General features: G+C 52.8%; 59 protein-coding genes and 1 riboswitch (1 of these 60 only partly in view). Of the genes, 55 read left to right on the top strand and 4 right to left on the bottom strand.

The window, feature by feature from the left end; all coding sequences use genetic code 11:
- The first annotated feature begins 800 nt into the window (after nt 1-800).
- The 18 genes from CGZ75_RS08645 (at nt 801) to scpB (ending at nt 17,204) form a co-directional block, all read left to right on the top strand.
- A complete protein-coding gene (locus CGZ75_RS08645; RefSeq protein ID WP_089523796.1) occupies nt 801-1,778 on the top strand; it encodes a tyrosine recombinase in 978 nt (325 codons plus the stop codon).
- Between the two features lie 17 nt (nt 1,779-1,795).
- Nucleotides 1,796-2,623, top strand: a complete 828-nt coding sequence (locus CGZ75_RS08640; RefSeq protein ID WP_089523795.1) for a purine-nucleoside phosphorylase — start codon at nt 1,796-1,798, stop codon at nt 2,621-2,623.
- A 112-nt stretch (nt 2,624-2,735) separates the two neighbouring features.
- On the top strand, nt 2,736-2,909 hold the full coding sequence (locus tag CGZ75_RS08635; RefSeq protein WP_089523794.1) for a Spo0E family sporulation regulatory protein-aspartic acid phosphatase: 174 nt from the start codon (nt 2,736-2,738) through the stop codon (nt 2,907-2,909).
- Between the two features lie 291 nt (nt 2,910-3,200).
- A complete protein-coding gene (locus tag CGZ75_RS08630; RefSeq protein ID WP_425436457.1) occupies nt 3,201-4,469 on the top strand; it encodes a D-alanyl-D-alanine carboxypeptidase family protein in 1,269 nt (422 codons plus the stop codon).
- A 115-nt stretch (nt 4,470-4,584) separates the two neighbouring features.
- Nucleotides 4,585-4,938 carry an anti-sigma F factor antagonist gene (gene spoIIAA / locus CGZ75_RS08625; protein WP_089523793.1) on the top strand — a complete coding sequence of 118 codons (354 nt, stop codon included), beginning with the start codon at nt 4,585-4,587 and terminating at the stop codon, nt 4,936-4,938.
- Entirely contained in the window at nt 4,935-5,396 is a 462-nt protein-coding gene (gene spoIIAB / locus CGZ75_RS08620; RefSeq protein WP_089523792.1) for an anti-sigma F factor, read from the top strand. The genes spoIIAA and spoIIAB overlap by 4 nt, the downstream gene beginning before the upstream one ends.
- An 18-nt stretch (nt 5,397-5,414) precedes the next feature.
- On the top strand, nt 5,415-6,170 hold the full coding sequence (gene sigF, locus CGZ75_RS08615; protein ID WP_089523791.1) for an RNA polymerase sporulation sigma factor SigF: 756 nt from the start codon (nt 5,415-5,417) through the stop codon (nt 6,168-6,170).
- A 114-nt stretch (nt 6,171-6,284) separates the two neighbouring features.
- Nucleotides 6,285-6,941 (top strand): stage V sporulation protein AA, encoded by a 657-nt coding sequence (locus tag CGZ75_RS08610; protein WP_089524620.1) that lies wholly within the window; start codon nt 6,285-6,287, stop codon nt 6,939-6,941.
- A complete protein-coding gene (locus CGZ75_RS08605; RefSeq protein ID WP_089523790.1) occupies nt 6,934-7,362 on the top strand; it encodes a stage V sporulation protein AB in 429 nt (142 codons plus the stop codon). The genes CGZ75_RS08610 and CGZ75_RS08605 overlap by 8 nt, the downstream gene beginning before the upstream one ends.
- Before the next feature lie 58 nt (nt 7,363-7,420).
- Nucleotides 7,421-9,577, top strand: coding sequence for a spore germination protein (locus CGZ75_RS08600; protein ID WP_342745657.1), 2,157 nt, complete (start codon nt 7,421-7,423; stop codon nt 9,575-9,577).
- Between the two features lie 148 nt (nt 9,578-9,725).
- Nucleotides 9,726-11,057: a diaminopimelate decarboxylase gene (gene lysA, locus CGZ75_RS08595; RefSeq protein WP_089523789.1), complete on the top strand. Its 1,332-nt coding sequence runs from the start codon at nt 9,726-9,728 to the stop codon at nt 11,055-11,057.
- A gap of 117 nt (nt 11,058-11,174) precedes the next feature.
- Complete coding sequence (locus CGZ75_RS08590; protein WP_089523788.1) at nt 11,175-11,606, top strand: peptidylprolyl isomerase; 432 nt, start codon at nt 11,175-11,177, stop codon at nt 11,604-11,606.
- Nucleotides 11,607-11,745: 139 nt separating this feature from the next.
- Nucleotides 11,746-11,934, top strand: a riboswitch (FMN riboswitch).
- Between the two features lie 284 nt (nt 11,935-12,218).
- Nucleotides 12,219-13,352: a bifunctional diaminohydroxyphosphoribosylaminopyrimidine deaminase/5-amino-6-(5-phosphoribosylamino)uracil reductase RibD gene (gene ribD / locus CGZ75_RS08585; protein WP_089523787.1), complete on the top strand. Its 1,134-nt coding sequence runs from the start codon at nt 12,219-12,221 to the stop codon at nt 13,350-13,352.
- Nucleotides 13,333-14,031, top strand: coding sequence for a riboflavin synthase (ribE, locus tag CGZ75_RS08580; RefSeq protein ID WP_089523786.1), 699 nt, complete (start codon nt 13,333-13,335; stop codon nt 14,029-14,031). Before ribD ends, ribE begins: the two co-directional genes overlap by 20 nt.
- Before the next feature lie 46 nt (nt 14,032-14,077).
- The gene (locus tag CGZ75_RS08575) at nt 14,078-15,310 is read left to right on the top strand and encodes a bifunctional 3,4-dihydroxy-2-butanone-4-phosphate synthase/GTP cyclohydrolase II (protein ID WP_089523785.1); all 1,233 of its coding nucleotides are present in this window, start codon (nt 14,078-14,080) and stop codon (nt 15,308-15,310) included.
- Nucleotides 15,311-15,347: 37 nt separating this feature from the next.
- Nucleotides 15,348-15,818 (top strand): 6,7-dimethyl-8-ribityllumazine synthase, encoded by a 471-nt coding sequence (gene ribH, locus CGZ75_RS08570; RefSeq protein WP_089523784.1) that lies wholly within the window; start codon nt 15,348-15,350, stop codon nt 15,816-15,818.
- A 35-nt stretch (nt 15,819-15,853) separates the two neighbouring features.
- Nucleotides 15,854-16,636, top strand: coding sequence for a segregation and condensation protein A (locus tag CGZ75_RS08565; protein WP_089523783.1), 783 nt, complete (start codon nt 15,854-15,856; stop codon nt 16,634-16,636).
- Entirely contained in the window at nt 16,608-17,204 is a 597-nt protein-coding gene (scpB, locus tag CGZ75_RS08560; RefSeq protein WP_425436479.1) for an SMC-Scp complex subunit ScpB, read from the top strand. Before CGZ75_RS08565 ends, scpB begins: the two co-directional genes overlap by 29 nt.
- 196 nt (nt 17,205-17,400) lie before the next feature.
- On the opposite strand, the gene CGZ75_RS08555 is transcribed toward scpB, so the two are convergent.
- Nucleotides 17,401-18,285 (bottom strand): LysR family transcriptional regulator, encoded by an 885-nt coding sequence (locus CGZ75_RS08555; protein WP_089523781.1) that lies wholly within the window; start codon nt 18,283-18,285, stop codon nt 17,401-17,403.
- A gap of 131 nt (nt 18,286-18,416) precedes the next feature.
- On the opposite strand from CGZ75_RS08555, the gene CGZ75_RS08550 reads away from it, so the two are divergent.
- The 12 genes from CGZ75_RS08550 (at nt 18,417) to CGZ75_RS08495 (ending at nt 30,156) form a co-directional block, all read left to right on the top strand.
- Entirely contained in the window at nt 18,417-19,658 is a 1,242-nt protein-coding gene (locus CGZ75_RS08550; protein WP_089523780.1) for an MFS transporter, read from the top strand.
- 94 nt (nt 19,659-19,752) lie between these two features.
- Nucleotides 19,753-20,442, top strand: coding sequence for a DUF2953 domain-containing protein (locus CGZ75_RS08545; protein WP_176444733.1), 690 nt, complete (start codon nt 19,753-19,755; stop codon nt 20,440-20,442).
- Entirely contained in the window at nt 20,415-20,873 is a 459-nt protein-coding gene (ytfJ, locus tag CGZ75_RS08540) for a GerW family sporulation protein (RefSeq protein WP_089523778.1), read from the top strand. The genes CGZ75_RS08545 and ytfJ overlap by 28 nt, the downstream gene beginning before the upstream one ends.
- A 258-nt stretch (nt 20,874-21,131) precedes the next feature.
- Nucleotides 21,132-22,280 (top strand): D-alanyl-D-alanine carboxypeptidase family protein, encoded by a 1,149-nt coding sequence (locus CGZ75_RS08535; RefSeq protein ID WP_089524618.1) that lies wholly within the window; start codon nt 21,132-21,134, stop codon nt 22,278-22,280.
- A gap of 6 nt (nt 22,281-22,286) precedes the next feature.
- A complete protein-coding gene (locus CGZ75_RS25585) occupies nt 22,287-22,964 on the top strand; it encodes a nucleoside recognition domain-containing protein (protein ID WP_089523777.1) in 678 nt (225 codons plus the stop codon).
- 18 nt (nt 22,965-22,982) lie between these two features.
- Complete coding sequence (locus CGZ75_RS25580; protein WP_089523776.1) at nt 22,983-23,516, top strand: spore maturation protein; 534 nt, start codon at nt 22,983-22,985, stop codon at nt 23,514-23,516.
- Between the two features lie 126 nt (nt 23,517-23,642).
- Entirely contained in the window at nt 23,643-24,383 is a 741-nt protein-coding gene (locus CGZ75_RS08520) for a pseudouridine synthase (RefSeq protein ID WP_089523775.1), read from the top strand.
- 78 nt (nt 24,384-24,461) lie between these two features.
- Nucleotides 24,462-24,995, top strand: a complete 534-nt coding sequence (locus tag CGZ75_RS08515; protein WP_089523774.1) for a redoxin domain-containing protein — start codon at nt 24,462-24,464, stop codon at nt 24,993-24,995.
- Between the two features lie 49 nt (nt 24,996-25,044).
- Nucleotides 25,045-26,706 (top strand): cytochrome c biogenesis protein ResB, encoded by a 1,662-nt coding sequence (gene resB / locus CGZ75_RS08510; RefSeq protein ID WP_089523773.1) that lies wholly within the window; start codon nt 25,045-25,047, stop codon nt 26,704-26,706.
- Nucleotides 26,703-27,965 (top strand): cytochrome c biogenesis protein CcsA, encoded by a 1,263-nt coding sequence (gene ccsA / locus CGZ75_RS08505; protein WP_089523772.1) that lies wholly within the window; start codon nt 26,703-26,705, stop codon nt 27,963-27,965. The genes resB and ccsA overlap by 4 nt, the downstream gene beginning before the upstream one ends.
- Before the next feature lie 22 nt (nt 27,966-27,987).
- Nucleotides 27,988-28,704 carry a response regulator transcription factor gene (locus CGZ75_RS08500; protein WP_089523771.1) on the top strand — a complete coding sequence of 239 codons (717 nt, stop codon included), beginning with the start codon at nt 27,988-27,990 and terminating at the stop codon, nt 28,702-28,704.
- A 3-nt stretch (nt 28,705-28,707) separates the two neighbouring features.
- Nucleotides 28,708-30,156 (top strand): sensor histidine kinase, encoded by a 1,449-nt coding sequence (locus CGZ75_RS08495; protein ID WP_089523770.1) that lies wholly within the window; start codon nt 28,708-28,710, stop codon nt 30,154-30,156.
- 133 nt (nt 30,157-30,289) lie between these two features.
- Here CGZ75_RS08495 and serA read toward each other — a convergent pair whose 3' ends face one another.
- The gene (gene serA / locus CGZ75_RS08490; protein WP_089523769.1) at nt 30,290-31,882 is read right to left on the bottom strand and encodes a phosphoglycerate dehydrogenase; all 1,593 of its coding nucleotides are present in this window, start codon (nt 31,880-31,882) and stop codon (nt 30,290-30,292) included.
- Nucleotides 31,883-32,232: 350 nt separating this feature from the next.
- Nucleotides 32,233-33,153 (bottom strand): hypothetical protein, encoded by a 921-nt coding sequence (locus CGZ75_RS08485; RefSeq protein WP_089523768.1) that lies wholly within the window; start codon nt 33,151-33,153, stop codon nt 32,233-32,235.
- 63 nt (nt 33,154-33,216) lie between these two features.
- On the opposite strand from CGZ75_RS08485, the gene CGZ75_RS08480 reads away from it, so the two are divergent.
- The 3 genes from CGZ75_RS08480 to CGZ75_RS08470 are packed head-to-tail and all read left to right on the top strand — an operon-like array spanning nt 33,217 to nt 34,999.
- On the top strand, nt 33,217-33,810 hold the full coding sequence (locus CGZ75_RS08480) for a CPBP family intramembrane glutamic endopeptidase (protein WP_089523767.1): 594 nt from the start codon (nt 33,217-33,219) through the stop codon (nt 33,808-33,810).
- Nucleotides 33,807-34,076 (top strand): hypothetical protein, encoded by a 270-nt coding sequence (locus CGZ75_RS08475; protein WP_089523766.1) that lies wholly within the window; start codon nt 33,807-33,809, stop codon nt 34,074-34,076. Before CGZ75_RS08480 ends, CGZ75_RS08475 begins: the two co-directional genes overlap by 4 nt.
- Nucleotides 34,073-34,999 (top strand): metallophosphoesterase, encoded by a 927-nt coding sequence (locus CGZ75_RS08470; RefSeq protein WP_089523765.1) that lies wholly within the window; start codon nt 34,073-34,075, stop codon nt 34,997-34,999. The genes CGZ75_RS08475 and CGZ75_RS08470 overlap by 4 nt, the downstream gene beginning before the upstream one ends.
- On the opposite strand, the gene CGZ75_RS08465 is transcribed toward CGZ75_RS08470, so the two are convergent.
- A complete protein-coding gene (locus CGZ75_RS08465) occupies nt 34,996-35,880 on the bottom strand; it encodes a polysaccharide deacetylase family protein (RefSeq protein WP_089523764.1) in 885 nt (294 codons plus the stop codon). The genes CGZ75_RS08470 and CGZ75_RS08465 overlap by 4 nt on opposite strands.
- Nucleotides 35,881-36,063: 183 nt before the next feature.
- Between CGZ75_RS08465 and CGZ75_RS08460 the strand changes: the two genes are divergently transcribed.
- From CGZ75_RS08460 to spoIVA, 22 genes are all read left to right on the top strand, one after another.
- Nucleotides 36,064-36,423 (top strand): hypothetical protein, encoded by a 360-nt coding sequence (locus CGZ75_RS08460; RefSeq protein ID WP_089523763.1) that lies wholly within the window; start codon nt 36,064-36,066, stop codon nt 36,421-36,423.
- 164 nt (nt 36,424-36,587) lie between these two features.
- Nucleotides 36,588-37,202 (top strand): genetic competence negative regulator, encoded by a 615-nt coding sequence (locus tag CGZ75_RS08455; protein ID WP_089523762.1) that lies wholly within the window; start codon nt 36,588-36,590, stop codon nt 37,200-37,202.
- Nucleotides 37,203-37,343: 141 nt separating this feature from the next.
- The gene (gene prsW / locus CGZ75_RS08450) at nt 37,344-38,039 is read left to right on the top strand and encodes a glutamic-type intramembrane protease PrsW (RefSeq protein WP_089523761.1); all 696 of its coding nucleotides are present in this window, start codon (nt 37,344-37,346) and stop codon (nt 38,037-38,039) included.
- Nucleotides 38,040-38,098: 59 nt separating this feature from the next.
- Nucleotides 38,099-38,257, top strand: coding sequence for a hypothetical protein (locus tag CGZ75_RS25140; RefSeq protein ID WP_176444732.1), 159 nt, complete (start codon nt 38,099-38,101; stop codon nt 38,255-38,257).
- Nucleotides 38,258-38,328: 71 nt separating this feature from the next.
- Nucleotides 38,329-39,663, top strand: a complete 1,335-nt coding sequence (gene ypeB, locus CGZ75_RS08445) for a germination protein YpeB (RefSeq protein ID WP_089523760.1) — start codon at nt 38,329-38,331, stop codon at nt 39,661-39,663.
- Nucleotides 39,664-39,755: 92 nt separating this feature from the next.
- Nucleotides 39,756-40,406, top strand: a complete 651-nt coding sequence (locus CGZ75_RS08440) for a flagellar brake protein (RefSeq protein WP_176444731.1) — start codon at nt 39,756-39,758, stop codon at nt 40,404-40,406.
- A gap of 100 nt (nt 40,407-40,506) precedes the next feature.
- Nucleotides 40,507-40,659: a hypothetical protein gene (locus CGZ75_RS25135; RefSeq protein WP_217900050.1), complete on the top strand. Its 153-nt coding sequence runs from the start codon at nt 40,507-40,509 to the stop codon at nt 40,657-40,659.
- A 133-nt stretch (nt 40,660-40,792) separates the two neighbouring features.
- Nucleotides 40,793-41,506, top strand: a complete 714-nt coding sequence (gene cmk, locus CGZ75_RS08430; protein WP_425436455.1) for a (d)CMP kinase — start codon at nt 40,793-40,795, stop codon at nt 41,504-41,506.
- Entirely contained in the window at nt 41,496-42,068 is a 573-nt protein-coding gene (locus CGZ75_RS08425) for a lysophospholipid acyltransferase family protein (RefSeq protein ID WP_089523756.1), read from the top strand. The genes cmk and CGZ75_RS08425 overlap by 11 nt, the downstream gene beginning before the upstream one ends.
- Nucleotides 42,069-42,160: 92 nt before the next feature.
- A complete protein-coding gene (rpsA, locus tag CGZ75_RS08420) occupies nt 42,161-43,417 on the top strand; it encodes a 30S ribosomal protein S1 (protein WP_089523755.1) in 1,257 nt (418 codons plus the stop codon).
- Nucleotides 43,418-43,548: 131 nt separating this feature from the next.
- A complete protein-coding gene (locus CGZ75_RS08415; protein WP_089523754.1) occupies nt 43,549-44,181 on the top strand; it encodes a hypothetical protein in 633 nt (210 codons plus the stop codon).
- A gap of 4 nt (nt 44,182-44,185) precedes the next feature.
- Nucleotides 44,186-45,112 (top strand): YIEGIA family protein, encoded by a 927-nt coding sequence (locus CGZ75_RS08410; protein WP_089523753.1) that lies wholly within the window; start codon nt 44,186-44,188, stop codon nt 45,110-45,112.
- A complete protein-coding gene (locus tag CGZ75_RS08405; RefSeq protein WP_089523752.1) occupies nt 45,105-45,290 on the top strand; it encodes a capping complex subunit for YIEGIA in 186 nt (61 codons plus the stop codon). Before CGZ75_RS08410 ends, CGZ75_RS08405 begins: the two co-directional genes overlap by 8 nt.
- A 97-nt stretch (nt 45,291-45,387) precedes the next feature.
- Nucleotides 45,388-46,710 carry a ribosome biogenesis GTPase Der gene (der, locus tag CGZ75_RS08400; RefSeq protein WP_089523751.1) on the top strand — a complete coding sequence of 441 codons (1,323 nt, stop codon included), beginning with the start codon at nt 45,388-45,390 and terminating at the stop codon, nt 46,708-46,710.
- A 12-nt stretch (nt 46,711-46,722) separates the two neighbouring features.
- Complete coding sequence (gene plsY, locus CGZ75_RS08395; protein ID WP_089523750.1) at nt 46,723-47,322, top strand: glycerol-3-phosphate 1-O-acyltransferase PlsY; 600 nt, start codon at nt 46,723-46,725, stop codon at nt 47,320-47,322.
- Nucleotides 47,323-47,333: 11 nt separating this feature from the next.
- Complete coding sequence (locus tag CGZ75_RS08390) at nt 47,334-48,362, top strand: NAD(P)H-dependent glycerol-3-phosphate dehydrogenase (RefSeq protein WP_089523749.1); 1,029 nt, start codon at nt 47,334-47,336, stop codon at nt 48,360-48,362.
- A gap of 129 nt (nt 48,363-48,491) precedes the next feature.
- The gene (locus tag CGZ75_RS08385) at nt 48,492-48,761 is read left to right on the top strand and encodes a stage VI sporulation protein F (RefSeq protein ID WP_089523748.1); all 270 of its coding nucleotides are present in this window, start codon (nt 48,492-48,494) and stop codon (nt 48,759-48,761) included.
- Between the two features lie 146 nt (nt 48,762-48,907).
- Entirely contained in the window at nt 48,908-49,090 is a 183-nt protein-coding gene (locus CGZ75_RS08380; protein WP_089523747.1) for a DUF2768 family protein, read from the top strand.
- 18 nt (nt 49,091-49,108) lie between these two features.
- Entirely contained in the window at nt 49,109-49,405 is a 297-nt protein-coding gene (locus CGZ75_RS08375; RefSeq protein ID WP_089523746.1) for a 2Fe-2S iron-sulfur cluster-binding protein, read from the top strand.
- 25 nt (nt 49,406-49,430) lie between these two features.
- Entirely contained in the window at nt 49,431-49,817 is a 387-nt protein-coding gene (locus CGZ75_RS08370) for a 2Fe-2S iron-sulfur cluster-binding protein (protein ID WP_089523745.1), read from the top strand.
- A complete protein-coding gene (locus CGZ75_RS08365; protein ID WP_141136700.1) occupies nt 49,814-50,596 on the top strand; it encodes a hypothetical protein in 783 nt (260 codons plus the stop codon). The genes CGZ75_RS08370 and CGZ75_RS08365 overlap by 4 nt, the downstream gene beginning before the upstream one ends.
- 266 nt (nt 50,597-50,862) lie before the next feature.
- Nucleotides 50,863-52,060, top strand: the 5' portion of a protein-coding gene (gene spoIVA, locus CGZ75_RS08360) for a stage IV sporulation protein A (protein ID WP_089523743.1). 281 nt of this gene lie beyond the right edge of the window; 1,198 of the gene's 1,479 nt are visible here — the first part of the coding sequence; it begins with the start codon at nt 50,863-50,865; its stop codon lies off the right edge, out of view.

Genomic DNA, 52,060 nt, shown 5'->3' with positions numbered 1-52,060 from the left:
CCGTCCGAGCCACGAATCCGCTATTCAAGTAACTTCGACTACTTGGTTAGTCCGTCCGAGCCACGAATCCGCTATTCAAGTAACTTCGACTACTTGGTTAGTCCGTCCGAGCCACGAATCCGCTATTCAAGTAACTTCGACTACTTGGTTAGTCCGTCCGAGCCACGAATCCGCTATTCAAGTAACTTCGACTACTTGGTTCGCTCGTCCAAGCCACGAATCCGCTTCTCAAGTAACTTCGACTACTTGGTTAGTCCGTCCGAGCCACGAATCCGCTTCTCAAGTAACTTCGACTACTTGGTTAGTCCGTCCGAGCCACGAATCCGCTATTCAAGTAACTTCGACTACTTGGTTAGTCCGTCCGAGCCACGAATCCGCTATTCAAGTAACTTCGACTACTTGGTTCGCTCGTCCAAGCCACAAATCCGCTATTCAAGTAACTTCGACTACTTGGTTCGTCATCCTGAGTCACATTTCCGCTTCTCAAGTAACTTCGACTACTTGGTTACTCCGTCCGATCCACATTCCTGCCTCTCAAGTTTAGCCGTCTGCATGAGGAAACCGTCTGAGCGAGAAAATCGTATTTGGGTAGAGTGACTGGGAGCCGGAGAGCGGATGGAGATTGGGTGGAAAAGGCTGGGAGGGATTGTTTTGAACATCGACCCGCCGCCTACTAAACATCCCACCACTTTTTCGCCGCCTGCTCTTCTTGCCTTGCCCATAGTTTTAAACCCGCTTCATCGGGCAGTTTGCCGAACGGCGCTAGAGCGACTATACTTTGGAGCGAGGGGGGAAGGAACATGGAGCTGACGCAATGCCTCTATGCCTGGCTGGACGAGCTTCAGAACGGGCGCCGGGTGTCGGCGGCGACTTATGATGCCTATAAGCGTGATCTTGAGCATGCGATTGCATGGCTCGAGAGTCAGGGACTGTCCAGCATTGGCAGCATAGGCCGCCACCATCTGGTTCGCTACCTGCAGGTTTGCCGCGAGGAGGGCAGCAGGAGCTCGACGGTTAGCCGCCGTCTGGCATCTATTCGCTCCTTTTACCGGTTCCTGACCCGGGTCGGATACACGGATCGCGACCCCTCCATGCATGTGGAGCTGCCCCGCCATGAGCTGGCTCGACCCGTACCGCTTACGCTGGACCAGGTCGAACAGTTGATGGCCGCGCCATCGACAGACTCTCCGGCAGGGCTGCGTGATAAAGCGATGTTGGAGCTGTTATACGGCTCCGGAATTCGCGTTTCGGAGCTTCTCTCCATGAAGGCCGGCGATCCCCAGCCGAGCCTTGGTTATGTGAAGGTATGCTCCCCGCGCAATAAGGAAAGAGTAGTGCCGCTTGGACAAATTGCTGCCGGCTGGATGTCCCTCTATCTACGCGAGGGTAGGCCGGGGCTGCTGGAACAGCGCGTCGGAATGGGCTCACTTGCCCGAAAGGGAGTAGCGGAGCCCGAGGGGCTGTTTCTCAATGTGTCCGGCGAGCCACTTTCCCGGCAGGGATTCTGGAAAATCATCAAAAAACATGCCCGCATCTCTGGCATAGAAGACGGAGGAGCGATTACGCCGCATACGCTGCGGACGTCCTTTGCCGCCCATATGCTGGAACGTGGCGCGGATCTGCGGGCCGTGCAGGAAATGATGGGCCATGAAGGCATCGTTTCTACTGAACGTTATGCAAGTATGGATCGCCCAAGAGTCAAGGATGTGTACGAGCAGGCGCATCCACGCGCTGGAGCTCGCGCCGCCATGATCCAGAAAGAAGACGAAAGACAATGACGAGAGGAAGAAAACACATGAGCACACAAGAAACAGCTAAACAAATTCAGGAGGCCGTCCAGTTCATTCGTTCCCAAAGCCCAATTACGCCGCAAGTCGGCCTAATCATGGGTTCTGGACTCGGCATTCTGGCTGATTATATTGAGGACGCTGTCACGATCTCTTACAGCGATATTCCGCATTTCCCAGTGTCCACTGTAGAAGGACATGCCGGTGAACTTCTAGTTGGGATGCTGTCCGGAGTCCCGGTCATCCTGATGAAAGGACGTTTCCATATGTACGAAGGATATGGAGCTGAATTGACAGCGTTCCCAGTCCGTGTCATGAAGGCGCTCGGAGCAGATCGCCTCGTCGTCACGAATGCGGCAGGCGGCATCAACACGACTTATTCTGCAGGCGATCTGATGTTGATCACGGACCATATCAATTTTACGGGCCGTAATCCGCTAATGGGACCAAATGACAACGCAGTTGGCGTTCGTTTCCCTGATATGTCCGAAGGTTACAGCCGCCGACTTGGCAATGTGGCCAGAGAGATTGCGAAGGAGCAAGGTTTTGACCTGCGCGAAGGCGTTTATCTTGCTGTTCTCGGCCCCTCCTATGAAACGCCGGCCGAGATCCGCATGATGCGTACGCTTGGTGCTGATGCTGTAGGCATGTCTACGGTCACGGAAGTGATTGCAGCTAACCACTGCGGCATGGAAGTTGTTGGAATTTCTTGCATTACGAACATGGCTTCTGGCATTTTGAATCAGCCGCTGTCGCATGAAGAAGTCATTGAAACGACAGAACGTGTCAAATCTCGCTTCCTGGGCCTTGTCCAAACGCTCGTTGCACGTCTGTAGCCCCAGAAAAAGACTCAAAATGATGCTTTAGGCTCGACGCTTTCTGACAGTATTTTTTTCCTCTCCGTTATATGATGGCCGTGATAAATCATGGAATTTGGAGAGGAATGTAATGACAGAGAATGTTCAGCTGCATCAGCAAATCGAGAGGCTTCGGGGTCAGATGGTAGAAACGGCCGCGATCCAAAACACGCTGTTGCATGGAGAAGTCCTGCAGCTCAGTCAATCCCTTGACTTGCTTATTGTGCGAGTACAGGAGGAGCGGTTGACCAGGCAGCGCAAATAACCATAGTCTTGAGTAATGGATCAGGACTTCCAACAGAGCGGGCAAGCCTGCCTGCAGCCCCGGCGTATTCAGCGTCGGACGGCTGCGGCGGCTAGGCCCGCTATTTATGCTTTTCTAATATAGCCTTTGGGACGAATTGTCTATTCGGAAGTCTCGCAAGGTTGGAATAACCTCCTTCTAGTTGGGCGATACTGGAAACAAGTAGAATGCCGCCCTGCCAGCAGTCAGCAGTTAGTAGGTAGTAGTCAGCATGCAGTCGCGGCAGCTGATCCATTTATTAGGAGGGAACTTTTGTTGAAAAAAATTTCGGCTATGCTTGTCGCTGCTCTGGCTCTCACCCAGCTAGCGGCAGCCGCTCCCGCCTATGCGGGTTCCACTCTTCCGCAGGATAAGCCTGCGTATGCTACCCTGAGCCCGGATGCTGCTTCGTTCATGCCGGATACGCTTGAAGCTGATGTTAATGCAGGTGCTCCGGCTGCCGCAGGGAGCGATCTGGCTCCTTCCGCCCGTTCTGCAGTCGTGATGGATGCGGACAGCGGAACGATTATTTATGAGAAAAATAGTCACGCCAAGCTACCTCCAGCCAGCATCACCAAAGTCATGACGATGTTGCTTATTATGGAGGCTCTCCAGGATGGAAAAATCAAGCTGACGGATAAAGTATCCACCAGCGAGTATGCCGCTTCGATGGGCGGTTCGCAGATTTTCCTGGAGCCAGGTGAGGAAATGTCCGTTGATGAGATGTTAAAAGGCATCGCCATGGCTTCGGGCAATGACGCTTCTGTCGCAATGGCCGAGAAGATCGGCGGAACCGAGGCGGAATTTGTCCGGATGATGAATGAAAAGGCGTCTCAGCTAGGCCTTAAGGACACGCAGTTTGCCAATCCGAACGGGTTGCCTGCAGCCAATCATTACACTTCCGCTCATGATATCGCGATCATGTCCCGAGAGCTCCTCAAATACAGCATGATTACGAAATATACCGGGCAGTACCAGGACTATTTGCGGAAGGGCAGCGAAAAGCCGTTCTGGCTCGTCAACACGAACAAGCTGGTACGCTTCTATACAGGAGCAGATGGGCTTAAGACCGGTTATACAAGCGAGGCGAAATACTGTTTAACCGCCACGGCCAAACGGGATGGCATGCGTGTCGTCGCGGTTGTCATGGGCGAGCCGAACACTAAAACGCGCAACGCCGAAGTGTCGAGTCTGCTGGATTACTCCTTTGCGCAGTATGCCAACTACCCGATTCTCAAAAAGGGCGAAAGCATGGGCACGCTCTCCATCGAGAAGGGTGTACAGAGCAAGCTGCCGCTGACGGCACAGCACAACTATAGCATTCTGATGAAAAAGGGCGCCGCAGCCAAGGATATTCGCTACGAGACTAAATGGAATGGTCCGATCAAGGCGCCGGTCAAAATTGGCGATCCCGTCGGCAAGCTGATCGTGTATCAGGGCGACAAGGTGATCAAGGAATTCCCGCTTGATATGCCGGTTTCGGTGGAGAAGGCTGGATGGTGGAAGCTGTTCAAGCGCAGCTCCGGAAGCCTTTTCTCGTAAAACACGATAATTGTCAGAGCCTGACGGTCTGCTTCTAGTTTTGTCGACTAGCAGGAATGAGGCGTCGCCAAAGAGAAATCCTCCTTCATTCAACGGGAGGAGTGTGCAACGCCATATGAGTCTTCACGTGGATCTGGAGCATCAGCGCCATATCTTGATCGTCCGCCTGCAAGGCGAGCTTGACCATCATACTGCCGATTCAGTGCGCATTCGTATGGAAGAGGCCATTTTGCGGGGCGGCAGCACCCATGTCATCCTCAGTCTGAAAGATCTGGTCTTCATGGACAGCTCCGGCCTGGGCGTCATTCTCGGCCGCTACAAGCTGCTCAAGAGCCGCGGCGGCAAAATGGTCATCTGCGATGCCAGTCCTGGTGTGTACAGGCTGTTCGAGCTGTCGGGACTGTTCAAGATCATGCCGATTCACGACACAGAGAGCGATGCGCTCTCGAGCCTGGAGGTGGCACTATGAACGAGCGTCAGCAGGCTGAAGCGAATGTCATGAAGCTGAGCTTCAGCGCCCGATCCGAAAATGAAGCGTTCGCCCGCGTCAGCGTGTGCGCGTTCATTTCACAGCTTGACCCGACAATGGATGAGCTGAACGATCTCAAAACCGTCATCTCCGAGGCGGTAACGAACTCCATCATCCACGGTTATGACAGTGATGGAAACAAGCAGATTTACATTCAGGCGTCAATCAGCGGAGATTCCGTGACGATCGTCATCTCTGATGAAGGCCATGGCATCGAGGACCTTGAGCTCGCCCGTCAGCCGCTTTACACCTCCAAGCCGGAGCTGGAGCGGTCGGGCATGGGCTTTACGATTATGGAAAATTTCATGGACAGCTTTGAGGTGACCAGCGAGCCCGGACGAGGTACGCAAATTGCCATGACCAAGCGAATTGAATCCAAAAAAGCGCTGTACAATTAGGCGCATAGGGGCTGAATCATGGATGCCGATCTGAAAAAGAATGCGGGTCCGTTCTTGGATGATGCTGAGGTAAAGCGTCTCATCGCGCTAAGCCAGTCCGGGGATACGCTCGCCAGGGATACGCTGGCCCGCTGTAATATTCGTTTGGTTTGGTCTGTCGTGCAGCGTTTCATGAATCGCGGTTATGAGCCGGATGATTTGTTCCAGATCGGCTGCATCGGGCTGCTGAAGTCCGTAGACAAGTTCGATTTGAGCTATGAGGTCAAGTTTTCTACCTATGCGGTTCCGATGATTATCGGCGAGATTCAGCGTTTTCTTCGCGATGACGGCACGCTTAAAGTGAGCCGCTCTCTTAAGGAGACAGCGAACAAGGTACGCAAGGCGAAGGACGAGCTGTCCAAGAGGCTCGGACGGCTGCCTACGGTCGGGGAAGTGGCGGAATTCCTCGGCATTACGGCAGAGGATGTCGTTTTTGCACAGGAAGCGAACAAACCACCAGCCTCTATCCATGAGACCGTGTTCGAGAATGATGGCGACCCCATCACGCTGATGGACCAGATCGCGGACGAGTCCAGCGATAAATGGTTCGATAAGCTGGCGCTTAATGAAGCGATCGGCGGACTCAGCGAACGGGAACGGCTCATTGTCTACTTGCGCTATTACCGGGATCAGACGCAGTCCGAGGTAGCGGGACGGCTTGGTATTTCCCAGGTGCAGGTGTCGCGGCTCGAAAAGAAAATTTTGCAATCCATCAAAGACCAGATCGCCCTTTAACGGGTGATCTGGTTTTTTTTGGTTGTGCAAAATGATGCCAGTGAAAGAGTAGCCGTTGCTTGACTGTTCCATACTAACCAGGAGACGGAAATGTTGCCGGAAGGAGGCGGTGCCATGCCGCATAAAAGTCGCCATTCCCAAGCGTGTACCGTTTACCTGAGGATGAAAAAGCGGATTTCCTGTCCTCCTGGCGGGACAGTCAGGCTGGGGGCAGTTGCCAGGCTGCTTGCTGATGAGCCGCTGGCACAGAAGCTCAAGCAAATTCCGCTCTATACCCATCGTCCAGAGGACGGCAATCGGGTCGTCATCGATGTGTTGCAAATTGTGAAGGCGCTGCGCGAAACCGCTCCGGACGCCGCAGTGGAAACCTATGGCGATCCACAGGTGCTCATTATGGTGGAAGCCTCCTCTACTCACAAGCCGAGAGTGGCCGTGCTGGTAGCAGCGTGGTTGCTGCTGTTTTTCGGCGCGGGGCTTGCGATCATGAACTTTCACACCGACGTGAGCATGAAAGAGGTTCATCAACGGCTGGCGTTTCTGCTGACCGGCAAGGAATCGCTGCATCCGCTCTGGTTCCAGATCCCCTATTCGGTCGGTGTTGGACTCGGCATGGTGTTGTTTTTTAACCATCTGTTCCGTAAAAGGCTGAACGAGGAGCCTAACCCGCTGGAGCTGGAAATGTACAACTATCAGGAAAATATCAATGCCTATGTCATTGCGGACGAGATGCGAAAAAAAGCAAACCGCGTGGAGGGCCGGGACGATGAGTGATCCCTTTGCCGGTCTCTTTATGGCGGTGCTGGGCTTGGCTGGAGGCATCGCGGTAGGCAGCGGTATGGTGGCGCTGCTGATCGTGTTTGATCTGATCCCCCGGCTGGCACAGTTGTCTAGAGCGTTCAACTTTTCCGCTGTTTTTGAATCAGCGGTCGTGGGCGGCTCGATGTTCTGGACTTGGGCTGATTTTTTTGAGTGGAAGGTGAGTTTGCCGGCTGCTCTCGTTCTGCCTTTGCCAGGTCTGTTTTGCGGTATTTTCATCGGCATGCTCGCCGCGGCGCTGACCGAGGTCATGAACGTGCTGCCCATTCTCGCCAAACGTCTCCGGCTGACCGCTTATTTGGGCGCACTGGTGCTGGCGATGGTCATGGGGAAAATAGCTGGTTCATTGTTCGATTGGCTGATCTATCAGTGGTAAGGCTTCTGGAGCCGGCCTCGGAGGCGCTCCAAGACAAAGCAAGGAGTGGTGATGCTGCATGACCAAATGGCAGCGTGTTAAGCGGATTGGTGATGAGTCGGAAGAGAAGCTGGAACATGATCATGATCATAATCATGATCATGTTCTTGCCGATCGCGCTGACGGCGATGATGATGAATGGTCAGGTCTGCTTGAGGAAATCGATCGGCAAGATCAAGCGGAAAGGGAGCAGCCGGTTGCAAAAGCCGAATTAAGCAACTCCCGGGATTCAGACGGCTCGAGAGAGCAGGAAGATTGGATGGAGGCACTGCTGCTGGAAGCTTCTGCCGACCCGGGGGAGAGAGCCTCTGGTAATGATGATAACGGCTTGGATGATCACGAGGCGAAGTACGCTGACCTGTTTCCGGAAGAGGAGCAAGGTCGGGAGAAAGATTCTGATCGTTCGCATGACGCTGCCGGGTCCGGCAGGAAGTACGACGCGGCTCAGGAAGGGCACGGTAGGAGCGGCGCCAAATTTGAGGACAAAGAGCGCTTCGGCCGAGATGATGAAGAAGAGGGCGCGAGCCGGGTTCGCGGCCAAGGAGATGAAGAAAAAGGCGGGAGCCGAGTCCGCGCTAAGGGCAAAGCTGAGCAAGAGGCCGGTTCAGTCCACGATCAAGGCAAAGGAGAGCAAGGCGCAGACAAGAGCTATGTCGCTATGGAGAAGGGCAGGAAAGGCGGCCACTCCGCTCCGGGAACAAACGGAGAGCAAGTGGAGCCGATTCCGGATAAAATCGAAGTTTTCGTCGAGCGGCTGAAGGACGAGGTCGGTTACAAGACTAGCTTTGATGTTATCGTTCGGCAGATGACGTTCGGCGGTAAAAAAACGGCCTTTTTCATGCTCAACGGCTTGTCGAACGGCCTTATCATGACCGAGATTCTACAGCGTCTCTCTTTCCTGGAATCCGACAACATTTCCACTCATGCAGTAGAGTCTTTCATGAAGCTGTACGTGCCTGCGGTGCAAGTGGAGCAGGAGGACGACTGGACTATGATGATGACGTCGGTCCTGAGCGGCTCTACGGGAATGTATATTGATGGGGAACCGACGATGTTAATCGTTGACGCCAAGTCGTTCCCAATTCGCAGTCCCGAGGAGCCGGCTTTGGAGCGGGTCGTACGGGGCTCGCGTGACGGGTTCGTAGAAACGCTGCTTATGAATGTGTCTCTGGTACGGCGGAGGCTCCGCGATCCGATGCTGCGTTACGAGATTTTGCGCGTTGGTGAGCGGACCCGCAGCGACGTGTGTATCGCTTACATTGACGACATTGTGGACAAGAAGTTGCTTGAAGCGATTCGGGACAAAATTTCAGCTGTCGAAATTGACGGTCTGCCGCTTGCCGACAAACAGCTGGAAGAGGCGACCGTCAAGCGCGGTTGGAATCCATATCCGCTCGTGCGCTACTCGGAGCGGCCGGATGTCGTAGCTGCGCATTTGCTGGATGGCAATGTGGCAGTGTTTGTGGATACTTCTCCCAGTGTTATGATTTTGCCAACGAGCTTTTTTGACCTGGTACAGCATGCCGAGGAGAATCGTCAGACGCCGTTCATCGGTACGTACTTACGTTGGGTGCGCTTCCTGGGCATTATGGGCTCGCTGCTACTCGTCCCGTTGTGGCTGCTGTTCGCGCTCAAACCGGAGATGCTCCCTGCCGCGCTATCCTTCATCGGGCCGGCCAAAACGAGCAGGCTGCCGATAGCGATCCAGTTCCTGCTGGCCGAGGTGGGCATTGATCTGATGCGGATGGCCGCTATCCATACACCGACGCCGCTTGCGCTAGCCATATCGCTCGTGTCAGCAATTCTGGTCGGCGACATCGCCGTGCAGACCGGGTTATTCATCAACGAGGTTATCCTATACATGGCTGTAGCAGCGGTCGGCATGTTCGCGACTCCGAGTTATGAGCTCAGCTTGGCTAACCGTGTTGTGAGGCTGCTGCTGATCTGCCTGGTCGCAGTTTTCCACGTTCCTGGACTTGTCGTCGGCTGGACAGCGGTGTTCCTCATTCTTGTCATGCAGCGCTCGTTCAATCGGCCCTACATGTGGCCTTTCATTCCGTTCGATGCACGCGGCATGCTCAAAATTTTGCTGCGGCTACCGGTCATGCAGAACAAGAAACGTCCGAATCTGTTGCGCCCGCAGCAGAGTGACAAGATGCCGGAGAGCGGCAGTTAAGGTGCTGGAATAGCCTGCGGATGCAAGAAATGCAAATGAAACGACATAAAATCCATTACTCCTTTCAGCGGGGTTCGTTTATACTTGTGTCACAATAGGACAAACGAACCCCGCTTCATCTGCATCTGGGGAGAAAGAGGTATGGACCATGTATCTTCACGGAACATCCAAAATAAACGAACAAGGCCGCCTGGAAATTGGCGGTTGTGATACGAAGGATCTGGCCGAGCAGTTCGGCACGCCGCTTTATATCGTGGATGAGGCGCTTGTGCGCCAGCGTGCTCGCGAATATGTAGAGGCATTCAAGGCTTCCGGGTTCCGCTTCCAGGTCGCTTACGCGAGCAAAGCGTTCAGCACGGTTGCGATGTGCGCAATTGCCGAGCAAGAAGGGCTGTCGCTTGACGTCGTCAGCGACGGCGAGCTTCATACGGCCCTGCAGGCTGGCTTCCCAGCTGAGCGCATCCATTTCCACGGCAACAACAAAACTCCGTTTGAAATCGAGATGGCGCTTGACGCCGGCATCGGCTGCTTCGTGGCCGATAACTTCTCGGAGCTGGAGCTGCTCAACGCAATTGCTGCCTCCAAGGGCCGCAAAGCGAATATTCTGCTGCGCATCACGCCAGGCGTAGAGGCGCACACTCATGACTACATTTCTACTGGCCAGCAAGACTCCAAGTTCGGCTTCGACCTTGCCGGCGGTGCGGCTTACAAGGCTGTAGAGCAATCCCTCAAGCTGGATAATCTCGTCCTGCTTGGTGTTCATTCCCATATCGGCTCCCAAATCTTCGAGGTTGAAGGTTTCCGTATGGCTGCGGCCAAGGTAGCGGAGTTTGCCGTCGAAGTTCGCGACAAGCTGGGACAGGTGTTCCGCGTCATCAACCTTGGCGGTGGCTTTGGCATTCGTTATACTAGCGAGGACAGCCCGCTTCCGGTGAATGTATACATTAGCGCTATTACCGAGGCGATCCGCTCTAACTTCACTGAAGCCAGCTACCCGCTGCCTGAGATCTGGGTCGAGCCAGGCCGCAGTATCATCGGCGATGCCGGTACTACGCTGTATACGGTCGGAACGAGCAAGGACATTCCTGGTGTGCGTAAGTATGTCGCTGTTGATGGCGGCATGACGGACAACCCTCGTCCTGCGCTGTACGAGTCCAAGTACGATGCGCTGCTGGCCAACCGGGCAACGGAGCCTGCTGTTGAGAAGGTATCCATTGCTGGCAAATGCTGCGAAAGCGGCGACATGCTCATCTGGGACCTGGAGCTGCCAGAAGCAAAAACCGGTGATTTGCTGGCCGTGTTCTGCACTGGCGCTTACAATTATGCGATGGCTTCTAACTACAATCGCATTCGCCGTCCGGCGGTCGTGCTGGTGAAGGATGGTGGCGCGGATATTGCCGTACAGCGTGAGTCGCTAGAAGATATTTCGCGTAACGATGTGTTGCCGCAGCGTCTGCGCAAGGCAGAGGTACAATCTTAATCCAGGTGGCAGCGGTAAGCCTCCCGGGTGGGAGGCTTGCTTTGCTTTGCGGGCTCTTCCTGTTGTATGATAAACTTCGTACATAGCTTTTTATTTTTGAAATAGGAGTGATACCAAATGGCAAAACAAGCAAAGATTACGCTCGAAAACGGCGGTGAAGTCATTCTGGATCTGTTCGACCAGGATGCTCCAAATACGGTAGCCAACTTTGAAAAGCTGGTAAACGATGGCTTCTACAACGGCCTGTCGTTCCACCGTATCATCCCAGGCTTTGTTGCTCAGGGCGGTTGCCCAAGCGGCACTGGCACTGGCGGCCCTGGCTACAACATCAACTGCGAAATCAATCCAAACAAGCATGAGCGCGGCTCCCTGGCGATGGCCCATGCTGGACGCAATACCGGTGGCAGCCAGTTCTACATTTGCTACCAACCGCAGCCACATCTTGACGGACAACATACGGTGTTCGGCAAAGTAACTAAGGGCATGGAATATGTCGATGCCTTTAAAGGCCGCGAAAAAATGGCTAAAGTAGAAATTTCCGAAGCTTAATTTTAAATGGTTAGGATTGGCAGCGCCGGTCCTACCTAGAAAGGCTCTCCTCACTGAGAGCCTTTTTTCATTCCGATCTGATTGCTTGCTTTTTCTCAAGGCGGCGAGTATGATGGGCAATAGCAAGATTAGCAAATTCGCGATCCTTCGGGGTAGGGTGAAATTCCCAACCGGCGGTGATCCGGCTTTTCTGACAGCGAGAGCTCCGGCTCAGCTACAGAGATCCGGTCAGTCCGTGACCCGTACGCAAGAGGTTATACCTCCTGCGGCCGGTGGACCTGGTGTAACTCCGGGACCGACAGTACAGTCTGGATGGGAGAAGGAATCGCTGTTGATAACCTTGCAAAGGACTGCCTTTTTGATTTGCTGCAGGTTTTTTTTACTGAACCCTGTGGTTTTCTCTAGGCAGAAGTCTGTTGTGATATGCCATGAGCTCCAAGCTTGTTTGATGTCCCCGGGACATTGTGCAGCGACGCGGAGCTTGATCCGATGCCTATGGCCGCGGTTTATTTGGTCTACTCACTTAAGAGCTCCTTTGCAGTGGCTTCACAGCGTTTTTGAATTCCACCCACCCCCGAAGGTCGCATCCGCGCATTCGGGGGTGTTTTTTGTGTGATTGAACTTATTGATGATCGTTATTACATGGAGCTCGCGCTGCAGATGGCAGCCAAAACCTCGGGCCAGACCTCCATTAATCCCGTAGTTGGCTGTGTAGTGGTCAAGGACGGACGTATCGTTGGCATAGGTGCGCATCTGAAGCGGGGAGAGGGTCATGCGGAGGTGCATGCACTTCAAATGGCTGGCGAGGAAGCAAGGGGCGCTACGGTTTATGTGACGCTGGAGCCTTGCAGCCATTTTGGACGCACCCCGCCCTGCAGCGATCGGATTATCGAGACAGGCGCGGCCAGAGTGGTCGTGGCGGCGCAGGACTCCAATCCACTCGTCGCTGGCAGCGGGGTTGCTAAGCTGCGGGCGGCCGGGATCGAAGTGGTCACGGGCGTGCTGGAGGAGCAATCGAACCGGCTCAATGAAGCTTTTGTCAAATTCATCTCGACCCGGTTGCCTTATGTCACTTTGAAAACAGCCTCAACGCTTGACGGGCGAATCGCTTCGAAAACGGGGGACAGCCGCTGGATAACCGGGCCGCAAGCGCGGGAAGCGGTGCATGCGCTGCGTCATCGGCATATGGGCATTATGGTTGGCATCGGCACGGTGCTGGCGGATGATCCTTCGCTTACGACGCGGCTGCCCGTACAGGGGCTGCACCCGCTGCGTATCGTCGTAGACTCCTCACTTCGCCTGCCGCTAGGCTCTAAGCTCGTTCAGAATCGCGAAGCCCCAACGCTTGTGCTGACAGCTGCAGCTGCCGATACCGGTCGCGAGGCGGCGCTGCGCGAGGCCGGTGTAGACGTGCTGCGCTGCGGCAGCGGCAGCCGAGTGGACTTGGCCCAGGCGATGCGCTTGTTAGGCGAGCGAGAGATAGGCTCCATTTTGCTGGAAGGCGGGGGGCAACTGAACGGATCGATGCTGGAAGCAGGTTTAGTGGACCGGATTCGACTGTTCATGGCTCCCAAAATCATCGGCGGAGCCGAGGCGCCATCCTCGTTCCAATTTGACGGCTTTAGCCGTATGGCGGAAGCGATTGAGCTGGAGGATATGGAGCTGGAGCACTATGGCCGGGATATTTGTATCAGCGGTAAGCCAGTACGGAAGGAGGGGAGCCCACATGTTCACAGGTCTCATTGAGGAAAAGGGAGCGCTGCGCAGCGTATCACGCAGGGGCGAGGCGATGGTGCTGAGCATCTCTGCCTCCAAAGTGCTGGAAGGCGTCGCGCTCGGTGACAGCATTGCTGTGAACGGCGTTTGCCTGACGGTGACCGCTTTTGATAGCCGCAGCTTTGGAGTCGATATTATGCCCGAAACGTACCGAAACACCAATTTGAGCGAGCTGCCGCCTGGCAGCCCGCTCAACCTGGAGCGGGCGATGCGGGCGGATGGCCGTTTCGGCGGGCATATTGTGCAGGGGCATGTTGATGGAATAGCGGTCATTACGGATCGCGGGGCCAATGCTAACGCCGTTGTGTTCACGATGCGCCTCAAAAATGCCGACAATCAGCGCTACATTATCCCAAAAGGCTCGATCACCGTTGACGGAATCAGCCTCACTGTAGTTGATGCGGATGGAGACAGCTTCTCTGTGTCGATCATTCCGCATACGCTGGCGGAAACCGTGCTTCAACACAAGCAGCCCGGGTCGACCGTTAACATCGAGTGTGATGTGCTCGGCAAATATGTGGACCATCTGCTGCGCTATGGCAGGGGAGCTTCGGGGCAAGCTGGCGCGGCGGGGCGGACCGCTCACGGAAGCGGGCAAACCTCAGGCGGGTTGTCGGCTGCATTTCTTGCCGACAACGGTTTCGCTTAAAGCCCAGCAGAATCAGCGTTTTGTAAGACAAAGGAGGACAACAACGATGACCCGCTTTGACCATCAGGAGGGCTTCACGCCTTTCAACAGCATTGAAGAGGCATTGCAGGATCTGATCGGGGGCAAACCAGTCATTGTCGTCGACGACGAGGACCGCGAGAATGAAGGGGATTTAATAGCGCTTGCCGATACGATCACTCCTGCTGTCATCAACTTTATGATAACCGAGGCCAGAGGGCTCGTATGTGTGCCGATTACAGCCCAGCGCGCTCGTGAGCTGGAGCTGCCGCCGATGGTGACGCGCAATACGGATTATCACGGCACGGCGTTCACGGTATCGGTTGACCATATAAGCACAACAACAGGCATTTCCGCTCATGAGCGTTCCGAAACGGTCAAGGCGCTCGTGGATGGCTCTGCCAAAGCCGACGATTTCCGTCGTCCTGGACATATTTTCCCGCTGATCGCCAAGGATGGCGGGGTGCTGCGGCGCGCCGGGCATACGGAGGCGGCGATTGATCTAGCTCGTTTATGCCATGCGCGGCCTGGCGCAGTCATTTGCGAGATTATTAAAGAGGATGGCTCGATGGCTCGGCTGCCGGATTTGGCTGACTTCAAGCAAAAGCATAATCTTAAGCTGATTACGATCCAGCATCTAATCGAATTCCGTAACCAACGTGAACAGCTCGTCGAGCGAGCAGTGGAAGTTAACTTGCCAACCGACTTTGGCGTTTTCCGCGCAGTCGCCTACACGAACGATGTGGATGGCAAGGAACATGTCGCTTTAGTCAAAGGCGAGATCAAGCCCGATGAGCCGACGCTTGTACGTGTCCATTCGGAATGTCTCACAGGCGATGTGTTTCATTCCCGGCGCTGCGACTGCGGGCCACAGCTGGCTGCGGCGCTGGAGCAGATCGAGCAGGCAGGAAGTGGTATTCTGCTTTATATGAGGCAGGAAGGGCGCGGCATCGGCCTCATCAACAAGCTCAAGGCGTACCAGCTGCAGGAGCAGGGGCTGGATACAGTGGAGGCGAATCTGAAGTTAGGCTTCGCTGCCGATCTCCGCGAGTATGGCATTGGGGCGCAGATTTTGCGTGATCTAGGCGTACGTGAGATGCGGCTTATGACCAACAATCCCCGCAAAATCCGGGGGCTTGAAGGCTACGGTTTGAGTGTTGTCGAACGGGTACCAATCCAGATGGAACGCAATGAGAGCAATACGAACTACCTGAATACGAAAAAATCCAAGTTAGGTCATCTATTAGAGTTTGAAATTTAAGCCGAATAAATTAGAATAGAGGGGTGTGTTTAATAGCATGACGAAATATTATGAAGGACATTTGGTATCGCAAGGACTGAAGTATGGGGTAGTCGTAGGCCGTTTCAATGAATTCATTACGGGCAAGTTGCTCAGCGGAGCTCTAGATGCGTTCAAGCGACATGGCGCTGGCGATGATGAGGTCGAGGTTGCTTGGGTTCCGGGAGCGTTCGAAATTCCGCTGATCGCCCAGAAGATGGCCGAAAGCGGCAAGTACGATGCCGTCATTACGCTTGGAGCGGTGATTCGGGGATCAACTCCGCATTTTGACTACGTGTGCAGTGAAGTTGCCAAAGGGGTTGCGGCGATCAATCTCAAAACGGGCGTGCCTACGATTTTCGGGGTGCTGACAACAGATTCGATCGAGCAAGCCGTTGAGCGTGCGGGTACAAAAGCGGGTAACAAAGGTTGGGAAGCCGCTACAGCTGCAATAGAGATGGCGAATTTGACACGCGTTATCCAGGGCTGATGATCTAGCCGGCTGCAAGGAAAGGGTGAAGCGGCATGACCGTTCTATACAAGCTGGAAGCATTCGAGGGGCCGCTGGATTTGCTGCTTCACTTGCTGGACAGAGAAGAAATCGACATCTATGATATTCCGATCAGCCGGATTACGGATCAGTACATGGATTATCTGCATGCGATGCAAGAGTTCGAGCTGGATATTACGAGCGAATTTCTCGTTATGGCGGCCACTCTGCTCGCGATCAAGAGCGGCCAGCTGCTCCCGCGGCCTCCTGTTGTGGAGGAGTATGAGGAGTACTGGGACGAAGATGAAATGCTGGACCCGCGTGACGAGCTGGTGCAAAAGCTGGTGGAATATCGTCGCTTCAAGCAGATTGCGGAGCATCTGCGAGATCGGGAGATGGCTCGAAGCCTCGTGTACAGCAAGGAACCCGAGGATATGACGACGTTCATGAAAGAGGATGATTCCCATCCGCTTGAAGGACTCGATCTCGGCGACATAATGGCTGCTTTCCGCCGTGCCTTGAGCAAGGCTGCGAAGCGTACATCGGTTGCCCGAATTCATCGGGACGAGATTTCGGTCAAGGACCGTATTCGCGATATTTCGGATATTTTGCGGGAGCATGAGACGGTTCGTTTCTCTCGGCTAGTAAGCACATCAATGGAGCGGCATGAGATCGTCGTAACCTTTCTGGCCATCCTGGAGCTGATGAAAATGAAGCAGGTCCGCGTATTCCAGAACAGTCTTTTCGATGACATCGTCATCCACTGGAGAGGGGAAGCATCGGATCGTGATGGTTCAGCAACTGAAATCGATTATTGAAGGCCTGTTATTCATGGCGGGCGACGAAGGACTTACGGTCAAGCAGCTCGCAGAGATCATAGAGATCGATTCGCGGCTAGCAGGAGATATGGTGCGTGAGCTCAAGGCGGATATGGAGCAAGGGGGACGGGGCATTCGCATCGCGGAAGTAGCCGGGGCATTCCGGTTCACTACGCATGCGGAGCATGCCTCTTATTTTGAGCGGATGGCTTATTCGCCTTCCCGTTCTTCGCTGTCCCAAGCGGCGCTTGAGACGCTTGCCATTATCGCTTACCGGCAGCCGATCACACGGGTAGAGATTGAGGAGATCCGCGGCGTGAAGAGCGAGAAGGCGATTCAGACGCTCGTTGCCAAGGATCTCATTGAGGAAAAAGGCAGAGCCGAACAGATCGGCCGTCCGATCCTGTACGGAACGACACGGTCGTTCCTGGATCATTTTGAGCTAGGATCGCTCGAGGCGTTGCCTGAGCCAGCGGCGGTGACGCCGGAGGCGGAGCTTGAAGAGCAGACACAAATGCTTTTTGGCAGGCTGGACAGCCGCGAGTCGAGAGGAAATAGCACAAAATGAAGTTGCATTAACAAGACGGGAGGAAACTGAGCCAAGCTCAGCTTCCTCCCGTTTTCGTTTATATGCCATTTCTTCTGTAAATTATAGGAAAAGCAAAGCTAACTGGCTTCGAGGCTTGTTTTCGCTAATCCTCGAAGCAGGAAACAGGCCTAAATACTAAGGGGCAGCCCCTAAATCACTTTTTCAGAGGGTGTCATTATGGTTGCAGCTCCCGCCTCGCCATATCAAGGAAGGCATGAATGGCAGGAGAGATCCATTTCTTTTTGTGCCAGACCATTTGGATGGCGACGTTAAGCTCGGCCAATTCCAGAGGCAGCGCAATGAGCCGGCCTTGCTCCAGTTCGGAAGCAACGGCGATTTCCGGCAAAAAGGCGATTCCCATGCCGAGCATAGCGCATTGTTTAATGGCTTCAGCACTGCTGAACTCCAGATTGGTGACGTTATCCGCGCCTTCCCGAATAATGAAGCGATCGAACATCGTCCGATAGGTGCAGCCTCTTTCGTGAACGAGAAAAAACTCGTCGCTTAAATCGCCGGATTGGATGGAACTTTGACCGGCCAGTCGGTGGGTGGGCGCTGCCAGCATGCGGAACCGTTCCTCTCGCAGCGGCTCGACATGCAGGCCGGTTGATGAAATGGGCTCGTCAAAAATAAAGATCACATCCGTTACCCCGTCATAAAGGGACTGTTTAAGTCCTTCATGGGATGTTGGCCGAAAAATGAGCCGAACATCAGGGTACATTTCGCGAAATCGCAGCAGAACGCCGGGAAGCAGGTAGGTGCACATAATTTCGTTTGCGCTGATCGTAATCGTCCCGGCGATTTTTTCGGTGTTCAGATCATTTTTTGCTTCCTCCACATCGTTTAATATCTTTTCCACATGAACAGAAAACCGCTTGCCTGCTTCCGTTAGAGCAATTTGTTTGTTCAAGCGGTCTACGAGTTTAACTCCAAGTTCCTCCTCCAGAGATTGAATCTGCATCGAAACATTCGAGGGAACGTAATTCAACGCTGCGGCGGCCCGGCTGAAGTTAAGCGTCAGCGCGACCATCCGAAACGTAACCAGCTGGCGTAATTCCATTTTGGCACCCTACTTATCAAAATTATTGAACGTAGTCTTCATTTATATTCACTTTTATTGATCATGCTATCGTATTATTCTATAAACAACAAGCCTCACGTGAGCTTAATGAATCAACTGGAGGAAAGATCATGAACATAAATCAGCCCTCATCTTCCGCTCCGCAAGAGCGCTGGGGCAATTGGTTCGCTTTATTTGCCTTGGCCATAACATTTTTTGGAGTAGGCGTTACGGAATTTATCAGCATCGGCATTTTACCTGGCGTTGCGCGCGACTTTGGCGTATCGATCTCAACTGCAGGACTCATCGTTTCCATGTATGCTCTAGGGGTGGCAGTAGGCGGACCTATTCTTACTTCGCTGACAGCTAAGTTAAACCGGAAAAAAGTTTTGCTGGCGATGATCGTGCTCTTTATTATCGGGCATTTCATTACGGCGATTGCTCCCGTGTTCAGTCTTGTGCTTGCCGGACGTGTGTTATCGGCTTTTTCCCATGGCGTATTTTTTGCTCTTGGCTCTACAGTCGCCGCCAATCTGGTGCCGCATAACCGCCGGGGCAGCGCGATCGCTTTTGTGTTTGGAGGATTTACGATCGCGACCGCAATCGGCGCTCCGCTTGGAACGTATCTGAGCGAGATTTACGGGTGGAGATTGTCCTTTTACGGAATTACAGTGATCGGCGTTATTGCGCTTATTATGAGTTCCATCGCCGTCCCGAACATCGAGCGGAGCACAGGCGAAGCACCGTCGTTAAAGGAGCAAATGAAGTTAATCAAAACCGGTAAATTTCTGCTCGTTCTTGCCATCACAATTATCGGGTATGGCGGTACGTTTGTTACCTTTACGTATCTTTCCCCGATATTGCGGGATCTGACCGGATTTGGCGGCACAGCGATCAGTTTCATTCTCTTTCTCTACGGAGTAGCGATTGCGGTCGGGAATCATTTTGGCGGTCGTCTAGGCAATAACAGACCCGTACATGCTCTGTTTTATATTTTTATCATTCAGGCCGTTATATTGCTGCTGTTCACCTTTACTGCGCCTTCCAAAACAATGGGACTGATTAATGTGATCGGTATGGGGCTGCTTGCTTTCATGAGCGTTCCGGTTCTACAGGCTTATGTGCTGACGCTGGCGGAGCGTTACGCTCCGAGCGCCATTGACTTTGCTTCCTCGCTCAACATCGCTTCCTTTAATGGTGGTATTGCGCTTGGCGCTTATGTTGGAGGAGTTGTTGCCGACGGAATCGGGCTTCAGCACACGCCGTGGGTGGCAGCCATCATGGTTGGCATGGGAGTGCTGGTTACGTTAGGCAGTATGAGGCTGGAGAATAAGTACAGCCGGGAACAAAATGGGATTGGAATCAAATCTTAAAAGTTGGAGATTTTTTGATTTGCTGGGACATACTACTTCTACTTGCACGCATGTTCATGCTGTTTGGACCATGCCGCTTAAGGAGGTGAGCTTCATGCCGGAGCATTGGCTAGGTTGGCTCGTCGTTGTGTTGCTGCCGATTATTGCAGCAGCGGCGTTGACAGCCGTTCCAATCCGGGCGCATGCCGAAGGACAACGCAAACACGGCGACGACAACATCGTGCTTAACATCCGTGCGCTGTTCGGGCTCGTCAAGTACAAATGGGAAGTACCGATGATGAAGCTAGGAGGCTCAGGATTAAAGGTCGAAGAGTTATCCGAGCTGGATAGCGGCTCCCTGCTGCATACGGGTGCTCGCAAGGATGAGGAGATTGGCTTCAACAAAATCAATCTATTTCTTCAGCATGGCTGGAATCTGCTCAAGCAAACCGATCATTTAACTGCCCTCGTCCGCAAAACGATGGGAAAAGTGAAAATTACCCGTTGGGAATGGAAAACTACCGTTGGAACGGGAGATGCGATGTGGACTGCCATGGCTACCGGTATGGTCTGGTCTTTCAAAACCTCAGCTCTTGGCGTGTTGTCCCAGCTCGTTCGGTTGCAGGGGGAGCCAGCCATGGAAGTGCAACCGGAATACCGAGTTGCTTGCTTGGAAACAAGGTTCAATTGCATAGCGGAAATTAGCTTGGGAAATGCTATCCTTGCCGGACTGCAACTGCTTGTCCGGATGATGAGAACGGAAGGAGGCGTCAGACTGTGGCAGAACATCCTATTCAGGGCCTAATGCAGACGGCTATGGAGAATATCAAGGAAATGGTCGACGTGAATACGATCGTCGGCGATCCGGTACAAACGCCGGACGGTAGCGTGATCATGCCGATTAGCAAGGTCGGCTTCGGATTCGTAGCCGGAGGCAGTGACATCCGTATGGATGGCTCCGCACATAGCAATTCAACCCATGCCGATGCTCATAACGCGCAAGTAGCGTCGCCTTTTGGCGGAGGTAGCGGTGGTGGCGTATCGATTACGCCAATCGCGTTTCTCGTCGTAGGCACGCACGGAGTGCGGGTTGTGCCGCTCGACAATGGGACCCATCTCGTTGAGCGAGTCATTGATTCGGTGCCCGGTGCTTTTGAGAAAATCCAGGGCATGTTCCGGAATTCCGGAACGGACCGTGTGGAAAGCACTCTTATCAACACCGATCCCATCATCTAAGACGCATTTCACTCCATCACTGAACTGTCCCTCTTTCGGGGCAGTTTTTTGTTTATCGATCTGGATTCCAGGAATGATTCCAGGAATGATTCTACGATTATGTTCACAGACCGTCAGGGCTTGTTCATATTTAGCGGACAAGGTACATACAATTTGACGAGTAGACGGGAGCCCATGCGGCTCTTCGTGCCATGAGGAGGAGCGAATACCGTGGCCCTAAATCAAGCTTGGAAGCGCACTGTTGCCATTGCGCTCGGAATGTCATTGCTTTGCGCTGTCATGCTGCCTGCCGCTGCGGCATCTGGAACTCCGGAGCCGCCGTCCACTAGCGCTAGAGCGTCTGCACTCATCGATGTTGAATCCGGACGATTGCTGTACAGCAACTCCGGCGACACGCCGATGCTCATTGCTAGTTTAACAAAGATCATGACCGCCATTACCGCTATTGAAGAGGGTGACCTGACGGATACGGTTACGGTCGGCCCGCGCGCAGTTGGCAAAGAAGGCTCCTCGATTTATTTGAAACTGGGCGAAAAAATGAAGCTGCAGAATATGCTCTACGGCCTAATGCTCCGCTCTGGCAATGATGCGGCTACGGCGATTGCTGAACATGTGGGCGGCTCCGAGGAAGGCTTCGTCCGAATGATGAACGACAAAGCCGCTTGGATCGGCCTGGAAAATTCTACATTCATGAATCCCCACGGCTTGGATCAGAAGGGACATATGTCCACTGCCAATGATATGGCCAAGCTGACTGCTTATGCTCTGCGCAATCCGGTGTTCGCGGAAATCGTCAAGACGAAGGTGCACAAGGCGCCAAACCCTAATGATCCTTGGGATTACAGCTGGGCCAACAAAAACAAAATGCTGGCTATGTACGATGGGGCAGATGGGGTTAAAACCGGTTATACCAAAACGGCGCTGCGCTGCCTAGTAAGCTCGGCTACCAGGGATGGACAGCAGCTTGCTGTCGTGACGCTAAATGATCGAGATGATTGGCATGATCACTCCGTATTGCTGGACTGGGGCTTTGGCAATTACAAGCTGAAGCCGCTAGCCCAAAAAGGCGAGCCGCTCAAAGGTTACACGCTTGCGGCAGGCAGACCGTTCAGTTATCCACTGGCGGATGGGGAAGAGGCGGGACTCAGCAACAATCTGGTGCTGCTCAGTCCTTCCAAAGATGCAACTGCATATGCGCTTGGTGAGCGCGGCAGGCTGGAGTGGAGCTTGAACGGGCAGCCGATCGGAACGGTGCCTGTGTATGATCAGGGAAGTGCAAGGCTTAAGCTGCCGGATCGGCCAGCCGCCTCTTTCCGCCCAGGCGGTATGTTTGACAATCGGCCTGCTTCAATCGGCTCAGCGCTGATGATGAGCCTGCGAGCGCTATTTGGAGCCAAGGAGGCTTGATGCTGCGTGGTCAACTGGATATGGCTGTTTTTTATCGTGATCAGCGTTGTCGTTGCTGCGGCTACCGGTCGTATGGATGCCGTGACGCAGGCGGCGTTTGATGGAGCCAAAAATGGAGTGACAATCTGCTTCGGCTTGATCAGCATTCTTGTCTTCTGGATGGGGCTGATGCGAATCGCTGAGGACGCTGGTTTGCTCGCCCGTCTCGCCCGTCTGCTGAGCCCACTCGTCCGCCTGTTGTTCCCTGATGTGCCTAAGGGCCATCCCGCAATGGGCTACATCATGAGCAATATGAGTGCGAATATTCTCGGGCTAGGCAATGCGGCGACGCCGATGGGCATTAAGGCGATGCAGGAGCTGCAAAAGCTGAACCCGAATCCGGATACAGCGACTCCCGCCATGTGTACACTGCTTGCGCTTAACACATCCAGCATTACGCTCGTGCCGACTACATTGATTGCAATCCGCATGAATTATGGGTCGGTGAATCCGGCGGAGATCGTCGGCACAACGCTTGCCGCGACAGCTGTTGCGACAATAGCGGCGATTGCACTGGATCGCTGGTATCGACACCGACAGCCTCCGCTCGCTCCGCCAACGGCAGAGCAGCCTTTAGGCAAACAGGAACATCGCTCGGCAGGATTGCTGCGATCTAGAGGAAGCGGAAAACGGCCTGCCACCTGAATTTGAGGGGGTGCATTCATGTATGCTTTCATTAATTTACTGTCCGCTTGGATGATCCCAGCTATTATTGCTTTTATTCCTTTATATGGGGCTTTTCGTAAAGTACCTGTATATGAAACGTTCACTGAGGGCGCAAAAGAAGGTTTCGGCACTGCGATTAGCATCATCCCGCATCTCGTCGGCATGATGGTCGCAATCAGCATGTTTCGTGCTTCGGGAGCGATGGATTTCATTACAGGAGCAATGGAGCCCTTACTGCGCTATATCGGCATTCCCGGTGAAGTGCTGCCACTGGCACTGCTTCGTCCGCTCACCGGAGCGGGATCGCTGGCCTTTACGTCCGATCTCATCGCTACCTATGGGCCTGACAGTATGATTGGCCGGATTGCATCTACGATTCAGGGAAGCACGGATACGACCTTGTACGTGCTCACCGTATACTTCGGCGCTATCGGCATTCGGCGCACGAGATATGCGCTCAAGGTCGGGTTGTTTTCCGATCTGGTCGGTTTTGTTGCCGCCGTATTCATCTGTTTGTATATATTCGGCTGAGATTTGCTCCGCTTCGATCCCTACTTGGGACGGAAGCGGTCTTTTTTTTGCACAAATCGACCGATGTGGGCGCCAGCTTGTACTTTTGGAGGACAATGGGTATGATGGTGGATGAGGTGAACTTAATTGGAACGATTACAAAAAATCATCGCTGCTGCTGGAGTAGCCTCCCGTCGCAAATGCGAGGAGCTTATCACAAGCGGAGCGGTGGAAGTGAACGGAAAAGTGGTCCGCGAGCTAGGTACGAAGGCGGATCCCACAACAGATGTCATCATCGTTAAGGGCAGGCGAATTGCTTCCGAGAAAAAAATCTACGTGATGATGAACAAGCCGAAGGGTGTCATCACAAGTGCGTCCGATCCAAAGGGCCGCAAAATTGTGAGCGACTTTTTAACTGGTATCAAGGAGCGTGTTTATCCCGTCGGAAGGCTGGATTACGATACGGAAGGACTTCTGCTGCTTACGAATGACGGCGAATTCGCCAATCTGCTGACGCATCCAAGCCATCATGTGCCTAAAACTTATTTGGCAACCGTGAAGGGTGTGCCCCATGGCACAGCGCTGGAGAAGTTGCAAAGGGGCGTTAAGCTGGAGGACGGCATGACAGCGCCGGCTGAGGTTGACTACCACGATATCGACATGGACAGCAATTCTGCTACTGTCTCCATTACGATTTACGAGGGACGCAATCGCCAAGTTCGTCGCATGTTTGACGCGGTCGGTCATCCCGTTACACGACTGAAGCGGATCAAGTTCGGCCATCTCGGCTTGGACAACATGCAGCGCGGCAAATTCAGACATCTGACGTTATCCGAAATCAAGGAATTGCGCGATGCCGCACATTCACACAATAGCCACAAAAACTGACCGGAGAGCTCCATACGCAAACCCCGCCGACAGGTATAATGAGAAGGAAGAAACGCTTACATGAGGTGGTGACTCGGGATGAAGGGCTCTGCCCGAAAGACGGTTCAAATCATCATTTTTCTCGGCGTCTTGCTTCTCGGCGGTTATGCCATCAGCAAGACGCTGTTTGTGTCGAAGGAAGACTTCGTAAGACCAGGAGATAAACCTCCTGCATTTACGCTGGCTACCACCGATGGACGAACAGTCTCGCTGGCGGACTATGAAGGCAGGCCTGTTGTGGTCAATTTCTGGGGAAGCTTTTGCCCGCCTTGCGTCAGGGAAATGCCGGAGTTCCAGCGTCAATACGACAAGTGGAAGAGCGAAGGGTTAGAGATACTGGCGATCAACCTCAGCGAGGATGATCTTACGGTCAAAAACTTCGTCGACGGCAAAAATTTGACGTATCCGATCCTTAGAGATGTCAATGAGGAGACGGAGAAGCGATACCGACTTCGATCCTATCCTACGACTTTTTTCATCAAGCCTGACGGTACGCTAGAGGAAGTCTATGAAGGCGGAATGACGGAAGCCGACATTGAAGAGCGTGTGCTGAAGCTGATCAAAGAAAGTTGAACCCGGCCCGAATCTAACGGATAAGCTGGACGAACAGGAGGCTACAACGGTGTTCCAAAACACCAAATGCAAATGCGGTCACCAAAATCCTACCGGCACAGTATTGTGTGAGGCATGCGGGAGAACGCTTGGTGAAGAATTCAGCGATGCCGCATCTGAACTGCTGGAAATGCGTTACGACGGAGCGGCTAGGCGGTCGCAAAAGAGCAACCCGTCAATCATAGACCGGGTATGGAACTTTTTCTCCTCCGTCAAGGTTGCTGTATACCTAATTATCATCACGCTAGTTGGAGCATCGCTAGGCACCATCTACCCGCAAGAGAGCAGCTTCATTACCACGCAGAACTTGGCGAACTATTACCGCGATACATACGGAACTTCCGGCGAAATCTATTATGCGCTAGGATTGTCCCACACATTCGAATCATGGTGGTTTGTGCTGCTGCTCGTCATGATCGGCACCTCGCTAGTCATCTGCAGTTTGGACCGCGTCTTGCCGCTCTATCGGGCACTTAACAGGCAACAGATTCTCAAGCATGAGTCATTCCTGCTGCGTCAGCGCGCCTCTTACAGCGGCACGGTTGAGGGTGACCTGACGGAATGGATAGATCGCTTCCAGGTACAAGCCAAGAAACGGCATTACAAGGTCATCCGCAAGGACAACGCCTTTTTGGCAGAGAAGAACCGCTTCAGCCGTTGGGGTCCGTATATTAACCATATCGGGCTGATTCTGTTCCTGCTGGCCGTGCTTGGACGCGCCGTACCGGCTTGGGAGATGGACGAGTATGTCACCATTCCCGAGGGAGATACAGTCCGGGTTGAGGGTACGAATTATTTCCTGAAAAATGAGAAATTCACCGTAGAATATTATGAGGATGACGAGCTGCCAAAAGAGCTTAGAGGTACGATACGGGCCAAGCTGTACCGGACAGACGCCGTAATGTATGAATGCTCGGCCAATTGCTCCTCATCCGAAACAGCTAAGCTTCAGGAGGTTGAACGGCACCCGATCGAAGTGAATAGTCCTCTTGAATACAAGGGCCTTAAGGTTTATCAATTCGATTTTGACAACACGCCTGTCCTGCGTGAAGTGAAGCCGATCATTGAAGACAAGGCGACGGGAAAAACGTACGGACCATTCACACTTGCGATGCGGAATCCGGAGACAAGTTATGAAGTCGGGCCGTACAAGCTCGAGCTCAGACAGAACTTCATGGAGTTCGGTATCGGAGAGGACGGTCAGCCAATCACGAAGTCGCGTGATCCCAAGGCTCCCGCTTTCATCTTCATGCTCAGCGGACCAGGTCTTGCCGAAGGCGGAGAGCCCTACATCTACTTCCCGATGCAAAAGGACAAAGTAGCCTTCAGTCAGGATGATCTGAATGCTGGATTGGCCGATCGCTTCGAGATTAGAGTGCAGGGAATGGAGAATGTAAATTTCGTGGAATACACGACATTCCTCAATATCCGCAAGGATCTCGCCATGCCTTTTGTCTGGGTCGGTCTTGGAATTTCAATGCTTGGTCTAGTTATGGGTGCTTATTGGCATCATCGCCGCATCTGGCTGCGCGTGGATGGCAACCGGATTACAATCGGCGCGCACACAAACAAAAATTGGTACGGTATGCGGGCGGATCTTGCGGCAGCACTCAAAGCTGCGGGCAACGAGGTTGACCCGAAGAGCTTGGATAACGGAGGTAATCGGACGTGAATTGGCTTGATTTGAGCAGCTCCGCTTTCATAGCGGCATTTTTCCTCTATTGCTTCGGATTTTTGTTTTATGTCATGGCGATTGCCGGCCGCAAGTGGAGCCATGGCGATCCCGTACGTCATGAGCGCAAATGGGGACGGATCGCCTTTACCGTCTCCGCGCTTGGTTTGGCCGCGCAACTGACCTTTTTCTTCACGCGTTGGATCGGGCAAGGTCATATTCCGGTCAGTAATATGTATGAATTCATGACGTTCCTCGGTATGGCAGTCATGATCGCTTTTGTCGTTATAATTCTGATTTATCGTAAGCCGATTTTAGGTATGGTCACTTTGCCACTGGTGATTATTATTATTTCCTACGCTTCGGTGTTTCCGCAGGAGGTCCAACCGCTTATTCCGGCTCTGAACTCCTACTGGCTCAAAATTCATGTTACAACCGCTGCTTTGGGCGAAGCCTTCCTCGCTGTAGGTTTTGCAGCCGGACTGCTGCATCTGCTGCGGACAGTCGATTTTAGCAGTAACACAGCTAGTGCAAAGAAGGAGCGCTTCTGGTTAGAAGCGACTCTGTTCATGCTGCTAGTAGCCTGTGGTTTCATTGTTAGCGTATTTGGCTTCCGTATGGCAGGTTACGAGGCGGAGTTCAAACAGGAGACCGTTGATGTGACTGGAGCAGGGCAGGCGGTTTCCGAAACCGAAACGGTGATTTACTCGCTGCCTCCAATTGTCCAGCCTTTCAACAGTACTGTGATTCAAGCGGATGCTTTCCTTGGCGTGGATAAACCGCTTGCCGAAGCTCCATCCTGGATGAAAGGCATCAATGCCGGCCGCAAGCTGAACACGGTCGTTTGGTCGCTGCTTACCGGTGCAGTATTGTATGGATTGCTTCGCTTGATCTTCCGCAAAAGACTCAGCGCGGTCATTCATCCGCTTACGACGGATATCGATCCAGATGATCTGGATGAGATTAGTTACCGAGCGATTGCGATCGGCTTCCCGATATTCACATTAGGCGCGCTAATATTCGCCATGATTTGGGCGCAAATCGCCTGGTCGCGTTTCTGGGGCTGGGATCCCAAGGAAGTTTGGGCGCTTATTACTTGGTTGTTCTACAGCGCGTATCTGCATTTGCGTCTGTCCCGCGGCTGGCACGGTAAGCGCTCGTCCTGGCTTACTGTAATAGGATTCGTTATTATTATGTTTACGCTGATAGGCGTCAATCTTGTCATTGCCGGTTTACATTCCTATGCCGGAACCAAATGACAAATCAAAGGAGTAATGCTGCATGAGTGAATATGTGCATCGGATTCTTGTCGTTGATGACGAGGAGCGCATTCGCCGCTTACTGAAAATGTATCTAGAAAAAGAAGGCTACCAAATAGAAGAAGCGGAAGACGGAGAGCAAGCTTTGAAGCTTGCCTCTGGCTTTGATTTCGACCTTATTTTGCTGGATGTTATGCTTCCAGGAATGGATGGCATCGAGGTATGTAGCCGGCTCCGTCAGATTAAGGGAACTCCTGTCATCATGCTGACGGCTAAAGGGGAAGAGATGAACCGCGTTCAGGGTTTTGAAGTTGGAGCAGACGACTACGTCGTTAAACCTTTCAGCCCACGCGAAATCATCTACCGTGTCAAAGCGATCCTGCGTCGCTCATCTGCAACAGCATTTTTGACACGCGAAACTAATGCCAGCAGCAATATCGTGTTCCCTCACTTAGTAATTGAACATGACGCTCACCGTGTCACTGCTGGAGGTCATGAGGTCAGCTTAACTCCAAAGGAGTATGAATTGCTGCATTATCTCGCAGTCAGTCCCGATAAAGTGTTTTCGCGTGAAGAGCTGCTGAAGGATGTATGGAACTATGAGTTCTTTGGCGACTTGAGAACGGTGGACACCCATGTAAAAAGGCTGAGAGAGAAGCTTAACAAAGTATCCTCCGAGGCCGCATCGATGATTACGACGGTATGGGGCGTAGGATACAAGTTAGAGGTGCCGAAGTAACCGATGAGATGGACGTGGAGAAGCGTCGTCGGCAAGCTGTGGATAACGATCATGCTGCTCGTCGCGGTCGTGTTGATCATCTTGGGCATGTTCCTGCTTCAGTACATCGATATTGCCTTTGAAGAGCCATTCCGTGTCAAGCTGCTATTTGTCTACATCGGTATCATCGGGTTTCTGCTATCCACCTTTTTCGCTTTTTTCCTGTCCAGCAAAATCACCCAGCCGCTGTTGCAAATGAAGGATGCGGCCAATCTGATCTCGCAGGGAGAATACCGGACGCGTGTACCGATCCGCTCCTCGGATGAGATTGGAGAGCTGGCCAGCGCCTTTAATCGGATGGCGGCAGATTTGCAGGAATTCATCACGGACCTGAATCACGAAAAGGAGCACCTGTCCAGCGTACTGCGCAGCATGGCAGATGCGGTCATCACCTTGGATGCCGCTGGCCAGGTCGTACTTGCCAATCCTCCAGGAGAACAGCTGCTGGAGCGTTGGCGCAAGGCGGATTGGGACCAAGAGGGGGATGGGGAGTCTCCCGGCCCTCTCGTGGCCCCAGGACCGCTGCGCGAGCTGTTCCGCACCGTAACGCTGGAAGGGCGGGATCTGAGCGAGAAGATTCAAGTGCAGTCTGGCGTCTGGTCGGTTGTGATGGCGCCGCTCAAATCGGACGATACGGTCCGCGGAGTGGTAGCCGTGATGCGGGATGTGACGGAAGAACATCGGGTGGAGAAGCTGCGGCGTGATTTTGTCGCCAATGTATCCCATGAGATTCGGACGCCGCTGTCCATGCTGCAAGGCTACAGTGAAGCGCTGCTGGATGATATTGCGGCTTCACCGGAGGAACGCCGTGAGCTCGTCCAGGTTATCCATGACGAGTCGCTGCGTATGGGGCGGCTAGTAAAGGACCTGCTGGATCTGGCGCGTATGGAAGCCGGTCATGTCGAGCTGAACTTGGATCAGGTCGACATGGATCAGCTGCTGAAACGCGTCGCACACAAGTTCAATGTGTACACATTGGATCGTGGTATACAGCTTGAGTATATCGGCTCTGCCGGGCAACTCATCTTGCAACAAGCAGATGAGGATAGATTGGAGCAAGTATTGACTAATCTGCTCGATAATGCCATTCGGCACAGCCCGGATGGATCTGGCATACGGCTTATTTTAAATCCAGTTATCATCGACGGGATCCAGTACGCGGAGCTTGAGGTTGCTGATGAAGGTCAGGGCATTCCGGAAGAGGATTTACCTTACATTTTTGAACGCTTCTACAAAGCGGACAAAGCACGTAAGCGGGGGCAGGGGCAATCAGGCGGAACGGGGCTTGGACTTGCCATTGTACGCAATATAGTAGATGCCCACAGCGGTTCCATCCGCGTTCAGAGTCAGATTGGCCGTGGAACAACATTTACTCTGCTGCTACCTGTCGAAGCGAATCCCATCTTGTCTTAACACCCTCTTAGGAGGGTGTTTTTTGTTGAAACAGCAGGGCAAATATTGTTGCATGTGGAACAAATCTGAAAAATTATATATATCAATTAAAAAAAGCCCGCCAGAAGGCGGGCTTGTGCAGCCGTTAATCCTATTAGTAGAGCGTAACTTCCTTCGCGGACTTGAGCTCATCGAGCTGGGTCATCTGAGCGAGTACAGGTTTAGGAACACCTTTATCAACGGTAAGTACCATGATAGCGGCACCGCCCTCGGCTTGGCGGCCTACTTGCATCGTAGCGATGTTCACATCATTGGAACCAAGCAGCGTACCAATACGGCCGATGATACCTGGACGGTCATTATGGGAGATAAGTACCAAATGTCCGGATGGGGCAACGTCAACCGTGTAGTTGTTGATCTGCACAACTCGTGGTCCATAACCCGTCAGGAGAGTGCCGGCTACATGAGTGCTCTCGCTGCGGCTGCTCAGCGTCACGCTGACAAGGTTTGTGAAGTCTTTCGCGGTATGCGATTTGTTCACGACGACATTAACGCCACGTTCCTTGGCAAGATGCAGGGAGTTGATAATGTTGACCTGGTCGCTGCCGAGATGGTGGGCCAGGATGCCTTTGACGATGTAGCGGGTGAGCGGCTGAGTATCTACCTCGGCCAGATCGCCCGAATAACCTACCGTAATTTCACCGACAGGGCCTTCCGTAATTTGAGCAATGAGCGAACCGAGCTTCTCGCCAAGCCCAAAGTATGGCTGCAGCTTCGTCATGACGGCTGCCGCAACAGGAGGCATGTTGACCGCGTTAAAGAATGGCTCATTGCGTAAAATATGCAGCACTTGCTCCGCTACGTCGATTGCTACATTCTCTTGGGCTTCAATTGTCGAAGCACCAAGATGTGGCGTTACGATAATTTTAGGGTGGGTGAGGAATGGATGATCCGCAACAGGAGGCTCCACCTCAAACACGTCGAAGGCAGCTCCAGCGACGATACCTTCATTGATGGCATCAACGAGCGCATATTCATCAACAATGCCGCCGCGCGCACAGTTAACGATCCGCATACCTCGCTTCATGACTTTGAACTGCTCCGCGCCAATCATATGACGGGTCTCTGGCGTGAGCGGCGTATGAACCGTCATGAAATCTGCACCGCGTACGATATCATCTACGCTAGCGAGCTTGATGCCGAGTTTTTCTGCTTTTTCTTCCGTTAGGAAGGGATCGTATCCGAGAATATCCATTCCGAATGCTTTGGCGCGCTTAGCAACCTCGCTGCCGATGCGTCCCATGCCGACAACGCCGAGCGTTTTGCCGCGCAGCTCAACGCCGACGAAAGACTTGCGGTCCCACTCGCCGCCGACCGTTTTGGCATAAGCCTGTGGAATGTGGCGGGCTACAGCCATCATCATGGCGAAGGTATGCTCGCAGGTCGTAATGGTGTTGCCGTCCGGAGCATTGATTACGATAACGCCTTTGCTCGTTGCGGCCGGAAGTTCGATGTTGTCAACGCCGACACCGGCGCGACCTACGACTTTGAGCGAAGTACCTGCTTCGAGTACTCTTGCCGTGACACGGGTCTGGCTGCGCACAAGCAGGGCATCGTACTCGCCGATGATGGCAACAAGCTCATCCTCGCTAAGACCAGGCTTTTTGTCGACTACGACATCTTCAGCATCCATAAGCTGCTGGATGCCAAGGTCGCTGATCGGATCGGAAACTAACACTTTGAACATGGGGAATGCCTCCTAGCGAATGGTGGTTGCATACAAGCAAGCGGCTTTGCCAATGCCATATAAAGGCGGCTCAGACGCTTGCCAGACAAACATCTATGAAAGTTGTATGCTTGCGAGCCATGAAGAAAAAACCCGCCCGGCAGTTATCTTGTCCAGCCGGGACGGGAGTTACTGGAGTGCTTGCCCGGGCTAAAGTGCCTTCGGGTGAGAATCTTCTCGGATTCTGTCGAATAAAGCCGTAACTTGCGCCTAAAGGCTGACCTTTACTATTCTAAAGCGGTGTAGTCCCAAATGCAATGACAAAACTTGATGGCTAAGTAAATTTTAGATATTATTCAACCAGAACGGATTTAGCCCTCGGGAGGGAGAAAAAATGGCAGCTGAGGGAGGACCTCTGAGCTGTAAAGGCGCGGCTTGATCGCCCAGAAATCCCCACTGCGAACAGCGCCAGTGCCGCTTAGCAGCTCCGCAGCGCTTTGAAGGCTACCGAGGTTGAGACGCTCCGCCTCGCCGGATTCAATGAGTTGATCCACCGCTCCGGACAAATCCTGAGGGAGGTATGCATTCATCTGTCCTCTTTTGCTGAGCAGATCTGCGACCAGTTTGTTCTTCACCGTAAGAGGGCTGCTGCTCCATTGTTTAAGGCTCATAACGCCTGACAGCTCAATACGACTAGGAATATCACTGTTCGTAGAAGAAGCCCAGGACAGCATCGCGCCATAATAATTGTTTTGGCCGATCAAGGATAGGTTGGAGCCCTTTTTGTAATCCTTATCTGCTCTCAGAGTGACTAGGAAAATATCCGGGCTGCTCCCGGCGGCGGCTGTTTTCTGGCGTTTCGCAGCTGCGTTAAAGTTATCAAGGCTCGCGAGATAGGAAGCTCTGGAATCGGCCAATAAACCGCTTTTGTGTTCATTGGCTACCGCTTCAATCTCCTTGCGTTTTTTGGTAGCTAGATCAGCGAGCTGCTCCAGCATACCGGTCGACAACGTGGCGGAACGGGATTCCAAACGGCTCTCCATCTCGAGCCATTCGCTCTGAAATTCACGATAAGGAGAAAATACGGTATGATAAAAGGATACCAGATCCTGCTGTGAATAAGCAGAAGTGGTCTTTGCCGACGAAGCTTGGAGCTTCTTGGCTTCAAAACGAGATTCCGTGCGCGAGGAGCCGATCTCAACGCCTGTAAAAAAGGCGCCCACCGCTACAGCAAGCATGAAAATAAAACCGAGAGTGAAAAGCATTTGATAGCGGTTCAGATGTTTGTCCATGAGAATTCTCCTTGCAATCGGTTGATTATCGGCTGTGATTACTTCCAAGACAGGCGGGATTCCATGAAGAAATTCGATATCCGCAACATCCGCGTTCGCAGCGTCTCCGTTGATGAGCTGTCGGACCGTATGTTGCTGCTCAACCTGTATGTCACACAAGCAGTTACCCTAGTTATCGGTTTGGCCTGGTGTTTTTTTCAGGGTAGGAATCCTTTCATGCTCCTTAAGCTGCCGCAAGGACTTACTTTCCTCTACTGGGGGCTAGGACTAGCCGTCACTGTACTGGCTGTTGATCTCATCCTCTCCCGCTGGGTTCCTGAGGAGGCGGCCGACGATGGAGGCGTGAACGAGCGTATATTTGGCAACCGTCCGATATGGCATATCGCGTTGTTATCGCTAATTGTGGCGATCTGTGAAGAGATGTTATTCCGAGGGGCGATCCAGTTCGCTATCGGCGCCTACTGGACGAGCATTCTGTTCGCGGCAATCCACATCCGCTATTTGAAACATTGGATTCCTACCGGCCTTGTCTTCTCCATTAGTTATGGCCTCGGTTGGATTTATGAGGAAAGCGGTACGCTGTGGGCTCCAATACTGGCCCATTTTGCGATTGATTTTATAATGGGACTTATTATTCGTTTAAGGAGGAAGGCATGAGTCGGATCGAAAAATTCGGTCGCAGACGCCGAGAGCCTTCCGGCTCCGGTGAACGAGAGAAAAGCGAGCAAAAAAGCGATTTGCCTTCGCGCAGTCAGAAGCATCCTTCTTTGCGACCGCGTATGTTCCGGTTGTTGATGCAGACGTTGGTTTTTCTGTTTATTCTTTTGTCAGGCTGTCTCTTTTTCTGGGGCAGAAGTTTATTCCTAGAAGCGGGGGAGCCGCCTGGCGCAGCTGTATGGAAAGGCATCGGTGATTCCCCATGATGACATCCGTTATTCTATTTATCTTGCTTGCGCTGTTGTTGCTCCTCGTCTTAAGTTGGTTTGGCATCCATCTGCTTCGTGTTATGAAGAAAGAGGCCATGGGTACGGACTTGACGAAAGAAACGGTTCCTCTGGCGAGGCTCCCGGTCGGTCTTGAAGGGCTGCGAATTTTGTTCATCAGTGACATTCACCGCCGTAGGATTGATCCTGGACTGACGGGGCAAGTGGAGGAGCAGGGCGGAGTTGAGCTGGTGTTAATCGGAGGCGATGTTCGCGAGAAGGGTGTTAGCTTGGAACTCGTGCGTGAAAATATGCGTTTACTTAGCCGCTTGGGACCCCCTTATGCCGTGTTCGGAAATCATGATTATGATGAGGATATCGAAGCACTTCGCTCTTGCCTTGAGGATGCGGAGGTTAAAATACTTCAAAATCGCTATCAAATGATCCGGCTTCCGGGTAGGGAGCCGTTCAAGCTGGCTGGCACGGACGATCCTCGCACACTGCGCGACAGGCTGGAGGAGACACTCACTACACCACTGGCGCCGGAGCCAGACCAATCTTTGCTGCAGCTTCGTGGAGGCAACTCCGAGCCGCCTTTCACGGTGCTTATGACGCATGATCCGATAATAGCGTACCGCAACCGCCAGAGCGGAATCGCAGCCGATCTTGTTCTGTCCGGACATACGCATGGAGGGCAAATTGTACTTCCTTTGTTAGGGCCAGCGATGAGGACAGCAAGTGTGCGAAAATTCCGCGTAGGCTGGTTCCAATTACCCGCTCCGGTGGCATGGCAAAAAACCGGACCCCAGAAGGTCCGGTTACTCGTAAGCCCGGGCTATGGCACCTCGAAGGCGCCGATCCGGCTTAATTGCCCGCCTGCAATCCATTTACTGGTGCTGACTAAGGGCGACAAAAATAGTTAGCTTTTGATTTCGATGGTCGCAGGATCTATGAAGCCGTAACCTTTCTCCGAAAGCTTCGTTAACAGCGAGTCAAGGCCATCGGCCGTCCATTGAAGCTCATGCATGAGAATATTGGCTCCGGGATGAAGCTGATCCATAACTTGTTTTATGACGAGCTGCGAATCCTTCTTGGTCGCTTTGAGATCCCAGTCCAGAGATCCATTCGACCAGGTCATGTACAGCATACCCTCATCTTTGGCAACCTGTTTGCCGACATCTCCACCTGCTCCGAATGGAGGGCGGAAGAATAACGGCCTTTCACCCGTTTCTTTTTCCACTATATCTTGCACATCGCCGAGTTGCTTCTGCACCTCGGCTTTGCTTTTTTTGCGGAGCTCGACATGATCCCAGGAATGGTTGCCGATCGTCTGGCCACGCTCTTGGATCAGTTTGAGCAGTTCCGGGTTTTCTTTGGCACGATAACCGTTCACGAAGAAAATCGCTTTAGCGCTATGTTTATCCAGCGTATCCAGCATCGAGGTCAGCATTTCTTTTTCCTTTGGACCATCGTCGAAGGAGAGCAGTACAACCTTTTTAGAGGCATCTCCGAGCGGAGCGAAACGATAAGATTTTTCATTCATGCGGTATAGCGGCTCTTTTGAAGCTTGTTCACCCGTTCCTGTTGGGGATGGTGATGGCGATGTTGATGTAGCGGCAGGCGATGCGGATGGAACGTTGGTAGGTGAGGGTGAGCTGGTTGGAGCCACGCTTACCTTCGGCGATGGGGCCAGGCTTGCAGCCGGCTGTGTCCCGCTTCCCGAGCCAGCTGTGCAACCTGCGATCAGCAGCAATGCCGCTGCAGCAGCAGTAGAGCGGGCTGCTTGGCGGAATTTATCATTCATCAACGGAAATACCTCCAGATGCTTGTAGTAGGGGAGCCACATATTAGATGGCGGGGCGGTTCAGGTAGATCATTTTACCATAATAACGGCTTGTTTGCCTGAAGGCGCATGAAGGAGAACCGAGCGGGCATACTACAGGCATCAAGCTGAGCCGGTTCGCCGGCATATGAAGGAGGAATGGCCTTGAAGCTCGGAAGCCTTGTAGTAGGAGGAGTTGCCGGGGCGGCGATGGCGCTTTATGTGGCTCGCAAAAGACCTGGAATGGCGGCCGCCGCCAGCGTGGCTGTAAACCAGCTATGGTCAGGAGCAGTGCGTAGGTCGCTCTCCGGTATGATAAAAAAAAACATATCTGGTGATCGGTCAGCTGTACATGAGCACGACAGCCGTTCCACTGCTGCACCACGGCAGGACACCGGGAATTCCGGCGCCTCGGATGCTCAAGCATGGGCCCAAATTGCCGCGTTAGTAAGCAGCGATCCAGCTGCTAAAAAAGAGACTGAAAAAATCATGAGCGAGGCAGGCGCGAGCCCTCCGCTTCATTAACGTAGCAGCCCTCCATTCCCTCCCGGAATGGGCGGCTGTTTTTTTGCTGTGCTCGTGCAATCCTTCTCTAGAGATGGTAATATAGTCATATGGCACGTATGCCGCACCTTATGGCTTGCGCATCATACGCTGTTATATCCGATGCTGCAGAGGAGGATCCTGTCATGAAGATCGAACGGCTGGGGCAAGACAAAATTCGCATATTTCTGACGTTCGACGACCTGCTGGAGCGCGGGATCCAGAAGGACGACATGTGGCGCGAGATACCGAAAGTGCACGAGTTGTTCAGCGAGATGATGGACCAGGCCTATTCGGAACTCGGCTTTGATGCAAATGGACCGCTTGCGGTCGAGGTGATCGCGATGCCTGCGCAAGGCATGGTCGTTATCGTTACCCGCGGCAAAATAAACATCAGCTCCGATGGCAGCCAGATGGACGAGGAAGATGCCGACGAGGACATGTACGAGATGGAGGTTACGCTGGAATCCAGCGATACCATCATGTACTCGTTCCGCGATTTCGAGGATGTCATATCTGCTGCTAAGCAACTCAAAGCTTCCCGATTGACTGAGGAAGGCAAGTTATACTCCTATCATGGACGATGGATTTTGGCCTTCGACGCCACTTCTTCCGAAGCACCCCTGCAAAATGCTCTTATTGCAGTTCTTGCCGAGTATGGAGAGGCAACTTCTGTTACCTCCGCAGTGCTTGAAGAATATGGCAAGGCAATCATGCCGTCCGATGCGGTTCGGGAGCTATGCAATCATTTCTCATCTTAACATTAAGATGCAACGAGCATTCGCGAACGTCGCTTACGGCGCGAGTGCTCCTTTTTTGTGCCTCGGAGACGTTTCCTTCGAGCGATAGAGAACTTATGATGACCATGAGGTCAAATAATGATAAAGGAGGCGTGACGACGCTTGCTGCTGTTTTCAATCTTAACCGCTGCCGTAGCACCAGGTATCGCGCTACTCACTTATCTATACCTCAAGGACCGTTACGATAGCGAACCCATTCATCTCGTCATGAAGCTGTTCCTGACTGGAATGTTGATCGTCGTGCCTGTAATGGTTATTCAGCGCGGCATCGAGCTCTGGCTAGGAAGCAATCCTTTTTTATTGTCCTTCGGGTTATCCGGCGGAATCGAGGAGATGGCCAAATGGTTCGTGCTTTACCATATTATTTTCAACCACACCGAATTTGACGAGCCTTATGATGGCATCGTTTATGCTGCAAGCATTTCGCTTGGTTTCGCGACGCTTGAGAACATTATGTATGCCGTGTACCTTCCTTCTACATTTACGACGCTGATGTTGCGCGCTCTATTGCCCGTGTCGGGCCATGCGCTGTTCGGCATCATGATGGGTTATTACATGGGCAAGGCCAAGTTCGCTCCTGCTCGCGATTCCCGCCGACTGCTCGCATATTCGCTAGTGCTCCCAGCGTTGTGGCATGGAATCTACAACTGGATTCTCACCTCGGACGTTAAACAGCTAGCCTGGGTTATCGTGCCATTCATGGCGGTGTTTTGGATTTGGGGTCTTGGCAAAATCGGAAGAGCCAATGCAAGATCTCCTTTCCGCATCGTTGGCAGGGAAGAAGAGGTTAAGCTGTAGAATAACGGTCCATACTTGACGTATCGACTTTTTAGGTTGGATACAAGAGGAGGACCGGCATGGAAGAAATGAGAGTAAAGATCAGCATCCGCTGCAGAATATGCGGAGAAAAGTTTGTCCTCAGAGGCAGGCGTGACGGGGTGCGGATAGATACGGGCTTCAAGCAATGCCTCTGTAATAACACCGACGATTTCGAAATTGAAGAAATGCCGGTCTGACCGGTGCATAAAGCTCCTTTCCTCTAACCAAACTAACACCAGGTTTGGCAGAAGAAAGGAGCTTGTGCATTATGTACCGACGACTGAGCAGCGTGCTCTTCCCCATCGTGACCCTTTTGCTTATTGGCGCTGTCTATTGGGGTTATCAAGAAAATCAGGAAAAAAACTCGATTCTCATCAAGGCAGAGACTCAATATCAAAAAGCTTTTCATGAATTGAGCGATGATATGAACAAGCTCAATCACCAGCTTGGAAGCACGCTCGCGGTCAACGCGGCTTCGCAAGGCTTTCAGCGCAAAAGCTTGGTCAACGTCTGGAGGCTGACAAGTCAGGCACAAAGCGAAATTAACCAGCTGCCGCTGACGATGATGCCGTTCAAGAAAACCGGCGACTTCCTGTCGCATATTTCGAATTTTGCCTATAAAGCCTCCATGAGGGATTTAACTAAGCAGCCCCTCACGGATGGTGAGATGAAGACGATGCAAACGCTATTCGATAAATCGTCGGAAATCAATCGGGATTTGGCAAAGGTTCAGGATAATGTTCTTCAGGACAAACTGCGCTGGATGGATGTCGAGACTGCACTGGCTGCGAGTAAACAGGCATCTGGTAATGCCATTGTTGATGGCTTCAGCGGAGTTGACGGCAAGGTTGGAAAGTATGAAGCGATTGATTGGGGCCCAACGGTAATGAGCCTCTATGAGAAGCGCACGGTCAAGATGCTTTCCGGCAAGCCGGCTACTACGGAGGAAATCAAGAAAAAAGCCGCTGCTTTCCTTGGTGACAGCTCTTCAAAAGGTATCGAAGTAACCGAGAATGGCAAAGGCACCGATTATGCGACCTTCTCCGCCTTTGTCAACAAAGGTGAAGGAAAAAACCTCACGATGGACTATACGTATCGGGGAGGAGAGCTGATCTGGTACATGAATTCGCGTGATATTGCCAATAAAAAGGTGGATATGGCGCAGGCTCGCTCCCATGCAGCGAAATTTTTGGGCAAGCATGGGTATGATGGCATGGAACCGGTCACGTATGATCAGTACGGCAATGAAGGTTATCTGACGTTTGTCCACAAGCAGGATAATGTGCTCGTTTATCCTGAAAACGTAACGGTCAAGGTAGCTCTCGACAACGGCGAGGTTGTAGGTTTGCAGGCGAAAGAATACGTATACGCTCATCGCGATCGTAAGCTGGCTAAGCCGACGATGACAGCGGAGCAGGTAAGCAAAGGGCTTAACCCGGCTATGAGGGAGTCTCCCGCGCGCCTTGCGCTCATTAAGAATGAAGATAATCAAGAAGTTCTCTGTTATGAGTTCAAAGGAAAAAGCAACGGAGCTAATTTCAAGATCTACATGAACGCAAATACCGGCTTAGAGGAAGCGGTAGAGGAACTGCCGGGGGCGTAAGGGCTTCCCGAAGGAAAAAAACGCCAGCATTCGTTATGGCTCCCCTTAATCCGACATGCTATAATCATGGCATTACGGGAGGGGGCCTTTTTTTGCTGCCTAGAATCAATGACACTTTATACATTCAGGTCGCGTCTTCCGATGATGAGGAAGCCCAAGTCGTCTATAAGTCCAGGGTAGCGGATGAAGACGAGAATTCATTATTTTTAGAGATTCCGATTCATGAGCCGAGCGGCAAGCTCAAGAAGCTGTATTTGGGCGACGAGCTATCCATACATCTGATTAGCAAAGAAGGGGTCAAGCATTATTTCAACTCGCATGTTATCGGTCACCGCGATGATATTGTGAGGCTTGTCCGAATCCGCAAGGTGGATCCCGGAAGCATGACGAGAATTCAGCGTCGCAGCTTCCTGCGTGTGCCGGCCGAGTTAGAATTAGCCATCTCGCTCAGGGGACAGCAGCGCTTCATCGGTATGACCGATGATGTGGGAGGAGGCGGAATCTCGTTTCTTTGCGAGGGAAGCCGACCCGTGGAAGCTGGCAAGGAGCTAGACTGCTGGCTGCTCGTGCCGTTCAAGAACGGGGTCGTTGAGCATGCCTTCTTCAAGGGCGAGGTCATTCGCGTCAAGGTTCTGGAGAGTGGCCGCAAGCAGGCGATGATCAAATTTACGACCATTTCCGAAGCGGACCGCCAGAAAATAATCCGCTGCTGCTTCGAGAAGCAGCTGGAGTACCGCAAATAAGGTTTATTTGCTTAGAGTCCTCGACGCATACATATCTTCACGATTCATGAGAAAAATACCCATGCATGAATTACAGCATGAGCATGGGGGTGTGGGATTCATGAAACCGGAGGATCGATTTTCGGCCATGCTGGCCGCGGTGGCGGCGGTACTGCTGCTCGCGGCCTTGTTATCCCAAGCCGGGCTGTATGCGGCTAGCTCAAGACCGAGCTTTCGTTCCGAACGAGCGGGAGAAGGGCAACCGCTTCGCTAATTAATATGCGATAGAAAGTTAACTCTTTTGCATCCATCAGTTGACTGTGATATAATTATTGGGCAGGCAAAGCCTGCTTTTTTACTGATTTTGGATGAACAACTCTGCTAGATGCCGCTTGGAGGAACAGCCCTTGAGTATCCATCACGACGGGATGGACGAACGCATCAATATTGCGATCGACGGACCCGCCGGTGCCGGCAAAAGCACCGTAGCACGGAGCGTTGCCGAAGCATTAGGCTATATCTATATCGACACTGGCGCCATGTACCGTGCAGTTACCTGGAGTGCGAGAGAAGCTGGCTTGAATGTTGAGGACGATCAAGCGGTCACCGATCTTGCACGAGAGCTTGAGATTACTCTTGCGCCAGGACCTGATGGACAGGTTGTGCTGCTGAACGGACAAGACATAACCGACAAAATCCGCTCCCGAGATGTCAATCTGCATGTGTCCCGTGTAGCGGCCAATGACGCGGTCCGTCTGCTTCTCGTAGAGATGCAGCGCAAGCTAGCAGCCGACAAAGGCGTCGTTATGGACGGACGGGATATCGGCTCCCATGTACTTCCGAATGCAGAGCTTAAGATTTATTTGACAGCAAGCGTGCAGGAGCGTGCGCTGCGCCGCTTCCGCGAATCTGGCGATGCCTCGGGCATTACGCTGGAGCAGATGGAGCGGGAGATTGAAGAACGCGACCGCAAGGATATGGAACGGGCTATCTCGCCGTTGATCCGAGCAGAGGGAGCGATTCTTCTGGACAGCACCGGCATTCCCGCCGGAGAAGTTGTCTCGCAGATCGTGACGCTTGGCAGCAAGAAACTCGCGGAGGCTAAACAAGATGTTATATGAATTTTGTAGAGGCGTTCTCCGCGGCGCTTACGCGGTGCTGTTCCGTTTAGAGGTGCGGGGACTAGATAATGTCCCGGCCGAGGGACCGGTCATCCTATGCGCCAATCATATCAGCAACTTCGATCCGCCGACGATCGGCATCAAGCTGAACCGCAAGGTTCATTACATGGCGAAAGCTGAGCTTTTTGCAGTGCCTGTGCTGGGCAAGCTGATCGAAGAACTGGGAGCTTTCCCGGTCAAGCGCGGCGGTGTCAGCAAGGAATCGATTCGTAATGCCATCACCCTGCTCAAGGAGGGTGGCGTAATGGGTATCTTCCCGGAGGGAACGCGCAATAGCGGCGCGGATGCCGCCAAGAAGGGCGCGGCTCTTATTGCTCTTCGCAGCGGCGCTATGATCATTCCGGTGTCGATCGACGGCTCTTATAAGCTTTTTCGCAAGACTCGCGTCATCTATGGCCCGCCTGTGGACTTGACTGAATTCATTAATTCTTCTTCCGGCGACACTTTGGAGCAAGTCACGAACAAGATTATGAGAAGTATCGCTGAGCTTCGCCAATCATAGCATTTTGAATTTGTTTTAATCCCTTATTCCTGATTCAACAGTGAAATTTGGGTTTAAATAAAGTTGGGGTATGAACTGAGGAGGTAATTTCGATGTCAGAAGAAACAAAAATCCAGGACTCTGTCCAAGAATCTCAGCAAGGTCTCAGCCAGGATGAGCTGGAAAACATCGTCTCCCTGAAAAAGGGCGACATCGTAACCGGCACCATCGTGAAAGTTGAAGACAACCAGGCAACGGTTAGCCTCGGTTATAAATATGACGGCACTATTCCTCTGCGTGAGCTGAGCTCTGTTCAGCTGACTAATGCAAATGATGCTGTCAAGCTCGGTGACGAGCTGACGCTCAAAGTCATCACTATCGATGACGAGAAGGAAAAACTGCTGCTTTCCAAAAAAGCCGTTGATGCTGAGCAGTCCTGGGATTCCCTGCAAGCTAAATTTGAAGCAGGCGAGGTTCTCGAAATTACGGTTGCAGACGTAGTGAAGGGCGGTTTGGTCGCGGACGTTGGCGTACGCGGTTTCATCCCGGCTTCCATGGTTGAGCGTCATTTCGTAGAAGACTTCAAGGACTACAAAGGTCGTACCCTGAAAGTCAAGATCAAAGAAATCGATCGCGAAAACAATAAAATCATCCTCTCTGCTAAAGACGTTCTGGAGCAAGAGTTTGAGCAAAACAAACAATCCATCATGGAAAACCTGCAAGTTGGTCAAGAGCTGGATGGTACAGTTCAACGTCTGACGCCATTCGGCGCATTCGTAGACATCGGCGGCGTGGACGGTCTCGTACACGTATCCGAAATGTCTTGGCAACATGTGGCTCATCCGAAGGATGTAGTTTCCGAAGGCCAATCCGTGCGCGTAAAAGTGCTTAAGCTGGATCCTTCTGTTGGCAAAATCAGCCTCAGCATCAAGGCTGCTCAGCCAGGTCCTTGGGAATCCGTAAGCGGCCAATTCAACACTGGCGACATCGTAACGGGTACAGTTCGCCGTCTGGTGAACTTCGGCGCGTTCGTTGAAATCGCTCCTGGCGTTGAAGGTCTTGTGCATGTATCCCAAATCGCACACCGCCATGTAGCGACTCCACAAGAGGCGCTTACAGAAGGCCAAGAAGTTAAAGCTAAAATTCTTGACTTCAACCCGTCCGAAAAACGTGTCAGCCTGAGCATCAAAGACACGGAAGAAGCTCCTGAGCAAACTTCTGCTCCACGCTCTGAGCGTCCACAACGCGAGCGTTCGGATCGCGGCGGCTTCAAGGAGAAAATCGATAACCCGAACGTCTCCCTGAGCAACCAAAGCATGAGCTTCAACCTTGGCGAGCGCTTCGGCGACAAGCTGAACAAATTCAAGTGATCTAAACACTGGAGCTCTACTTCGTCTTTTTAGACGGAGTAGGGCTTTTTTTGTTTTTAATTCCGTTTTTTACCTTAAGTGCTGATAATCTATTCTGTCCAAGCGCATAATACGCGGGGGAGGTGCAGCCAATGACTACCATTGAAGATGGGTTTCTGGCAGCCGAAGCAGCGATTATCCTGGTCATCATGTTATGGAGCGGATGGAACCATGAGGCAGCAGGCGGTTTGAAGGTTATGCCTGCGGCAGCTGCTTTTATTCTCTTCGCTTTTTTAGGCCAGTTTCAAACGCATGGACAACTGTTGAAGTGGAATGGATCGGCGATTGGACTTTTATTGCTGGCAGCATGGATTTGGCGAAAGCTAGTTCCGCCCTCTGATCGCGTGTACACGCTCGGATGCGCCTTTTTACTCGGTTTTCTACAAATATGGCTGGGCACGCTTTATGGGGGATCGCCTCAATTAGTGATTATTCGCGAGGGCTGGGATGCAGCGATTATTAGCGGTGCACTTGCTTCACTGCTTACGCTGCGCGTTACCTCGCAGGTTGTCGTCCTGGCGGGATCTGCTGCGCTAGTTTCCCTGTATCCAGTGTGGGCAGCACCTGCGTTGACATCGACTGTGATTGGCGGGGCTGCATGGTGGGATAAGCTGGCACTCGCGGCCTTTTCGTGCCGCCTCGCTTCACTAGCCGTTCAAGCATTGGCGGCCTCGCTCGGACGAGTGATGTCTCATCAAGGGAACCATCCAGAGGGAGAGGCTTAAGCCAATGCTTCAACAAGTGAACGAATACTTTGAGCAACATAAGATGGTAGCTTCGGTCCTCTTCGGCATTTTCTTTGGCGTTACGGCAAGATTCATGCTGCTTCGCTCGGACTATCGCCAATATCCAGCCTATCCGCACGGACAGATCATCCATATTTCACTCGGCGTGATTGCATCTGCGCTTGGTGCGGTCGCTGTACCAGCGCTTTATCAGAAAAACCTCACGGCTCTTACCTTCTTAACTGTAGCGGCGCAGCAGTTCCGAGATGTGAGGAATATGGAGCGTGAGTCGCTCACAAAAATGGATTCCATGGAGCTGGTTAGCCGCGGAACATCCTATATTGAAGGAATAGCAATGGTGTTCGAAGGCCGCAACTACTTGGTCATAATGGCTGCGTTGGCGGCGAGCCTCTTTACAGTAGCGTTCAATGTGTGGATAGGGCTGGTAGGGGGGCTGCTCTCCTTAGTTGCGGTGTGGAAGCTGCGATCCGGCAAATCCCTCAACCACATCGCCAATATACATGCCGCCAACGTTAGAGTGGATGGTCCTGATCTGTACGTAGATGACATCTACATCATGAACGTTGGTTTGGAAAGCGATCAGCAGTATATTCGCGAGAGAGGTCTTGGTTTGGTACTGGAGCCGAAAAATGCAAATGGTCGCGTTACGCTGTCTAATCTTGGCCAGAGGCAAGCGATATTGTATGATCTGTCCACGATTCTCGGGGTGCTTCGAGATACCGGCGAGCCGGCGCTGCTGCCGATGGCCAAGCTCCATCTCGATTCCGGCAGGCTGGGCGTGTTCATTTTGCCGCATGACAAGGATATGTCCAAAGCGCTGGAAATCGCCAGCCGGGTTCCTCTGCTGGAATCGGCTGTAAGGATGCCTTCCAAAGCTGGTGTCAATCAGGAGGCAAAAGATAATGGGTAAAATTGTCGCGGTCGTCTGCCAGTCACCATCCTCTGCAATTGGTGGAGGAGCACCTGTTTTTGTTGAGAATGGGCCGGAGAAGGCGGCACAAACAGCCTTTTTACTGGAGAAAATATTGAATGCCAATGCACATGATCTTAAAAATGGAACATTCATTCTAGTTGATCACAGCCGCTGAGTGGGAGAAGCAGGAGTTTTGGCAACCTGAAAAGTTAGCCAACTCCGTTGTTTTTTGCTATGATGAAAGGCGTGAGAATTTTTGAGGGGTGTATATTATGGCAAGACCCGTTATAGCAATCGTGGGCAGGCCGAATGTGGGAAAATCCACGATCTTCAACAGGGTCATAGGCGACCGCCTGGCGATCGTGGAAGATAAGCCTGGCGTCACGCGTGACCGGATCTATGGAACCGGTGAATGGAATGGAAAGTCCTTCAGTATCGTGGATACCGGAGGAATTGAAATTGATGGTGAAGATGAAATCATGAAATCCGTCCGTATGCAGGCTGAGCTTGCTGTGGAAGAAGCGGACGTCATTATTTTCATGGTGGACGCTAAAACCGGCTTAACGCTGGCGGATGAGGAAGTTGCCCAAATGTTGTTCCGCTCCCGTAAGCCGGTTGTGGTCGCTGTCAACAAGGTGGATAACCAAGGCCGTATGGAAGATATCTATGAGTTCTTCGGACTCGGCTTCGGCAGCCCGATCGGCATTTCCGGCTCGCATGGAACCGGTATTGGAGACCTGCTGGATGAAGCGGTAGCCAAGCTGCCTGAGCTTGAGGATGACGGATATGACGAGGATGTAATCCGCGTTGCACTGATCGGTCGTCCGAACGTTGGCAAGTCCTCCCTGGTGAATGCTTTGCTTGGCGAGGAGCGCGTTATTGTAAGCGAAGTTGCCGGTACGACAAGGGATGCCATCGATACTCCGTTCGAGAAGGACGGGCAGCGCTATGTGCTTATCGATACGGCAGGTATGCGTAAACGTGGCAAGGTGTATGAGTCGACCGAGAAGTACAGCGTTATGCGCTCGCTCAAGGCGATTGAACGTGCCGATGTTGTGCTCATCCTGATCAATGCCGAAGAAGGCATCATCGAGCAGGACAAACATATCGCTGGTTACGCGCATGAGGCGGGCCGAGCTTCCGTGTTTGTCATTAACAAATGGGATGTAGTCGATAAAGACGACAAGACGATGCAGAATTTCACGCAAAACGTCCGCGACCATTTCTTGTTCATGAGCTATGCTCCGATTGTATTCCTTTCGGCGCTGACGAAGTCGCGGCTGCATAAGCTGCTGCCGGTCATCAACCATGTTTCGGAGCAGCATGCACTTCGCATTCAGACTCATCTGCTCAATGATGTGATCTCGGATGCAGTTGCAATCAATCCTCCTCCGACTGACAAAGGCCGCAGACTGCGCATCAACTATGTGACACAGGTCGCGGTACGACCGCCGACCATTGTCATCTTTGTCAATGCTCCTGAGATCATGCACTTCTCCTATGAGCGCTATTTGGAGAACAAGATCCGTGCGGCATTCAATTTCGAGGGCACTCCGGTACGACTGTTTACCCGCCGGAAGTCGGATGAAGATTAGGAGAGAGACGCCTTGCTGACTTCCATCCTTGCGATTGCGGCCAGTTATTTGCTGGGCTCCGTATCATTCAGCATCCTTATTGCACGTTACATCAAGGGCATCGACATAAGGCAGCATGGCAGCGGTAATGCAGGCGCTACGAATACACTGAGAGTGCTCGGCAAGGGGCCGGGCATACTCGTGTTCGCGCTTGATATTCTGAAAGGCATAGCCGCAGTCTGGATCGGCAGGTTCGCCGCTCCGGATGTGGACTGGCTGCCTGCCGTATGCGGCTTAGCCGTTATTGCCGGGCATAATTGGCCGATTTACTTCCGCTTCAAAGGCGGCAAGGGAATTGCTACGGCTATCGGCGTCATGGTATCGCTTGCGTTTCTGCCAGCCCTATATGCCGGCCTCATAGCCATCCTGGTTATCGTCATTACCCGGTATGTTTCCTTGGGTTCGCTTGTATTTGCCCTCTTAACGCCATTATCCATTCTATTACTGATAGGACTCGGGCCTATTTTCTGGATTTCATTCGTGCTGTGTGTGTTTGCTTTTATCCGGCACCGTACGAATCTAGTTAAGCTGTTCAAAGGCACCGAGAACAAGCTCGGTTCTAAAAAGGAATGAGGTGAGCATGTATGACGATACCGGAAAGCTCGCCGCATAAGCGGCTGAAGGCCGCCGTTCTGGTAGCAGGTAGTTGGGGAACGGCGCTCGCGTCCGTGCTTGCGAGCAATGGCCATGAAGTTGTGATGTGGACTCGCGGGCAGGCTCAAGCCGATGAGATTCGCGAGCAGCATACAAACGGCAAGTATTTGCCGGGAGCGCAGTTGCCCTCTGGACTTACGGCAACGACGAACATGGATGAAGCTTTGCGTGATGCACAGCTCGTTCTGTTCGCTGCACCTAGCTCCGCTATGCGCCAGGTAGCGGCCGCAGCAGCGCCTATGGTTGCAAGGGATGCTGTTGTCATCCACGCAACCAAGGGCTTCGAGATCGATACGCTGGAGCGGATGTCACATGTTCTGGCGGAGGAGCTGGGCCGGCCGCAGCAGGAGATTGTTGTGCTGTCTGGTCCAAGCCATGCCGAGGAAGTTGTCAAAAAGCTGCCAACAACGGTTGTTGTCGCTTCCGAGGCGGAAGGCTTTGCAGAAAAAGCTCAGGATGCATTGATCAACTCAGACTTCCGCGTTTATACCAATCGTGATGTAACAGGCGTGGAGGTAGCTGGCGCGATCAAGAACATCATCGCGCTTGGTACCGGCCTGTCGGATGGCCTCGGCTTTGGTGACAACGCCAAAGCGGCGCTAATTACGCGAGGGCTGGCTGAGATTGGCCGCTTAGGCGCGGCAATGGGCGCTAACATGATGACGTTTGCAGGGCTCGCTGGTGTGGGCGATCTGGTCGTCACTTGCACAAGTCCGCATAGCCGTAACTGGCGTGCTGGCTCCATGCTGGCGAGCGGACTTTCTCTGGACGAGGTGCTCCATCGGATGGGTATGGTCGTAGAAGGCGTGCGCACGACCCGATCGGCCAAAGCACTCGCGGCTCGTTATGGCGTCGAGATGCCGATTACCGATCAGCTCTATGAGGTGCTGTTCCAAGGCAAAACTCCTCGTGAAGCAGTGGAGAGCCTCATGATGCGCGACCGTACTAACGAGCTGTAGCAGGCGCATGTCCAATGTGGCGTTTGTCCGACACCAACCGTTTCTCCTCTTCATAAAATGATGGTAGAGCGGGTATAGCGTCGGTTTTACCGGCGTTTATATCCCCATCATTTATGGGAGGTCGAAGATATGAGCACACCGAAGGACATTTTAGGAGCGGTCAACAAAAAGACCGGCAAAAACATTACGGAAAACCAGGTGAAGAAACTCGCCAGCGCCGTAACTCCGAACACGATTAAAAACGAGGATGAGCTCCGCAGGCTGGTTAAACAGGTTGCACTCATGGCTAAAGTGCCGTTAACCGAAAAAACAATGAATGACATTGTTTCGGCGGTCAAAAGCAGCGGCATGAACATGGGCAGCCTCGAATCGTTGATGAAAGTGATGATCAAAAAATAAGGACATCCGTTAGGAAGAATGGGGCCGACTTACTGCTGTTTTGGCGGGCCGGCCCTTTTTTTGCGGAAGATGCCTGGACAAGCTCTATTGTGGCTTGTTTGTCGGCGTTCCGGCGCCTGCGGAAGCGCAGATAGGAGTGACAGACAATGGATTCGATGACAGTCATGTGGATCTCGTTGATCGGTATCGGGATGATGGTCATTTCCGCTCTTCTGATTACTTTTGCCCGTGCCAAAACTAAAGGGTTCATCCGGGGAGTGCTGTCGCTGCTGGCCTTCGGCTTGCTCGTGACAGGGTTCATACTTGGTGTTTTCTCTATCATTGTTTAGTCGCGGAGGTACATATCAATGATTATTTTGCAAGGCCGTACCAGAAGCACAGAGACGCAGGCAGTGCAGGGCAAGACGTTGCTTGAGCTGGCCTTGAGTGCCAAAGCGGAATGGGGTTCCTCCTGCCAACGTGGCACTTGTGCTCGTTGTCGCTGCCTGATTGTGCAGGGCATGGACCAACTGGAACCGGTTACGGATGGGGAATGGGATCGACTTGAGCCGGAAGAGCTGGATGAGGGCTACCGGCTCTCCTGCCAGGCTGTAGTGCGCTCGAACGACGCAACTGTGGAAGTTCAGCACAAGCCCTATTTCTAGCTAACGCTAAAAGGAGAGTTGTACCTTGATTGAAGTCACGTTTTGGCCGGAGGGGCGGAAGGTCAAGGTTAGACGAGGCACGACATTGCTCATCGCCGCCCATCAGGCCGGTGTGCCGCTCACGGTTCGCTGCGGAGGCAAGGCGGCCTGTCTGATGTGTAAGCTGAACGTGCATCCGGATTTTGGAGAAAAGGGCTTGTCCGCACCGACGGAACAAGAGCGTCACAAGCTCGGTAGCAGCAGCGGCCAACGGCTTGGCTGCCAATGTCGCGTCCTCGGTGATTGCCATGTCATTATGCCGGAGGACCCGCTTAAGGCCGCGGTACGGAGGCAGCTGGAGCGGCAAGCCGAAGAGGATGACGACAGCTGGCTTCGCTCTTTTCGCAATGATGCTCCAGGAGGGGAAAGATGATGAGTGGGATCGTCAAAAGCGGAAGCCTGGCTTCCGGCCGGCATCGCGGCAATGCGCTGAGACGTATTATGGCTGCGGCGTCACTAGTTGTACTGTCTCTGACGCTGTCAGGATGCCTTTATCCCAAACAACAGCTGGGCCAGAATCAACTGCCAGCAAGGGACGCGGTAGCAGGAGTACAGACGGTTGTTGACCTGTACCAGAAGGACACTGGTCTGCTACCGATGAAAACCGCTTCGGAGGAAACGCCGAAGTACGAGAAGTTCATCGTTGACTTCAGCAAGCTGCAGCAAGGCAATTATATATCTGAGCTTCCAGCAGCTACCTTTGAAAAAGGCGGCAACTATTATTTTGTTATCCAAAATGAAGAGATCGATCCCAGCGTTAAGCTGATGCCGTTAACGATTTTCCAGGCGGTCAATGACATTCAAGCTGAAAGTGATCGTTATAAAAGAAAGAACAATGCGATTCCATCCGGCGAGCAAACCTTCCCCGGCTTCTACCGCCTGGATTACGAGAAACTCGGCATCAAAGAGCCAGAGCTTCGCAGCGTTTATTCTGGGGGAGCCCTGACGCTAATGCTGGACGAGAACGGTCGTGTTTATGCCGATTATGGCATCGATCTGATGCAAGCCGTCCAAAAGTACGGCATGGAACGTATTAAGGAAGGCGAAGATCTGCGCCGTCTGCTGGCCGAGCAAACCGACTTTGTGCCGGTTAAATCTCCTGTATACGAGTTAATCGGGAAGGAACCTGTCCCGCAGCTCAAAAAGAAGTAGTACAATCTTGAACCTTTGTCCAACTTAACGCCTCTCGCGTCGTTGGCAAAGGTTCTTTTCTATTGATCCCAGGCATATCAATCATTCTTGAAAGGGCTGGTTGGTCCGGACCGGGATGCAAGATTATCAGGCGCAACCGTCATAATCCGGAAGGATGGACAATATGCTATTACTAGTCCACAGCATGTACGAGTTGCGTCGCTTGCCTACCCTCTTGACCGGTGGAAGGCGACGAACCGGATAATCGATTGGGAGGGGATCTGAAAGTGGAAAAAGTGGATATTTTTAAGGACATCGCGGAACGGACCGGCGGAGACATCTACCTCGGCGTCGTCGGCGCGGTCCGGACAGGAAAATCGACCTTCATTAAGAGGTTCATGGAGACGATCGTACTTCCTAACATTACCAGTGAGTCGGATCGGATTCGTGCCGTGGATGAGCTTCCCCAAAGCGCATCTGGCAAAACCATCATGACGACAGAGCCGAAGTTTGTTCCAAACCAAGCCGTACGCATTCATGTGGCGGAGGGGCTGGAAGTTAACGTACGACTCGTAGATTGTGTTGGATACGCCGTGGATGGTGCGAAGGGTTATGAGGACGAGAATGGGCCACGCATGATTACGACCCCTTGGTTCGAGGAGCCGATCCCGTTCCAGGAAGCAGCCGAGATTGGTACGCGCAAGGTTATCCAGGAGCATTCTACCCTGGGCGTCGTGGTCACGACGGACGGAACGATTGCCGAGATTCCTCGCAGTTCGTACGTCGAATCGGAAGCACGTGTCATCGCTGAGCTGAAAGAGGTCGGAAAGCCCTTCGTGCTGATCATCAACTCGACCCGTCCTAAGAGCGAAGAAGCGCAGCAGCTGCGCGGAGAGCTCCAGGCGAAGTATGATATTCCGGTCATGGCGCTCAGCGCCGCCAGCATGGGCGAGGAGGAGGTCATCTCCGTCCTGCGCGAAGTGCTGTACGAGTTCCCGGTTCATGAGGTGAACGTTAACCTGCCAAGCTGGGTCATGGTGCTGAACGAGAATCATTGGCTCCGCAGCAACTATGAGAATTCGGTACGCGATACCGTCCAAGACATTCGGAGGCTGCGCGACGTGGACCGCGTAGTCGCTCAGTTCATGGAATACGATTTTATATCCCGTGCCGGCTTGAGTGATATGAACATGGGGCAAGGCGTAGCTGAAATCGACCTGTACGCCCCGGATGAGCTGTACGACCAGATTCTGATGGAGGTTGTCGGGGTCGAGATTCGTGGAAAAGATCATCTGCTCCAGCTGATGCAGGACTTCACGCATGCGAAGCGGGAATATGATCGGTTCGCCGATGCACTCGAGATGGTCAAAACGACGGGGTACGGCATCGCGGCTCCAACACTGGCCGAAATGCAGCTTGATGAGCCGGAGCTCATCCGTCAAGGCTCGCGCTTCGGAGTGCGGCTGAAGGCGACGGCGCCATCCA

This window comes from Paenibacillus herberti (assembly GCF_002233675.1).
Taxonomy (GTDB): Bacteria; Bacillota; Bacilli; order Paenibacillales; family Paenibacillaceae; genus Paenibacillus_O; species Paenibacillus_O herberti.
The sequence above is the reverse complement of the archived record's forward strand: the minus strand, read 5'-3'. Positions and strand labels throughout refer to the sequence as shown.

Bases quoted from the DNA above. Each gene is read 5' to 3' on its own strand.
- CGZ75_RS08645 (WP_089523796.1), top strand. From the start codon at position 801: ATGGAGCTGACGCAATGCCTCTATGCCTGGCTGGACGAGCTTCAGAAC.
- CGZ75_RS08640 (WP_089523795.1), top strand. From the start codon at position 1,796: ATGAGCACACAAGAAACAGCTAAACAAATTCAGGAGGCCGTCCAGTTC.
- CGZ75_RS08635 (WP_089523794.1), top strand. From the start codon at position 2,736: ATGACAGAGAATGTTCAGCTGCATCAGCAAATCGAGAGGCTTCGGGGT.
- spoIIAA (WP_089523793.1), top strand. From the start codon at position 4,585: ATGAGTCTTCACGTGGATCTGGAGCATCAGCGCCATATCTTGATCGTC.
- spoIIAB (WP_089523792.1), top strand. From the start codon at position 4,935: ATGAACGAGCGTCAGCAGGCTGAAGCGAATGTCATGAAGCTGAGCTTC.
- sigF (WP_089523791.1), top strand. From the start codon at position 5,415: ATGGATGCCGATCTGAAAAAGAATGCGGGTCCGTTCTTGGATGATGCT.
- CGZ75_RS08610 (WP_089524620.1), top strand. From the start codon at position 6,285: ATGCCGCATAAAAGTCGCCATTCCCAAGCGTGTACCGTTTACCTGAGG.
- CGZ75_RS08605 (WP_089523790.1), top strand. From the start codon at position 6,934: ATGAGTGATCCCTTTGCCGGTCTCTTTATGGCGGTGCTGGGCTTGGCT.
- CGZ75_RS08600 (WP_342745657.1), top strand. From the start codon at position 7,421: ATGACCAAATGGCAGCGTGTTAAGCGGATTGGTGATGAGTCGGAAGAG.
- lysA (WP_089523789.1), top strand. From the start codon at position 9,726: ATGTATCTTCACGGAACATCCAAAATAAACGAACAAGGCCGCCTGGAA.
- CGZ75_RS08590 (WP_089523788.1), top strand. From the start codon at position 11,175: ATGGCAAAACAAGCAAAGATTACGCTCGAAAACGGCGGTGAAGTCATT.
- ribE (WP_089523786.1), top strand. From the start codon at position 13,333: ATGTTCACAGGTCTCATTGAGGAAAAGGGAGCGCTGCGCAGCGTATCA.
- CGZ75_RS08575 (WP_089523785.1), top strand. From the start codon at position 14,078: ATGACCCGCTTTGACCATCAGGAGGGCTTCACGCCTTTCAACAGCATT.
- ribH (WP_089523784.1), top strand. From the start codon at position 15,348: ATGACGAAATATTATGAAGGACATTTGGTATCGCAAGGACTGAAGTAT.
- CGZ75_RS08565 (WP_089523783.1), top strand. From the start codon at position 15,854: ATGACCGTTCTATACAAGCTGGAAGCATTCGAGGGGCCGCTGGATTTG.
- scpB (WP_425436479.1), top strand. From the start codon at position 16,608: ATGGTTCAGCAACTGAAATCGATTATTGAAGGCCTGTTATTCATGGCG.
- CGZ75_RS08555 (WP_089523781.1), bottom strand. From the start codon at position 18,285: ATGGAATTACGCCAGCTGGTTACGTTTCGGATGGTCGCGCTGACGCTT.
- CGZ75_RS08550 (WP_089523780.1), top strand. From the start codon at position 18,417: ATGAACATAAATCAGCCCTCATCTTCCGCTCCGCAAGAGCGCTGGGGC.
- CGZ75_RS08545 (WP_176444733.1), top strand. From the start codon at position 19,753: ATGCCGGAGCATTGGCTAGGTTGGCTCGTCGTTGTGTTGCTGCCGATT.
- CGZ75_RS08535 (WP_089524618.1), top strand. From the start codon at position 21,132: ATGTCATTGCTTTGCGCTGTCATGCTGCCTGCCGCTGCGGCATCTGGA.
- CGZ75_RS25580 (WP_089523776.1), top strand. From the start codon at position 22,983: ATGTATGCTTTCATTAATTTACTGTCCGCTTGGATGATCCCAGCTATT.
- CGZ75_RS08515 (WP_089523774.1), top strand. From the start codon at position 24,462: ATGAAGGGCTCTGCCCGAAAGACGGTTCAAATCATCATTTTTCTCGGC.
- CGZ75_RS08500 (WP_089523771.1), top strand. From the start codon at position 27,988: ATGAGTGAATATGTGCATCGGATTCTTGTCGTTGATGACGAGGAGCGC.
- CGZ75_RS08495 (WP_089523770.1), top strand. From the start codon at position 28,708: ATGAGATGGACGTGGAGAAGCGTCGTCGGCAAGCTGTGGATAACGATC.
- serA (WP_089523769.1), bottom strand. From the start codon at position 31,882: ATGTTCAAAGTGTTAGTTTCCGATCCGATCAGCGACCTTGGCATCCAG.
- CGZ75_RS08485 (WP_089523768.1), bottom strand. From the start codon at position 33,153: ATGGACAAACATCTGAACCGCTATCAAATGCTTTTCACTCTCGGTTTT.
- CGZ75_RS08480 (WP_089523767.1), top strand. From the start codon at position 33,217: ATGAAGAAATTCGATATCCGCAACATCCGCGTTCGCAGCGTCTCCGTT.
- CGZ75_RS08475 (WP_089523766.1), top strand. From the start codon at position 33,807: ATGAGTCGGATCGAAAAATTCGGTCGCAGACGCCGAGAGCCTTCCGGC.
- CGZ75_RS08470 (WP_089523765.1), top strand. From the start codon at position 34,073: ATGATGACATCCGTTATTCTATTTATCTTGCTTGCGCTGTTGTTGCTC.
- CGZ75_RS08465 (WP_089523764.1), bottom strand. From the start codon at position 35,880: ATGAATGATAAATTCCGCCAAGCAGCCCGCTCTACTGCTGCTGCAGCG.
- CGZ75_RS08455 (WP_089523762.1), top strand. From the start codon at position 36,588: ATGAAGATCGAACGGCTGGGGCAAGACAAAATTCGCATATTTCTGACG.
- CGZ75_RS25140 (WP_176444732.1), top strand. From the start codon at position 38,099: ATGGAAGAAATGAGAGTAAAGATCAGCATCCGCTGCAGAATATGCGGA.
- ypeB (WP_089523760.1), top strand. From the start codon at position 38,329: ATGTACCGACGACTGAGCAGCGTGCTCTTCCCCATCGTGACCCTTTTG.
- CGZ75_RS25135 (WP_217900050.1), top strand. From the start codon at position 40,507: ATGAAACCGGAGGATCGATTTTCGGCCATGCTGGCCGCGGTGGCGGCG.
- CGZ75_RS08425 (WP_089523756.1), top strand. From the start codon at position 41,496: ATGTTATATGAATTTTGTAGAGGCGTTCTCCGCGGCGCTTACGCGGTG.
- rpsA (WP_089523755.1), top strand. From the start codon at position 42,161: ATGTCAGAAGAAACAAAAATCCAGGACTCTGTCCAAGAATCTCAGCAA.
- CGZ75_RS08415 (WP_089523754.1), top strand. From the start codon at position 43,549: ATGACTACCATTGAAGATGGGTTTCTGGCAGCCGAAGCAGCGATTATC.
- CGZ75_RS08410 (WP_089523753.1), top strand. From the start codon at position 44,186: ATGCTTCAACAAGTGAACGAATACTTTGAGCAACATAAGATGGTAGCT.
- CGZ75_RS08405 (WP_089523752.1), top strand. From the start codon at position 45,105: ATGGGTAAAATTGTCGCGGTCGTCTGCCAGTCACCATCCTCTGCAATT.
- der (WP_089523751.1), top strand. From the start codon at position 45,388: ATGGCAAGACCCGTTATAGCAATCGTGGGCAGGCCGAATGTGGGAAAA.
- CGZ75_RS08390 (WP_089523749.1), top strand. From the start codon at position 47,334: ATGACGATACCGGAAAGCTCGCCGCATAAGCGGCTGAAGGCCGCCGTT.
- CGZ75_RS08385 (WP_089523748.1), top strand. From the start codon at position 48,492: ATGAGCACACCGAAGGACATTTTAGGAGCGGTCAACAAAAAGACCGGC.
- CGZ75_RS08380 (WP_089523747.1), top strand. From the start codon at position 48,908: ATGGATTCGATGACAGTCATGTGGATCTCGTTGATCGGTATCGGGATG.
- CGZ75_RS08375 (WP_089523746.1), top strand. From the start codon at position 49,109: ATGATTATTTTGCAAGGCCGTACCAGAAGCACAGAGACGCAGGCAGTG.
- CGZ75_RS08365 (WP_141136700.1), top strand. From the start codon at position 49,814: ATGATGAGTGGGATCGTCAAAAGCGGAAGCCTGGCTTCCGGCCGGCAT.